61 protein-coding genes and 2 riboswitches (2 of these 63 cut by a window edge) are annotated in these 57,441 nt (G+C 37.7%); of the genes, 39 read left to right on the forward strand and 22 right to left on the reverse strand.

Translation table 11 applies throughout. The annotated features are described in order from the left end of the window. From BN986_RS07335 to BN986_RS07345, 3 genes are all read left to right on the forward strand, one after another. Positions 1-405 carry the 3' portion of an aminoglycoside phosphotransferase family protein gene (locus BN986_RS07335; protein WP_392392248.1) on the forward strand. Its footprint begins 375 nt before the window's first position, so only the last 405 of its 780 coding nucleotides appear in the window; its start codon lies beyond the left edge, outside the window; the stop codon is at positions 403-405. 152 nt (positions 406-557) lie between these two features. Further along, positions 558-1,403, forward strand: coding sequence for an ABC transporter ATP-binding protein (locus BN986_RS07340; RefSeq protein ID WP_040979001.1), 846 nt, complete (start codon positions 558-560; stop codon positions 1,401-1,403). A 37-nt stretch (positions 1,404-1,440) separates the two neighbouring features. Next, a complete protein-coding gene (locus BN986_RS07345; protein ID WP_040979002.1) occupies positions 1,441-2,145 on the forward strand; it encodes an ABC transporter permease in 705 nt (234 codons plus the stop codon). Positions 2,146-2,396: 251 nt separating this feature from the next. Here BN986_RS07345 and BN986_RS07350 read toward each other — a convergent pair whose 3' ends face one another. After that, positions 2,397-2,945, reverse strand: a complete 549-nt coding sequence (locus tag BN986_RS07350; RefSeq protein WP_040979003.1) for a GNAT family N-acetyltransferase — start codon at positions 2,943-2,945, stop codon at positions 2,397-2,399. Between the two features lie 213 nt (positions 2,946-3,158). Next, positions 3,159-4,124: a C40 family peptidase gene (locus BN986_RS07355; protein ID WP_040979004.1), complete on the reverse strand. Its 966-nt coding sequence runs from the start codon at positions 4,122-4,124 to the stop codon at positions 3,159-3,161. A gap of 558 nt (positions 4,125-4,682) precedes the next feature. Between BN986_RS07355 and BN986_RS07360 the strand changes: the two genes are divergently transcribed. The 11 genes from BN986_RS07360 to BN986_RS26115 all read left to right on the forward strand — a co-directional run bounded on the left by BN986_RS07360 (position 4,683) and on the right by BN986_RS26115 (position 16,408). Continuing rightward, positions 4,683-5,192, forward strand: coding sequence for a hypothetical protein (locus BN986_RS07360; protein WP_040979005.1), 510 nt, complete (start codon positions 4,683-4,685; stop codon positions 5,190-5,192). An 11-nt stretch (positions 5,193-5,203) separates the two neighbouring features. After that, positions 5,204-6,232 carry a TFIIB-type zinc ribbon-containing protein gene (locus tag BN986_RS07365; protein ID WP_040979006.1) on the forward strand — a complete coding sequence of 343 codons (1,029 nt, stop codon included), beginning with the start codon at positions 5,204-5,206 and terminating at the stop codon, positions 6,230-6,232. Beyond that, the gene (locus tag BN986_RS07370; protein ID WP_040979008.1) at positions 6,229-7,011 is read left to right on the forward strand and encodes a TPM domain-containing protein; all 783 of its coding nucleotides are present in this window, start codon (positions 6,229-6,231) and stop codon (positions 7,009-7,011) included. The genes BN986_RS07365 and BN986_RS07370 overlap by 4 nt, the downstream gene beginning before the upstream one ends. Positions 7,012-7,275: 264 nt before the next feature. Then, the gene (locus BN986_RS07375) at positions 7,276-8,340 is read left to right on the forward strand and encodes an SPFH domain-containing protein (protein ID WP_040979009.1); all 1,065 of its coding nucleotides are present in this window, start codon (positions 7,276-7,278) and stop codon (positions 8,338-8,340) included. Between the two features lie 534 nt (positions 8,341-8,874). Then, positions 8,875-9,705: a sulfite exporter TauE/SafE family protein gene (locus tag BN986_RS07380; protein ID WP_316244921.1), complete on the forward strand. Its 831-nt coding sequence runs from the start codon at positions 8,875-8,877 to the stop codon at positions 9,703-9,705. A gap of 12 nt (positions 9,706-9,717) precedes the next feature. Beyond that, complete coding sequence (locus tag BN986_RS07385) at positions 9,718-11,112, forward strand: bifunctional metallophosphatase/5'-nucleotidase (protein WP_040979010.1); 1,395 nt, start codon at positions 9,718-9,720, stop codon at positions 11,110-11,112. An 84-nt stretch (positions 11,113-11,196) separates the two neighbouring features. Further along, positions 11,197-11,505: a YunC family protein gene (locus BN986_RS07390; protein ID WP_040979011.1), complete on the forward strand. Its 309-nt coding sequence runs from the start codon at positions 11,197-11,199 to the stop codon at positions 11,503-11,505. Positions 11,506-11,701: 196 nt separating this feature from the next. Next, complete coding sequence (gene yunB, locus BN986_RS07395) at positions 11,702-12,499, forward strand: sporulation protein YunB (RefSeq protein WP_244444957.1); 798 nt, start codon at positions 11,702-11,704, stop codon at positions 12,497-12,499. 59 nt (positions 12,500-12,558) lie between these two features. Next, a riboswitch (Lysine riboswitch) is annotated at positions 12,559-12,734 on the forward strand. 255 nt (positions 12,735-12,989) lie between these two features. Next, positions 12,990-14,552, forward strand: a complete 1,563-nt coding sequence (locus BN986_RS07400) for a Na+/H+ antiporter NhaC family protein (protein ID WP_040979012.1) — start codon at positions 12,990-12,992, stop codon at positions 14,550-14,552. A gap of 216 nt (positions 14,553-14,768) precedes the next feature. Continuing rightward, positions 14,769-16,292, forward strand: coding sequence for a sodium-dependent transporter (locus BN986_RS07405; protein WP_040979013.1), 1,524 nt, complete (start codon positions 14,769-14,771; stop codon positions 16,290-16,292). Between the two features lie 14 nt (positions 16,293-16,306). Continuing rightward, entirely contained in the window at positions 16,307-16,408 is a 102-nt protein-coding gene (locus BN986_RS26115) for a methionine/alanine import family NSS transporter small subunit (protein ID WP_074435626.1), read from the forward strand. A gap of 85 nt (positions 16,409-16,493) precedes the next feature. Here the strand turns inward: BN986_RS26115 and BN986_RS07410 are convergent, their stop codons facing one another. After that, positions 16,494-17,495, reverse strand: coding sequence for a M23 family metallopeptidase (locus BN986_RS07410; RefSeq protein ID WP_052400678.1), 1,002 nt, complete (start codon positions 17,493-17,495; stop codon positions 16,494-16,496). Between the two features lie 2 nt (positions 17,496-17,497). Further along, positions 17,498-18,043 (reverse strand): YhcN/YlaJ family sporulation lipoprotein, encoded by a 546-nt coding sequence (locus BN986_RS07415; protein ID WP_040979014.1) that lies wholly within the window; start codon positions 18,041-18,043, stop codon positions 17,498-17,500. 152 nt (positions 18,044-18,195) lie between these two features. Between BN986_RS07415 and BN986_RS07420 the strand changes: the two genes are divergently transcribed. Then, on the forward strand, positions 18,196-18,471 hold the full coding sequence (locus BN986_RS07420) for a YutD family protein (RefSeq protein ID WP_040979015.1): 276 nt from the start codon (positions 18,196-18,198) through the stop codon (positions 18,469-18,471). Between the two features lie 70 nt (positions 18,472-18,541). Here the strand turns inward: BN986_RS07420 and BN986_RS07425 are convergent, their stop codons facing one another. Then, positions 18,542-18,790, reverse strand: a complete 249-nt coding sequence (locus BN986_RS07425) for a hypothetical protein (protein ID WP_040979016.1) — start codon at positions 18,788-18,790, stop codon at positions 18,542-18,544. 63 nt (positions 18,791-18,853) lie between these two features. Continuing rightward, on the reverse strand, positions 18,854-20,284 hold the full coding sequence (locus BN986_RS07430) for an amidase (protein ID WP_040979017.1): 1,431 nt from the start codon (positions 20,282-20,284) through the stop codon (positions 18,854-18,856). Positions 20,285-20,454: 170 nt separating this feature from the next. On the opposite strand from BN986_RS07430, the gene BN986_RS07435 reads away from it, so the two are divergent. From BN986_RS07435 to BN986_RS07445, 3 genes are all read left to right on the forward strand, one after another. Further along, positions 20,455-20,895: a DUF86 domain-containing protein gene (locus BN986_RS07435; RefSeq protein WP_040979018.1), complete on the forward strand. Its 441-nt coding sequence runs from the start codon at positions 20,455-20,457 to the stop codon at positions 20,893-20,895. Positions 20,896-20,968: 73 nt separating this feature from the next. After that, a complete protein-coding gene (locus BN986_RS07440) occupies positions 20,969-21,604 on the forward strand; it encodes a helix-turn-helix transcriptional regulator (protein WP_040979020.1) in 636 nt (211 codons plus the stop codon). A gap of 62 nt (positions 21,605-21,666) precedes the next feature. Beyond that, positions 21,667-22,434, forward strand: a complete 768-nt coding sequence (locus tag BN986_RS07445) for a TIGR01457 family HAD-type hydrolase (RefSeq protein WP_040979021.1) — start codon at positions 21,667-21,669, stop codon at positions 22,432-22,434. Between the two features lie 390 nt (positions 22,435-22,824). Here BN986_RS07445 and BN986_RS07450 read toward each other — a convergent pair whose 3' ends face one another. Continuing rightward, positions 22,825-23,343, reverse strand: a complete 519-nt coding sequence (locus BN986_RS07450; protein ID WP_040979022.1) for a phosphatidylglycerophosphatase A family protein — start codon at positions 23,341-23,343, stop codon at positions 22,825-22,827. 89 nt (positions 23,344-23,432) lie between these two features. Between BN986_RS07450 and BN986_RS07455 the strand changes: the two genes are divergently transcribed. Beyond that, entirely contained in the window at positions 23,433-24,398 is a 966-nt protein-coding gene (locus BN986_RS07455) for a hypothetical protein (RefSeq protein WP_040979023.1), read from the forward strand. Positions 24,399-24,478: 80 nt separating this feature from the next. Further along, entirely contained in the window at positions 24,479-25,444 is a 966-nt protein-coding gene (locus BN986_RS07460; protein ID WP_040979024.1) for a 2-hydroxyacid dehydrogenase, read from the forward strand. Between the two features lie 268 nt (positions 25,445-25,712). Here BN986_RS07460 and BN986_RS07465 read toward each other — a convergent pair whose 3' ends face one another. Further along, a complete protein-coding gene (locus BN986_RS07465; protein ID WP_040979025.1) occupies positions 25,713-25,937 on the reverse strand; it encodes a NifU family protein in 225 nt (74 codons plus the stop codon). 175 nt (positions 25,938-26,112) lie between these two features. On the opposite strand from BN986_RS07465, the gene BN986_RS07470 reads away from it, so the two are divergent. The 3 genes from BN986_RS07470 (at position 26,113) to BN986_RS07480 (ending at position 27,749) form a co-directional block, all read left to right on the forward strand. Continuing rightward, positions 26,113-26,439: a YuzD family protein gene (locus tag BN986_RS07470; protein WP_040979026.1), complete on the forward strand. Its 327-nt coding sequence runs from the start codon at positions 26,113-26,115 to the stop codon at positions 26,437-26,439. Positions 26,440-26,459: 20 nt separating this feature from the next. Further along, entirely contained in the window at positions 26,460-27,314 is an 855-nt protein-coding gene (gene dapF, locus BN986_RS07475) for a diaminopimelate epimerase (RefSeq protein WP_040979027.1), read from the forward strand. 78 nt (positions 27,315-27,392) lie between these two features. Then, positions 27,393-27,749: a HesB/IscA family protein gene (locus BN986_RS07480; RefSeq protein WP_040979028.1), complete on the forward strand. Its 357-nt coding sequence runs from the start codon at positions 27,393-27,395 to the stop codon at positions 27,747-27,749. 94 nt (positions 27,750-27,843) lie between these two features. On the opposite strand, the gene BN986_RS07485 is transcribed toward BN986_RS07480, so the two are convergent. After that, positions 27,844-28,827, reverse strand: coding sequence for an NAD(P)/FAD-dependent oxidoreductase (locus BN986_RS07485; RefSeq protein WP_040979029.1), 984 nt, complete (start codon positions 28,825-28,827; stop codon positions 27,844-27,846). A gap of 603 nt (positions 28,828-29,430) precedes the next feature. On the opposite strand from BN986_RS07485, the gene BN986_RS07495 reads away from it, so the two are divergent. Further along, on the forward strand, positions 29,431-30,639 hold the full coding sequence (locus tag BN986_RS07495; protein ID WP_040979032.1) for an NAD(P)/FAD-dependent oxidoreductase: 1,209 nt from the start codon (positions 29,431-29,433) through the stop codon (positions 30,637-30,639). Positions 30,640-30,760: 121 nt separating this feature from the next. Further along, complete coding sequence (locus tag BN986_RS07500; protein WP_040979033.1) at positions 30,761-31,072, forward strand: YuiB family protein; 312 nt, start codon at positions 30,761-30,763, stop codon at positions 31,070-31,072. A gap of 73 nt (positions 31,073-31,145) precedes the next feature. On the opposite strand, the gene BN986_RS07505 is transcribed toward BN986_RS07500, so the two are convergent. Both BN986_RS07505 and deoD read right to left on the reverse strand, forming a co-directional pair. Beyond that, complete coding sequence (locus BN986_RS07505; RefSeq protein WP_040979034.1) at positions 31,146-31,625, reverse strand: divergent PAP2 family protein; 480 nt, start codon at positions 31,623-31,625, stop codon at positions 31,146-31,148. Positions 31,626-31,766: 141 nt separating this feature from the next. Next, on the reverse strand, positions 31,767-32,474 hold the full coding sequence (deoD, locus tag BN986_RS07510; RefSeq protein WP_040979035.1) for a purine-nucleoside phosphorylase: 708 nt from the start codon (positions 32,472-32,474) through the stop codon (positions 31,767-31,769). Between the two features lie 208 nt (positions 32,475-32,682). On the opposite strand from deoD, the gene BN986_RS07515 reads away from it, so the two are divergent. The 3 genes from BN986_RS07515 (at position 32,683) to BN986_RS07525 (ending at position 33,935) form a co-directional block, all read left to right on the forward strand. After that, the gene (locus BN986_RS07515) at positions 32,683-32,946 is read left to right on the forward strand and encodes a phosphocarrier protein HPr (protein WP_040979036.1); all 264 of its coding nucleotides are present in this window, start codon (positions 32,683-32,685) and stop codon (positions 32,944-32,946) included. A 93-nt stretch (positions 32,947-33,039) separates the two neighbouring features. Next, a complete protein-coding gene (locus tag BN986_RS07520) occupies positions 33,040-33,252 on the forward strand; it encodes a hypothetical protein (protein ID WP_040979037.1) in 213 nt (70 codons plus the stop codon). Between the two features lie 74 nt (positions 33,253-33,326). Next, positions 33,327-33,935 (forward strand): superoxide dismutase family protein, encoded by a 609-nt coding sequence (locus BN986_RS07525; protein ID WP_040979039.1) that lies wholly within the window; start codon positions 33,327-33,329, stop codon positions 33,933-33,935. Positions 33,936-34,043: 108 nt separating this feature from the next. Here the strand turns inward: BN986_RS07525 and BN986_RS07530 are convergent, their stop codons facing one another. From BN986_RS07530 to BN986_RS07550, 5 genes are all read right to left on the reverse strand, one after another. Then, the gene (locus tag BN986_RS07530) at positions 34,044-35,225 is read right to left on the reverse strand and encodes a MalY/PatB family protein (protein WP_040979040.1); all 1,182 of its coding nucleotides are present in this window, start codon (positions 35,223-35,225) and stop codon (positions 34,044-34,046) included. Positions 35,226-35,622: 397 nt separating this feature from the next. Continuing rightward, the gene (locus tag BN986_RS07535; RefSeq protein WP_040979041.1) at positions 35,623-36,969 is read right to left on the reverse strand and encodes a glucose-6-phosphate isomerase; all 1,347 of its coding nucleotides are present in this window, start codon (positions 36,967-36,969) and stop codon (positions 35,623-35,625) included. 264 nt (positions 36,970-37,233) lie between these two features. Continuing rightward, a complete protein-coding gene (gene yugI / locus BN986_RS07540) occupies positions 37,234-37,602 on the reverse strand; it encodes a S1 domain-containing post-transcriptional regulator GSP13 (protein WP_040979042.1) in 369 nt (122 codons plus the stop codon). 381 nt (positions 37,603-37,983) lie between these two features. Continuing rightward, the gene (locus BN986_RS07545; protein ID WP_040979043.1) at positions 37,984-38,982 is read right to left on the reverse strand and encodes a potassium channel family protein; all 999 of its coding nucleotides are present in this window, start codon (positions 38,980-38,982) and stop codon (positions 37,984-37,986) included. Positions 38,983-39,256: 274 nt separating this feature from the next. Beyond that, positions 39,257-39,811: a thioredoxin family protein gene (locus tag BN986_RS07550; protein WP_040979044.1), complete on the reverse strand. Its 555-nt coding sequence runs from the start codon at positions 39,809-39,811 to the stop codon at positions 39,257-39,259. Between the two features lie 311 nt (positions 39,812-40,122). On the opposite strand from BN986_RS07550, the gene BN986_RS07555 reads away from it, so the two are divergent. Together BN986_RS07555 and BN986_RS07560 are read left to right on the forward strand one after the other, a co-directional pair. Beyond that, complete coding sequence (locus BN986_RS07555) at positions 40,123-41,187, forward strand: M20/M25/M40 family metallo-hydrolase (protein ID WP_040979045.1); 1,065 nt, start codon at positions 40,123-40,125, stop codon at positions 41,185-41,187. Between the two features lie 75 nt (positions 41,188-41,262). Beyond that, positions 41,263-41,386, forward strand: a riboswitch (FMN riboswitch). A 169-nt stretch (positions 41,387-41,555) separates the two neighbouring features. Next, the gene (locus tag BN986_RS07560) at positions 41,556-42,137 is read left to right on the forward strand and encodes an ECF transporter S component (protein ID WP_040979047.1); all 582 of its coding nucleotides are present in this window, start codon (positions 41,556-41,558) and stop codon (positions 42,135-42,137) included. An 80-nt stretch (positions 42,138-42,217) separates the two neighbouring features. On the opposite strand, the gene BN986_RS07565 is transcribed toward BN986_RS07560, so the two are convergent. Further along, complete coding sequence (locus BN986_RS07565; RefSeq protein ID WP_040979048.1) at positions 42,218-42,571, reverse strand: TraR/DksA C4-type zinc finger protein; 354 nt, start codon at positions 42,569-42,571, stop codon at positions 42,218-42,220. Between the two features lie 37 nt (positions 42,572-42,608). Next, positions 42,609-43,544 carry a 1,4-dihydroxy-2-naphthoate polyprenyltransferase gene (locus BN986_RS07570; RefSeq protein WP_040979049.1) on the reverse strand — a complete coding sequence of 312 codons (936 nt, stop codon included), beginning with the start codon at positions 43,542-43,544 and terminating at the stop codon, positions 42,609-42,611. Between the two features lie 290 nt (positions 43,545-43,834). Here BN986_RS07570 and BN986_RS07575 point away from each other — a divergent pair, with 290 nt between their 5' ends. From BN986_RS07575 to ytkD, 9 genes are all read left to right on the forward strand, one after another. Continuing rightward, positions 43,835-45,235, forward strand: a complete 1,401-nt coding sequence (locus BN986_RS07575) for an isochorismate synthase (protein WP_040979050.1) — start codon at positions 43,835-43,837, stop codon at positions 45,233-45,235. A 3-nt stretch (positions 45,236-45,238) separates the two neighbouring features. Beyond that, the gene (gene menD, locus BN986_RS07580; RefSeq protein WP_040979051.1) at positions 45,239-46,984 is read left to right on the forward strand and encodes a 2-succinyl-5-enolpyruvyl-6-hydroxy-3-cyclohexene-1-carboxylic-acid synthase; all 1,746 of its coding nucleotides are present in this window, start codon (positions 45,239-45,241) and stop codon (positions 46,982-46,984) included. Further along, on the forward strand, positions 46,981-47,781 hold the full coding sequence (menH, locus tag BN986_RS07585) for a 2-succinyl-6-hydroxy-2,4-cyclohexadiene-1-carboxylate synthase (RefSeq protein ID WP_040979053.1): 801 nt from the start codon (positions 46,981-46,983) through the stop codon (positions 47,779-47,781). The genes menD and menH overlap by 4 nt, the downstream gene beginning before the upstream one ends. A 27-nt stretch (positions 47,782-47,808) precedes the next feature. Continuing rightward, entirely contained in the window at positions 47,809-48,627 is an 819-nt protein-coding gene (gene menB / locus BN986_RS07590; protein ID WP_040979055.1) for a 1,4-dihydroxy-2-naphthoyl-CoA synthase, read from the forward strand. Positions 48,628-48,723: 96 nt separating this feature from the next. Continuing rightward, positions 48,724-50,160, forward strand: coding sequence for an o-succinylbenzoate--CoA ligase (locus BN986_RS07595; RefSeq protein WP_040979056.1), 1,437 nt, complete (start codon positions 48,724-48,726; stop codon positions 50,158-50,160). 136 nt (positions 50,161-50,296) lie between these two features. Next, positions 50,297-51,847 carry a mechanosensitive ion channel gene (locus BN986_RS07600; protein WP_052400679.1) on the forward strand — a complete coding sequence of 517 codons (1,551 nt, stop codon included), beginning with the start codon at positions 50,297-50,299 and terminating at the stop codon, positions 51,845-51,847. Positions 51,848-52,374: 527 nt separating this feature from the next. Then, positions 52,375-52,689: a hypothetical protein gene (locus BN986_RS07605; RefSeq protein WP_040979057.1), complete on the forward strand. Its 315-nt coding sequence runs from the start codon at positions 52,375-52,377 to the stop codon at positions 52,687-52,689. A gap of 147 nt (positions 52,690-52,836) precedes the next feature. After that, entirely contained in the window at positions 52,837-53,349 is a 513-nt protein-coding gene (locus BN986_RS07610) for a hypothetical protein (RefSeq protein ID WP_052400680.1), read from the forward strand. A 30-nt stretch (positions 53,350-53,379) separates the two neighbouring features. Next, positions 53,380-53,850, forward strand: coding sequence for an RNA deprotection pyrophosphohydrolase (ytkD, locus tag BN986_RS07615; RefSeq protein WP_040979264.1), 471 nt, complete (start codon positions 53,380-53,382; stop codon positions 53,848-53,850). A 25-nt stretch (positions 53,851-53,875) separates the two neighbouring features. Here the strand turns inward: ytkD and BN986_RS07620 are convergent, their stop codons facing one another. The 4 genes from BN986_RS07620 to pckA all read right to left on the reverse strand — a co-directional run. Beyond that, entirely contained in the window at positions 53,876-54,667 is a 792-nt protein-coding gene (locus tag BN986_RS07620; protein WP_148417076.1) for an ABC transporter permease, read from the reverse strand. Beyond that, on the reverse strand, positions 54,654-55,460 hold the full coding sequence (locus BN986_RS07625) for an ABC transporter ATP-binding protein (RefSeq protein ID WP_040979059.1): 807 nt from the start codon (positions 55,458-55,460) through the stop codon (positions 54,654-54,656). The genes BN986_RS07620 and BN986_RS07625 overlap by 14 nt, the downstream gene beginning before the upstream one ends. A gap of 12 nt (positions 55,461-55,472) precedes the next feature. After that, positions 55,473-56,459 carry an ABC transporter substrate-binding protein gene (locus BN986_RS07630; RefSeq protein WP_040979060.1) on the reverse strand — a complete coding sequence of 329 codons (987 nt, stop codon included), beginning with the start codon at positions 56,457-56,459 and terminating at the stop codon, positions 55,473-55,475. A 220-nt stretch (positions 56,460-56,679) separates the two neighbouring features. Next, positions 56,680-57,441, reverse strand: the 3' portion of a protein-coding gene (gene pckA / locus BN986_RS07635; protein WP_040979061.1) for a phosphoenolpyruvate carboxykinase (ATP). 825 nt of this gene lie beyond the right edge of the window; the window shows 762 of its 1,587 coding nt (coding positions 826-1,587); the start codon falls outside the window, past its right edge — the gene reads right to left on this strand; the stop codon is at positions 56,680-56,682.

Here is a 57,441-nt window from a genome sequence, read left to right on the forward strand (position 1 = left end):
GATAAACTATGCCGGCAAATCAAAGCAGCTTATAATTTGGAAGAAAAATATAAAAATGCTCTATTACGGAAGCTGGACAAAATGATATTTGAGAATAGACTTTGTCATGGAGATTTTCATTTATTTAATTTGATCTTAGCTAAGGAAAAAATGTATATCATTGATTGGGTTGATTCCAGTGCAGGAGATATTCGCGCTGATGTGTGCCGTACTTACCTTTTATATAGCCAGTATTTTTCTGAATTAGCTGATAGCTATCTTCAAATTTATTGCGAAAAAAGCGGACTTTCAAAAGAAGAAATTTTGCAATGGGAACCGATTATTGCTGGAGCTGGATTAGCAGCAAACGTACCTGCTGAAAATGCAGCACGCTTGCTGGAAATAATAAAAAGTTATCCTTTATAATTAAATGATTATTCAATTATATTTAAATGGCAGAACAATGAAGATAGTAAATACATAACTCAATAATATATGAGTAATTCAGCAAGGGAACTGTAAGCGGCTGTGGATTTGGCAAGCTAGTATGTACTTAACGTTAGAGCAAGGAGAATGACATGAATCAACTTATAGAACTAAAACATATTAATAAAAAATATGGAAAGAAAAATATTTTATACGATATATCACTCAGCATGAACGAAAATCAGGTAATTGCCATATTAGGTGCAAATGGCAGTGGAAAGAGTACCTTTTTACGCATTGCTGCGGGGATAGAAAGACCGGATAGAGGGCAGGTAGTGTATCCGGATAAGAATATACGAATAGGATATGTACCAGAAAGGTTTCCGAAATATCTTCGTTTTACACCGGATGAATATTTGCACTATATTGGAAAAATAAGCGGTATTTCAGAGACCGAGCTTAAACAACGCATTTCCTCATTATTGCACCGGTTTCAATTGGATAAATGGCGTGGGCAGCGAATTAGCGGGTTGTCTAAAGGCAATATTCAAAAGGTGGGTATTATTCAAGCAATTCTTCAGCAGCCGGATTTACTGGTTTTAGATGAACCGTTATCTGGGCTCGATTTTCCAGCACAGCAAGAATTACTTCTGATTCTGGGAGAATTAAAGAGACAGGGAACAACAACCCTATTAACCTATCATGAATCATCCATGTTTGAAGAAATTGTTGACCAATCCTATTACATAAAAGATGGATACTTAACAAAAGAAAACTTTCTGAATAAAGATGCTGTTAAGCTGATTGAAGTGGAGGGGTTAACGGTTATAGACGTACAGGAATGGGAGGACGTGCTGGATATAGCAACAAAAGAAAACAATTTATTATTATATGTCGGCTCAGAAAATACTAATCAGGTTCTGACCAGGATTCTTGCGTTGCAAGGAAGCATTGAATATGTCGGCAACATAGAATTTAAAAAGAATGCAGAACAATAAAGATGCTTGTTCGCTTTGCAGGTAAGGAGAGATTGATTTGATAGAAGTTATAAAATACAGCTTGCAAGATTATATCCGTTCTCATAAATATTTTCCGCCGGTCTCCACATTTTTTGTGTTAATCATCGTTTTTTATACATATAAGCCAAATCCAATTGTCGATAGTTATGCGATTACGGCATTATTTTTGTTTGTGATATCTGCCTGGTTATGCATGAGCGTCTTATCCTTGGATTCATCAACTCAAAGACAGCTGTTGATTTTACATCTTAAAAGCAGTTATCGGTATTATTTGGCAAAATTAGTAACAGTGTGGCTGATTACATTGTTATTGGCAGTGTTTGCCTTTCTTTATCCGATTATATTTGATATGTTTTCTGGTTCTGTATCAGTTGCAGTTGGTTTGGTATCTTTTGTAAATCATATTTTATTAGCTGCACTCGGAGGTTGTATTGCAGCTTTCTTTAGTAAAGTAATGATGGAAAGTGCTATTAATGCTTATGGCGGTTTAGCAATGACGATTATCATCTCCATTGCTGCAATGGGTATTGAGAATGTTTTACCACCATCCATTAGATACATCACCTGGATGATACCGCCGGCAACGGTTACCCAGCAGCCACTATTTCAATGGGATGCAGGAAATCTGTCCAGTTTACCCAGCTTTCCATTTTTATGGATAATGATTTATACCGGGATGATAATGTTGCTGTTTCTGATAATAGCAAATAGAAGAAGTTGATTTTCTATTGAGTTATTTTGATAAGCAGAAAAAGATGAATGAAACATACTCAAAGCTTTATCCCATTTCTTTTCTCCCGCTAAATTAGCCTGAGTTATTCACGGAGTTAGCGCTCGTTATTTCCCGCCTAAATAAATTAATTTTCCCTCTTTATTTGAAGGCAGGGGTTTTACGGATGTTTCTCCGTGATAAAGTGAATATCTTAAATAATGAAAAGACAGGTCTGCTTCAAACAAGACCTGTCTTTTAAATTAAGTTTCACTGTAATGCTGTTGTTCCCATTCCTCGCGCAGCATTCCCATTCGTATAGAATCATAGTACACGCCATTATAATATCGGACCTTCCTAATCCGCGCTTCCATCTGCATGCCAAGTTTTTCCGCAACTCGAATTATTCGTTCGTTGCCGGACCAGGTTGTTAAGCCGATACGGACTAAAGGCAGCTGGTTAAAAAGATGATTGATCCATAGCTTTAAAGCCCGGGTGCCGATCCCTTTTCCCCAGGATTCTGCTTCATTTAAGACAATACCAATCTCTATCCAGCAGGAAGGTTGATGCTCCCAATAATAAGAAACAGTGCCTCTGATATTTTTAGCAACTTCGATAACCCAATAATTTTCAGAAGCTATCCATTTCTCTTGTTCGGATAAAAAAGTTTCGTATGATTTTGTGTGATGCGGAAAATAAGGAGCATCCCATTTTTTCCATTCAGGTTTTTCCTCTTTGTAAAATAATTCCCATAAACGTGGCAGATCTTCTTTCTTAATTGGTCGAATAGTTAGATTGTTATCTGTATACATTAATTAATAAATCTCCTTTTCATTTCATTTGATTACGTATCGATGAAAAATGATCGAAAAGGGAAAAATAACTTTACTTCTCAATCACCTGTATTACCTGTTTCATTTTAATCAGCTCCTTAAGGTTGAATTATATTTATTATAGCAAAATTTGCATAGAAAAATAGGCATAAAAAAACAAGCGCAAATAGTTGCGCTTGTTTTTTTAAACGATTAATTGAAAGATTTCGCTCCAAGATAATGCTGTTGCCAATAGTCAACGCTCATATCAGCTACAACCATTGCACCGCTGCCGCTGCTTGCGTGGATCATTTGGTTATTCCCAATGTAGATCCCGCTATGAGATGCGCCAGCTGTATCGTAGGTTCCTTCAAAGAAGACAACATCGCCTACGCTTGGAGAATCAACATGCACACCGTCATTTGCCCACATTTCACTATGTGTACGTGATACATCAATACCTACTTGATCAAATGTATAGTTGATCAATCCGCTGCTGTCTAATGCAGAAGGATTTGATTCACCTGGAGTATATGCTCCAAATTGATATGGGATTCCTAGTGCACTTCTAGCTGCGTCAACAATAGCTTGGTTACTTGCAGAAACATTTTCTGTTCCTCCATCTTGTGGTCCTACATTATCGTTATCTGTTCCGTTAGACTCAGTAGATTCATCAGATTCAGAATTATCTACCTCTTCAATCGTTATGCCATCTTCACTAGATTCTGATTCTGAAGATTCTTCGGAACTTGGAGTGGACTCAACAGGAGTTCCTAGTGCATCAGAAGTGGCTGGTCCGACAATACCGTCCTCTTGCAATCCTTGATCAGATTGGAAATCTCTTACGTCTTGTTCAGTAAGGTCTCCAAAAATACCATCTACATTACTAGAAGAATACCCGTGATCATGTAATGAGCTTTGTACATTTTCTACGTCTGAACCTGAATCACCTTGTTGGATAAGAGAAGAGTTAACTGTTGCAGAAGGTGCTTCTTCACTAGAAGGTTGTTCCTCTTGTATTTCAGGGAGGTTACTTTCCTCGTAGGTGATATCTCCTTCAGTTGATCCTTCTCCCGCATTTGCTAATACACTGGAACCTACTACTGGAGTTAATGCTAATGTTGTTGCAAATGCAGTCGAAATAACATATTTTTTTGCGTTAAGATTCAAAGGTGCCAAAAAGAATTCCTCCTTAAGAATTTATTATAATTTTGTTGGAAAACGGAAACCTATGTAGAGATTTCACTTTAATCATGGCGTGGAGGTCCGTGAATCCCCTTAATTCTGAATATACGGGGAGTACAAATCGAATGAGAAAAGGGAAAAACGGACGTACACCTTGATTTCGTCCAGCCAAGGTTTAGCTGAACTTTTATTTTTTCACTATATACAAGTTAACATAGAGATATCACAAGAAGGTGTCCATATTTTTAAAGAATGATAACAAATTATTAAAATATATTACATGAATCGACACGTTTTGATGTTTGCTGTAACAACATTTTTCGATAATTACGCTGTTTTTTTATTTCATTTTCATGTCGAAAAACTAGTAGTATTACAATCTTGTAAAAGAAATCTCAATTTTTAAAAAGATTATTAGAAAACATATAGAAAATAAGGTATTCTTTTAAGAGACGGATAGTTTACTAACGCATTTAAGAGAAGAAGCATTGAAACCTTTTACCGTGCTTCATCGTACAATTATATAAGCGAGAAAGAAAGGGATGATTCAGAATGCACTTTTTTAGAGGCTTTCATTCAGCTGAACGTGAAGCAAAACGAAATAAGCAAAATTTAAAAAAGAGCAAAAAAGAGATGGATAGGGTTATGCGGGAAATGCAAGCCAAAATCGATACCATTCAATTAAATATTACACGAACGAACGAAAAATTATTGGAACAGCAAGGGCTTGCTGATAAATTTACAAGGTATGAAGAAAGTACAGAGCAACCAAATGAAAAAAGTCGTTTTCAAATGCAGAAAGAAGCTGCACAAAAAGAGATTAATAAATTAGAAAAGGAAAAATATGATTTAGAAACGCAGATAGTTCCTTTCCAGCAAAGCTATGAACGAATGAGCCAAACGTTTTCAGAAACGTTTGACCGTCTGGATGCCATAGAGCGAGAGGCATCGGCAAAAGAAAACGAAGCAGATTTGATGAAATACACAACAGCAGAAGAAGAAAAGATCCAATTTGAGCTTGCTGAAGCAGAGGCGTTACTTGAATTGCGATCAGAAAAATGAGGTGAAGATGGATGTTAGTGCATTATAAGTGCCCCAACTGTGGTGCGGATATGGAGTTTGACAGTGCTTCTGGTCATTTGGCTTGTGACAGCTGCGGCCATGAGGAGCACATTGAAACGTATGATGACGTGAATATTACGCAATCCTTTGAAGAAGATGAAGCGAAGGAATATCATTGTGAGAACTGCGGGGCTATTGTTTTGACAGATGCAGACACTACAGCTACATCATGCAGCTTTTGCGGGGCGGGAGTGGTTCTTGCAGACCGGTTATCGGGAGATTTAGCTCCGGCTAAAGTAATCCCTTTTACAATTAGTAAAGAAGAGGCGATGCAAGCATTTAAAAAATGGTGTAAAAATGGGAGATTAACGCCAAAGGGTTTTATGACGGCAGACCGTGTAAAAAATATTACAGGAATGTATGTACCTTTTTGGATGTATGATTTAGATAATGATGTAGATGTAAAGGCAACAGGTACCAAAGTACGAACGTATCGGCGGGGGGATTACCGTTATACAGAAACGAAGTATTATCGTGTGCATAGAGATATTGATATCAGCTATTTAAAAGTTCCCGTGGACGCATCAGAAAAAATGAATGACGAGCTGATGGATAAATTAGAGCCATATGATTATAACAAGTTGGAAAGCTTTAAAACCCCTTATTTAGCAGGATACTTAGCTGAAAAATATAATTATACTGATGATGAGTTATTTGATCGGGTGAAAGCAAAGATTAAAGGATTTTTGGATACGTATATTGCTTCAACGATCCGAGGTTATAGTTCTGTCAGTTATCAGCAGAAAAATATTCGCACAAAGAAAGCAAAGAGCTACTATGTACTTTTACCTGTCTGGATGGTGTATTATGATTTTGATCAGCAGGAGCATACTTTTGCGATGAATGGACAGACCGGAAAAATTGTTGGTAAGCCGCCGTTAAGCTATTCAAAAGCAGCACTTTGGTTTTCTGGCATTGCCGGTGGGTCATTTGTTTTATTTAAAACTATAGCTATTATGCTGGGCGGTGATATTCTATGAGGAAATATCTAATCACTGTCAGTATACTTGTACTTATTTCTTTCTTGATGGTCCCTGCTGCGTTGGCAGAGAAGCAGTATATTTATGATGATGCGGACATATTTACGGATAATGAACGGACAGACTTGGAACAAAGAGCCGCTGAATATAGTGAAGAGAATGAAATTGATATTCTTATTTTGACGAAGGATTCGTCTGATGAGAGAGATATTGAACCGTATCTTCAAGATTTTTATGATGAGCAGGGCCCTGGATATGATGGAGAACATGGAGATACGGTTATCTTAGGACTTGATTTTTCCGGAGGTCCAGGAGATCGGGACCTATATGTTGCAGGTTTTTATGAAGGGGAAAAATATATCGATGATAGCCGTGGGGAGCAAATTGTAGAGCAGATCATCCCGGACTTATCAGCAAATGATTATTATGATGCAAGTTTATTATATTTTGAGAAGGTAGATCAATATATGGGAGTCAGCCCACTAGTGAATCCGGATGGTTTTTTACTTCAGACATGGTTTCATTTATTGGCAGCTGTTATAATTGGAGCAGCTATTGTCGGCTCCATGATTTTTAATATGGGCGGGCGTGTAACAACGAATGCAAGCACGTATCTGGATGCAAACAATTCTCATGTTAAAAGTAAATCTGATAGGTATTTACGAAAATCTGTAACGAAAACAAAAATTCAAAAAAACTCTGGAGGAGGCCGCGGTGGCGGCGGAGGTGGAATGACAAGAGGCGGTCATTCACACTCTGGAGCACGCGGGAAATTTTAACTTATCACGGAGAACCGCCCGTAAAACTCCCGCCTCCAAATAAAGAGGGAAAATAAATTGATTTAGGCGGGAGATAACGGGCGCTAACTCCCTGAATCACTTAGGCTAATTCAGTGGGAGAATGAAGGAAGCAGACTAAGTTCGCGACGTCCTGGGACTGGGGCTGCGATTACTCGTCCCATCGTAAAGAGTTGTGTGTCGAAAAACTTCCACTGAATGAAGTTTCGTTTTATAGAAAGTTATCAAGAAAGGATGAACTGAATGATGGGCTTTTTTAGAGGACAATTAGCAAACGTAATTGAATGGGAATCATTTCGTGATGATATGATTTTCTGGAAGTGGAATAATAATGAGGTTAAAAAAGGGAGTAAATTAATTCTTCGTCCTGGACAGGATGCGATCTTTTTTAATCAAGGGAAAATTGAAGGAGTTTTTAAAGAAGAGGGCGAATATGAAATTGAATCAGATATTATTCCTTTCTTATCTACGTTAAAAGGATTTAAATTTGGCTTTAACAGTGGAATGCGCGTAGAAGTACTGTTTGTAAATACAAAACAGTTTACCGTGAAATGGGGTACAAAAAATGCTATAAATATTCCATCCCCACAGCTTCCTGGAGGCATACCAATCCGTGCAAATGGAACCTTTCAATTTACAGTTAAAGATTATGTGAAGCTAATTGATAATATTGCAGGCGTAAGAGACAGTTTTCTGGTAGAAGATATTCGCTTGAGAATCACTGCGATTTTAGATCAATTATTAATGAAGTGGATTACCAGGGAAGGGAAGGATATGTTTAATCTGCAAGCAAATTCCTTTGAAATCGGTGAAGGAATCAAAGAAGATTTAGATAAGCAGGTTAATCAGGACGGTTTTGAGATTAATGGTTTTCAAATTATGAGCTTTAATTATCCAAAAGAAATCCAGGATATGATCACGAAAACAGCATCACACGGCATGATCGGCGATATGGGACGTTATAAAGATGTTGCCATGACTGATGCGATTGCTTCTGGAAAATCAGATGGCGGCAATTCTGCAACGGATATGGCTGGAATGATGATGGGAATGCAGATGGCGAAAGAAATGATGAACGGTACAAACGATCAAAACGTAACAAATCAACAGCAGCAGTCCAATCCAAATCAGCAACAAAATCAAAGTGGTCAACAGCAAAATCAAAGCCAACAGCAAGGTCAACAACATGAGAACCAACAAGCAGCTTCCAATAATGAAGGAAGCGGATCAATTCCAAACTTCTGCCCGAACTGTGGAAGTAAAACGCAAGGGATGAATTTTTGCGGGAATTGTGGACATAAGCTAGTTTAAATATAGAAAATGAACAGGAAACTAGGGGCTATCTTGGAGAGATTGCCCTCTTTTTTTACCTATTTGCACTTATGTATATCACGGAGAACCACCGTAAACTAATGTTGTCAGGTTAATACGACTGCTGCGACGGGTTATGGTGGGGTGAGTAATCGCAACCCCAGAAAAACATTACGTTTTCTATGGGCCCCGAGCTCATCTCCTCGGAAAAAAGAAGTTCGCTTTTTTCCTGCGGGGTCTTCCCGCTGGGACTGGGACTGCGATTACTCGCCCCATCGAAAAGCTTTTGCGATTACTCGTCCCATCAAAAACCGTCGCTAGATAGTTTTTTGCCATCTGTATTAAATTTAAGAAAATTCATTAACCTGACAACATCGCCCGTAAAACTCCCTCCTCAAAATACAGTAGGCTGCTTTTGGCTGTTGATCACAAAAGAATTTTAACGGGACCTGTGAGTAAAAAGCTCCTTAACTTTCATCTATTCTGCAATATGATATGATGAAATATAGATACGTAGAAAGAAGGTGCGATCAGGTGGTAATAGTTATTCTGATTTGTTTCACTGTCGCTATGCTGGCAGCTTTTGTTGGAAGTTTGGCCGGTTTAGGGGGTGGAGTGGTTTTAATTCCATTGCTTTTCATTGCCAATGGACATATAGAAGGTTTTGATTGGGTAACGCCTCAAACAGTTGTAGCAATGTCTTTATTAGTTATGTTCTTTACAGGGATTTCATCTGCATTATCCTATGCAAAAACAAAACGTATTGACTATAAGGCTGGTGGCCTGTTTTTAATTGGAAGTATCCCGGGCAGTATGTGTGGAGCATGGTTGAATCAATATGTTCAAGCGAATACATTTTATATTTATTTTGGTGTCTTAATTATTTTGATCGCAGCAATTCTTTTTTATCGACAGTTGAAAGGAATTCAGCCACGAAAAGTAGATATATCTGAAAAAGGATCTCGTCAAGCGAAAATAGGAACGAAAGAATATACATATAAAATTAAAATCATACCTGCTATTATGATTGCTTTCTTTGTCGGGATGCTATCGGGCTTTTTTGGTATAGGCGGAGGAGCGATTATGGTGCCGGTTATGTTGCTCGTATTTGGCTTTCCAGTACATATTGCAACAGCGACATCTATGTTTATGATTATTTTCGTAAGTTTGTTCGGAAGTATAACGCATATTGCGCTTGGAAATATAGAATGGGCATATATCCTTTTCTTTATACCAGGTGCATGGATTGGAGGAAAGCTTGGTGCATTAACAAATCAAAAGATTTCCAGCTCATTATTAGAGCTGTTTTTGAGAATCTTATTAATTATTATGGGAATTCGAATGATTTTACAAGGAATTGGTTAGGGGCGGTTAAGGATGTCTGAAGAGAAAATTTACTTTTACTATACAAATGATTTGCACAGCAACTTTGAACAGTGGCCAAGAGTGGCAGCATTTTTAAAAGAGAAGCAAGCCTCGAGAAAAGAAAATAAAGAAGCTTACTTTAAAATGGATATAGGAGATCATGTTGATCGTTCTCACCCTATTACAGAAGCATCACATGGATTGGCTAATGTTGAATTACTAAATGAAGCAGACTATGATATCGTCACGTTAGGAAATAATGAAGGGATCACCCTGTCTCATCAAGAATTATATCGATTGTATGATAAAGCTGATTTTCATGTTGTTTGCAGTAATTTATTCAGCAGAGATGAATTTACCCCGTTTTGGTTAAAACGTAGCCACACCTTGATGACCGAAAGCGGAATACGAATTGGTGTCTTAGGCTTAACTGCGCCATTTAATTCCTTTTATGAGCTGCTTGATTGGCATGTGGAAAATGAGTTCGAAATCATTGAAAAATATATAGAAGAATTGAAAAGAGAAACGGATATTATAGTGCTGCTTTCGCATTTAGGGATTTCTGTTGATCAAGAGATCTCTCGACGTTATCCGGATATTGATGTAATTATTGGTGGGCATACGCATCACTTATTAGAAGAAGGGATAGTAGTAAACCAAACGTTAATAACAGCAGCTGGAAAGCACTGTTACTATGTTGGAGAAGTAGAGCTTATTTGGGATCATGAAAAGAAAAAGGTTATTTTTAAAGAAGCAGCTGCAATTAGTTTGCAAGAGAGTGTAAAGGATCTGGAGACAGAAGAGCACTTGCAGCAATTATTACAGCAGGCAAACCATTACTTGGACCAAGTTGTAGCAAGTGTTGAAAAACCATTGGAAGTAAATTGGTTTGCAGAAACACCAATTATTCAATCTTTAACAAAAGTAATGAGAAGATGGACTAATGCTGATATTGCCATGCTGAATGCTGGCGTATTGTTAGATTCTTTCTCAGCTGGAGCAATTACAGTTGGAGATATTCACCGGATTTGTCCTCATCCAATTAATCCAGTGCTTGTTGATTTAAACGGAGATCAAATCGTGGAGACTGTTAGAGCTGCTTTATCACCTGCTTTTACGGAATTAAAATTAAAAGGATTTGGCTTTCGAGGAGAAGTTTTGGGGAAAATGATTTTCTCTGGAATTCGAGTCGAGACAGCTTTTCACCGTAACGGGGAGGTCTATGTGAAACAGGTTTATACAGAAGACGGTTATCCCATTCATCCAAACAAAGTATATTATGTTGCTACTGCCGATACTTTTACTTTTGGTCAGCTCTTGCCGGAAATTGCCCGTTCTACGAAAAAGCAATATTTTGTTCCAGAATTTTTACGTGATTTATTAGCTTATGCTGTTAAACAGCATTGATATTTTTCAAATCCACGTGTGACGTTCCGGCCCTCCTCTGCATACACTTATCACGAGAGAAAAACAGAGGGGGGCTTTTTTTTAATGATTACGGTAGAACCTCTTGAGGTAGATGGAATTATTTTTACAGCAGTGAGTGTGGAACTGCCACAAACAACTTTATTAACGATTAGTAATGATGTGGGGTATATTATGTGTGCTGCACTCGATGTAGACATTTTTAATGAAATACCTAAGTTAAAAGAAAGAAACGTTATTGCCGGCCGGGCAATGGGGGTAAGAACCATTGATCAATTGCTGAACGCTCCGTTACAGAAAATAACAGATGCATCGAAGGAGCACGGCTGGGAAGTAGGAATGACTGGAAAAGAAGCATTGCTTAAAATATCATAATAGACTAAAAACGTCCGTTCAAAAAATTCTATGTATGGGACTTTTTGAACAACCTCTAAAAGACACTTCTTTTGTTTGTACTGATTTTAGTATTGAACGAAAGAAGTGTTTGTTTTGTACATAAAATCAATCTATTTTCCTTTGTTCTAATTCCCTTCAATACCTGCATAAATTATTACGAAGGAGGGTTGTTGCATTGAAATTTAAAAAACGATATCGATTTCGAAAGCGAACAGGAAGAAAAAGAAGAATGCCTCCCTCACGACGCTCCATTCTGATGCTGACATTTATTTTATTTTTTGCAGTGGTGGGCTTTAGTTTTTATTTGATCAATGTCAAAATTGAACCGATTGTTATTGATATTGCAAAACGAAAAGCGGATGAATTTGCTACGAGAGCAATTAACTCCGCTGTTTATTATGTAGAGGAATATGGATTTGAGGATATCCTAAACATCACCTATGATAATGAAGGAAATTTAGTAACGTATAATCGAGATCCTGCAGTTATCAGTGAAATCAACCGGGTAGCTACCGATCGAGTAGAGGAGTTTTTTACGTATGTGAATCGGGGAGAGCAACTTGAATTTGAGCATAATGTTCATGAACCCTATGACTATGAGGGAGGTGCGGATGGAAGAGTACAGGTTGATCCTACATTGATTGAGATTCCTTTAGGGCAAATAACAGGGAATTCTGTACTGGCCAATTTAGGTCCTAGAATTCCAATCAATATGGAAGTGGTTGGAGCGGTTCGGACAAATGTGGTCAGCGAAGAAGAAGAGTTTGGCATTAATGGAGCGTGGGTATCCTTGTATATTAACGTAGAAGCAGATGTGCAAATTATTGTGCCATTTACCTCAGAAGTAAGAACAGTACATACAGAATTATATTTGGACGGAGGAGCAATTATGGGGAAAGTACCTGATTTTTATGGGGGAGATGGAAATAATCCAAATATTGCTATTCCAAGAGATGATTTGCAGAGGGACTAAATATGTAGTATAGTACAGTTTAGTGGAAGAAACATATTTAAATAAAAACCTTATCAGATCGGTGAGGTAGAGGCGCAAATTATATAAGTATCTGGCAGGAGAATGACACCTGGGATTGCCTGAGAAAGGATGGTTTGCCGAAGTATATAAAGAAGTCGGGCTTTATATTGCTGGCATATTACTAAAAAAGTAACATGCTGTCATGTAATGAATTACATGGAGAACTACTGATCGAAATGGAGGATAACGTGAATTGGTAAAACAATGATAGGTTATTTTCTATCATTGTTTTTTTGCGTTTTACAAGGGGGTTTGTATGAAATATTACTGATCATGCAGTGTTTGATTGCGAATAACCTTGTCTAATTTCTTTATTTCGAATCGGTTGTATACGTATGGAGGATGTTTTGATAATCCGTCATACGTCGTCAATCTAGTGCTGGGATACTACTTATCCGGAGCCAGAAATAAATAGATGGAGGTCTTTAACATGGAAGGTACGTTTTGGTCGCTGATCCCCGCAATTGTCATGCTGATATTAGTTATAATAACAAGAAAAGTTCTAATCTCAATTGGAACAGGGATTGTAGTTGGAGCGTTATTATTAAATGATTTTCATATTTGGGGAACATTAAAAGAGATTTGGACCGTATTTTATACTATTTTTTATGCGGAGGGTGCCTTGGAAACTGGAAATTTAATGTTGATCAGTTTTCTTCTGTTCTTAGGGGTACTTACTGCTTTTTTACAAGCTTCCGGGGGTGCGAGAGCTTTTGGAGATTGGATGCTGGCACGTGTGAAAACACGAAGAGGCGCTGAACTGATGACTGTTGTGATTGGACTGATTATTTTTATAGATGACTATTTTAACAGTTTAGCAGTTGGGCAGATTGCAAGGCCTGTAACAGACAGGCAGCATATTTCCCGTGCAAAATTGGCATACTACATTGATACCAGTTCAGCTCCGGTTACCGTAATCGCGCCAATATCGAGCTGGGGAGCTTATATTATTGGTATTTTAGGCGGACTTTTTGCGGCAAATGGCATTACAGCAATTCAGCCGATAGAAGCTTTTATACAAATGATACCATTAAACTTTTATGCCATTGCTTCGATTGTTCTTGTGTTTATCGTGGCCTATTTTCATTTTGATATTGGACCAATGCGTGTACATGAAAAAAGAGCAAAAGAAAAGGGTGAATTACTTGACCCGAAAAGGAATCAGGTATCTGGAGATTTGGGAGATGTCTTTGATCCTCATAAAGATGGAAAAGTATTTCATTTAATCGTTCCTATTATCGTTTTATTTATTGTTACAGTCATGGCGATGATTGGAACTGGAATAATGGAAACAGAAGGAAATGCATCTCTCATGGATGCTTTTGCAAATACAGATGTAAATCTCTCTTTAATTACAGGCGGGATTGCAGCAGTTCTTACTTCAATTATTTTTCATATTCAGCAAAGAAAACCACGTTCTGATATGAAAAGGATTTTTATAGAGGGCTTTAAAACAATGCTTCCTGCAATTAATATTTTAATTCTTGCCTGGATGATCGGTTCTATTATCGGGGAATTGGAGACAGGAAGTTATTTGGCAGGCTTAGTAAATAATTCATCTATTTCAGTGAGTTTTCTTCCGGCAATCCTATTCCTTATTGCAGGATTAATGGCTTTGGCAACAGGGTCATCATGGGGAACTTTTGGTATAATGCTTCCGATTGCTGTGGAAATCATGGCCAATACAGATATGGATTTATTATTGCCGGCATTAGCCGCTGTACTTGCCGGAGCTGTATTTGGAGATCATTCTACACCAATTTCTGATACGACTGTCTTATCTGCAACTGGAGCAGGGGCACATCATATTGATCACGTGCTTACACAGTTTCCATATGCTTTAATTGCTGCTTGTACGGCTTTAATCGGATTCTTTATTATCGGAATTACCCATTCAACGTGGCTTGCTTTAGCTGCAACAATTATTCTTTTAGCCGCGATTGTGTGGTTTATACAGGCGTTTTTTATTAAAGAAAAAAAGAAGGCATCTTAACAGAAAGCTTGGAATACATTTTAGTATTCCAAGCTTTTAATCATATAACGAGACTATTTCAAATAAATTCCATCATTTCCATCACTAAATATTTGACAAAAATTTCGGAAAAGCTATAATACAAGTTAAATAGTCTGAAAGTAATGATTTTTGCTATTATTCTTATTCAATATACTTTCATTCTGTTGTTATTAATAAAAAAGGGGGTTGTGATGAATGGAAAGTCGTTCACAATGGGGAACAAGGGCGGGGTTTATTTTAGCAGCAGTTGGTTCAGCGGTTGGTTTGGGAAATATATGGCGTTTTCCGGCTGTTGCGTATGAAAATGGTGGAGGAGCATTTTTTATCCCTTATTTATTTGCTTTATTGACTGCTGGTATTCCAATATTAATTATGGAATTCACCCTGGGTCAAAAGTATCGTGGTTCTGCACCGTTAACATTCCGGAGAATCAATAAGAAAACAGAATTTATCGGATGGTGGGGAGTTCTTGTTGCATTTGTTATTTCAACGTATTATTCCGTGATTATTGCCTGGGCAATATCTTATTCTATCTTTTCTTTTAATCAGAGCTGGGGAGAAGATACAGAAGGATTTTTATTTGGAGAGTATCTGCACTTAGCAGAGACACCTGGGGAAATAGGCGGACTAGTACCAGGCGTATTCATTCCATTAATTATTGTTTGGTTACTAGTATTAGGAATTTTATTCCGCGGTGTAAAAAAAGGCATAGAAGTAGCAAACCGGATATTCATTCCTTTGCTTCTTATTGTATTTATTATTATCGTTATAAGAGCAATTACTCTTCCAGGAGCAATGGATGGATTGAATGCCTTCTTCACACCTGATTTCAGTCAGATTTTGTCACCTGGTGTATGGATTGCGGCTTATGGTCAAATTTTCTTCAGCTTATCAATTGCATTTGCTATTATGATAACTTATTCAAGTTATTTACCTAAAAAATCCGACATTACGAATAATGCATTTATTGTTGGATTTGGAAATTCCGGTTTTGAGTTATTAGCTGGTATTGGAGTGTTTGGAATATTAGGTTTTATGGCATTTTCAGCAGGCGTGAGTGTTGATGATGTTGTAGCAGGAGGAGTCGGGCTTGCCTTTGTTGTCTTCCCGGCGATTATCAATGAATTACCGGCATTTAATGGATTGTTTGGAGCTCTTTTCTTCATTTCACTGACGCTTGCCGGAATTACCTCATTGATGTCTATTACAGAAGCGTATGTGGCAGCTTTGGTGGATAAGTTTAACATTACGCGATCAAAAGCAGTCCTTTTTGGGGGCGGACTCGCAGCGTTGATTTCTTTATTATATGCTTCCAGAGGCGGTTTGCACTTCTTAGATAATGTCGATTATTTCATTAATCAATTTGGAGTTGCTATGATTGGTCTTGTCGAGGTTGTCTTAATTGCCTGGATTCTTCGTAAAACTAATCTGCTTAAAAATCATGCCAATGAAATTTCAGATATCCGGTTAGGATCCTGGTGGACGATTAGTATTGCGGCTATTACACCTGTTGTCATGGGCTATATGATGTTTGGTCTGTTTAAACAGAATTTATTGAGAGAGTTTGATACAGAGACGGGGAACTACGAAAATTATTCCAATGCTTTTATTAATTATACTGGCTGGGCGGTAGTAGCTGGTGTGTTAGTGCTTGGAATTATCCTGGCATCAATGAAGTGGAAGTCAGAAAATTCTCTGTCTGATTACGACAATAAATAGGAGGGAAGAGGCGTATGAGTGCACCAGCAATCATTGTCATGATTATCGGTATTGTTGTCATCTGGGGCGGTTTAGCAGCTAGTATTTGGAATGCTGTTCAAAAAGGGAAGGGCTAAGTGAAGCATAAGTACTGTTAGTTAAAAAAGGTGTGTATCCTGATTAACAATTTGGATACACACCTTTTGGTTAATTAGGTGATGATTAATTACTTTTCTCCATCCGCTCCCATTTCGAGATATAAGGGTGGGGATCAAATGAAAATTCACTGTATCCATTATCTTTATACATTCCGTAATGCAGATGCGGAGGGAATTTCCCTGAAGTGCCGGGAGGGCCATAACCAGTAGAGCCAACGCTTCCTAAAACATCTCCAGGCTTTACGACTTGACCTACCTTTATATCATCCTCATAGCCGCTCATATGTCCATAATAATGATAAATATTATAGATGTCCCGTATGCCGATACGCCAGCCACCGTATAAATTCCACCCCATCATTTCTACGACACCATAGGTTGTAGAGCGGACAGGGACGCCATAGGAGGCAAAAATATCCGTACCTTCATGGATTCGTAAACCGCCAAAACCGCGGCGATCTCCCCATGTACTACGATAGCTGTAATTATAATTCGTATCTAATGGAAACGCACGATCTGTTAGATGGATGTCTCCAAAGTTTTGAAATACCTTTGCTGTATTCATTATTGTTTGTACAGTTAAGTCACGTTTATAATGCTCCCAAATCGCAATTTTAATATCATCTTTATGCAAACCATATGATAATATATGTTGTGCCATTGTATAAAGGATGTCTTCTGGATCATTGGGGTCTGCCTTATTATCGCCATTACCGTCTTTCCCTATTCCGCCAAATTTCTTGATTATTTCCTGTTCAGTTGATTTAGCTGCATTTCCCAAGCCAAACCACTCTGTTTCATCAAATTGTATCGAAATAACTTTTTCTTCCTCAGATGATGGAAGAGTATTTCGTTCATAATTATCCATCGCCGCGAAATAATACCATGGAACCTGGGTAAGACTTTCCACTTTTTTAAATAAAGCCATTCTGTCTGTATATATTTGATCATTTGTTTCTGCATTTGCAATAGCGGTTGTTTGAAAAAAGAGAAAGAAACAAAGGATGATCAACACGGTACTGCGAATTCTAGTCAGATAAATCACCTCCTTAGGAAATAAATACATTTTTAATCGTCTTTTCTCATGGTATCGACAATCTCTTGTACTAACGGGTTAATATCTACATCTTGATTCTCAGTTACAGAATAATGCAGGGTTTCAATATTTTGAATTAAGCTTCTGTTATTCGAAGCATGAATCGTATAGTAACCAGGAAGGATCGACATGGCTGTTCTTTCTGCATTGTCAATAGCTGTTTCTTTTGATACATTATCCGAGGCTTCAAAAGCGATTAAAGCTTCTTCATCTGTTACAAGCGTTGCTACCTCTTTAAAATCAGGATTTTGCAATAAGATACGAGTAATCATATCAGCGATTTCATTTCGATCTATACGGATTTCTTTTGGTTCAACTGCATTATTTTGATTAAATTCATCCTGGGTATAGCGGACAAAACCAAGTTGATCACGTTGTGAAGAGTTTGTGTTCGTTTCCATTTCCGGATTTCTGTTGTTTGGATCTAATGGGTCGGGCTCTGAATTATTTTGATCAGGTGCACAACCAATAAGGGTTATCACAAGACTTAATAAAATGATTCCTAATCCTTTTTTCATATTACTACTCCTTTCTGACTTCAAATGCTTACTCATCTATACATGTTAGTTTTGGAAAAGAAGCGTAAAACATGCAGGTAATTTTTTCTGGTTTTTCTAACTGTTTCTGTGATAAACTAAAAGTAATTGATAAGGAGTGTGGGTGTCCTCTCATGATTGAATTAAATGGGAAAACATATGAATTAATTGAAGAAAATAAAAATGGTTTTGAAGCAGAAGTTATCAAGGAGCGTTATTCAGAGGTCTTATCAAAATATGATTTTATTGTAGGGGATTGGGCTTATGAACAGCTTCGTTTAAAAGGGTTTTATCATGACAATCATGCCAAGGCCCCCATAGATGCAAAAATCAGCTGTTTTCAGGATTATATTTATGAATATTGTAATTTTGGCTGCGCTTATTTTGTTTTGAAAAAAATACAAAAATAAAAGAAGTTCAATCTTTCTTCTTATGATTAAGAAGGCATTTTGAACTTCTTTTTTTTATGCAGTAAACGTTTTAATTATCTTTTTCTCCTAAAGGATGTGCTCCGGGAGCTCTTCTCTGCAGCTTTTTATGCTGTTTTTTATCCGCGTAAGTGAATGCACTTGTGCGTTGCTGTCCTTCTTCCCAATCTGTGGACTTCCCAGAGACTAAATCACCTTCATGAATATCCGATCCAAATGCTCCCTCTGGAAATTCTTCCGGAACCAGTGCATCATGCTGTTTCTGGACGGTTGAAAGCTCTTGATAATCTTTTTTTGGCATCTTCATTTCCCTCCCTCATATTTTCATTTTGTACGGATGGAGGGAAATAACACCTTCTAATAATTACCTATCCGTCATCTCTGCCATTTTATACCCGCGAAAACGTTTAGTAAGTAATTTACCCAAACGGAAAATAGCATCTTCATTTCCAACCCCGCTGATAATTTGTACTCCTATTGGCATATTTTTATCATCTTCTCCAACAGGTACGGTAAGCGCAGGAAGTCCCCATGCATTTGCATATGCTGCATAAGGCATGTATTGAAGATAGGTTTTACGAATGGAGAAAATTTCTTTAAACACTTGGCCATGATCTAACGCAGATTGATAATAAACTGGCAAAATCAATAAACGTTTATCCAGGTAGGTTTTTAACAGCTCATCTCCTTGCTGAAGTATATCGACGATTTCTTGAACTCTTTTCTGAGAAGGTTTAAACATTTTCGCTCCGATGATGGCCCAGGATAAATAAGGGTGGACATTTGTACGTTGTCTTAGCTTTTCTTTTAAGAAGGAACGTATTAGTCCTGAGCGATCGTTATTAAAAGCTTCATCTTCCACTAATTTACTACCATTGATGGACATGATTTCCTGCCAGATTAATGCACTTTCTCTAAAATAAGGCGGCATAATCTGCTGAACACCGTATATTCTTTCAAGAAAATTTTCCAGCTGTCCTAATAACTGCTTTGTTTTTGTCGAAAGAGGGTAACCTAGATTCATCGGTAATATCTCTATTTTAAATTCATGCAATAATTGAGAGCTGAAGGCTGGTTTAGATAAAATCTCATAAACAAGCTGCATATCCTCGATGCTCTTCCCCATCGGTCCAATACTAAGCATTCGTTGCTGCAGTTCATGTTGTACAGATGGGAAATGTCCTTTCGTTGATACCGTATCTTTTCCTGGTTTGAAGCCTATAATGCCGTTGAAATGGGATGGAAATCGAATTGAACCGCCGATATCAGACCCAATACCAACAGCTGCTCCACCTGCAGCAAGCAGTGCACCTTCTCCGCCGCTGGAGCCACCAGCAGTTTTCGTGACATCCCATGGGTTGTTTGTTCTACCGTATAGTTTATTATCCGTCTCCTGGCAAAAACAAAGTGCAGGAGTGTTTGTTTTTCCAAGAATAATGGCACCTTCTTGTTTTAATTGATGTACGACTTCAGCATCTTCTTTATAAATAAGGTCCTGCCGATGCTCTAAACCGCCTGTTGTTTTCATCCCTTTTACATGCAAGCATTCCTTGATGCTAATCGGAACGCCGTGTAATTTACCCAAAGACACATTTTTTTGAAGCAATGCATCTGCTTCTTTTGCTTCTTGCAGAGCCTCTGAAAACCGATCTTCTACAACAGCATTGATGGAGGAATTAACCACTTTAATTTGTTCGATAAAAGCTGTTACAGCTTCCACAGAAGTTAGTTGCTTCCTTTTAATTGCCGATGCAATATTCGTTGCATCCATTTTTAAAATATGTCGTTTTTCCATCCTGCATTTATCCCCTTCATACTTATTAGACCTACTATATCATGTTTTTTAAAAAAGAAGGCATGATTCGCTTCGTATTCTTTTAAGTTCGATGAAATTATATTCAAAATTATGATATGATAAGAGTAGTTTAAATATCCTTTAGTATAGACGTTTTTGGAGGAATCATTATGTATTTTGTAGATCAGGAAAAAATTAGCCAGACATTGACCTTTATGAATAATATTTTAGATACATTAAAAAAACATCCCTATAACACTCAAATAGAATATCTTGCATTGGAGCGTATGGCACATGTCTTTATTGAAGGTGTGCTCGATGTAGGGAATATGATGATAGATGGTTTTATCATGAGGGATCCAGGAAGTTATGAGGATATTATCGATATTTTAGTGGATGAAAAAGTAATTCCTGCGGAGGAAGAAACGGTTTATAAAGCTCTTATTCTTTGGCGGAAATCGTTAGTACATGAATATCAAGAAATCGAACATAAAAGTTTAGAACGGTTTTTCATGGAAAATCTAAACATATTTACGCATTTTTCGGAATGGATTCATACGTATTTAAAAAATGAATTGGGAGTTGCACATGCTTTTTCGAATAAGCAATAAGTGTAATTGGAAAAAATGACAAAGCTCGTTTTTCTACTACTTCCCGATTGTGTTAAAAAGGGGGCTTCAGCGGATGGGAAAACGTATCTCGACAAAGGATAAAGTTATCCACGTGTTGAAAGAGCAGGGAACTGTCACCATGGATACGCTGATGGAGCATTTTACTATCTCAGAGACAGCTGTCCGGAAGCAGCTTCACACGCTTGTCCAAGAAGGATTTATTGAAGTACAGCAGCATAAAAAAGAGATTGGGCGGCCATATCATACCTATCGTTTAACAGAAAAGAGTCAAGAAAGTTTCCCTAATCGCTATAAAGAACTCTCCTTAGATTTACTTCATGATTTAGAGGAATTGCAGGGAAGCCAGCTTATAAACAAACTTCTCAAAAAGCAGTCAACGAAAGAAAAAGAACAGTTAAAGAAATCATTAGATGCATGCTCAACCATAGAAGAAAAAATAAATACGTTGAAGGATTTGCAAAATAAGAGCGGCTATATGTTTCAGGTGGAAGATAAGGGGAAAGAAGGATTTCAATTAAATAATTTTCATTGTCCTTTTTTAGAAGTGGCCAAGGATTATCCTGTCATGTGCCAGCACGAAAAAGAAATGTATGAAGCTTTATTCCCTAATCAAGAAATAAAGACCAAATCTTTGCAGGTTGATGGAAATAAATGCTGTCAGTGGCGAATTGCTGCGGTTTCAGAGTGAATATTCGATCAGCCTGGCAAATAGATACTACTACGATGTAATAGAAATAAAGGAGTAATAATGTGAAAAAATATAAAGGATATCTGATTGATTTAGATGGAACCATGTACAGAGGGAATGAAGTTATTCCAGAAGCTGTTCCTTTTGTTAAGCAATTAGCAGAAAGAAATATTCCATATGTATTTGTAACGAATAATTCTACTAAAAGTACACAGGATGTAGCTGAAAAATTAAACCGATTAGGAATTCAGGCAAATCACAAGCAAGTTGTAACCAGCAGTATGGCAACTGCAAAATATTTAAAAGACCAGTCCGTAAAAACATGCTATTGTATTGGGCAAAGTGGTTTAAAGGATCCGATAAAAGAACAAGGGATCCAATTGGTGGATAGTACAGATGCGGATGCTGTTGTTGTGGGGTTGGATAAAGACATTACCTATGACAAGCTTGCAACAGCATGTATTGCTATCCGAAACGGTGCGCAGTTTATTTCCACCAATCGGGACCATGCCATTCCTATTGAAGCTGGGATGGGTCCTGGTAATGGTGCTTTTACAGCATTAGTTCAGACGAGTACACAGCAAGAACCTATTTTTATCGGTAAACCGGATATAATTATCATGCAAGAGGCATTAGATGTGCTCGGTTTACCGAAAGAGGATGTTGTTATGGTGGGAGATAATTACCAGACGGATATCCAATCAGGTTTTAATGCGGATGTAGATACGTTATTTGTTCATACGGGAGTAACCTCTAAAGAAGAATTAGCTACTTTTGAAAAGCAGCCTGCCTATATTATAGAAAATTTATCAGAATGGACCTTAGAATAGTGAAAGGCATCCATATCCTATGTGAAATTATAGGAATATGAATGCCTTTTTTGTTGCATAGGAAATTATAGAATTATTGCCTTGTGGATAACTATTTATAGTAAAACAGCCACGTCCAGCTCCGAGCGCCAAAAACTAGGAGATTTCACGTCGCGCCCTACGATAAGTCAACATCGGTTCGTCACCTTACCGTGTTTCCTTTATCTCAAGAATAAAGGAAGTTCGACTAAAGTCGAACCACCCCCAAAAACCGGGGGCGCAATCTCTACGTTTTTAAACAGGTGCTCTGCGCTTTTGTTCTTTTAAAGCTCTACATCCCGAAATGCAAATATTTTTGCTTGTTTTTTTAATTCTTAGCAAGAAAAGTGCTCTATTAAATGAAGTTTTGTTTTACCCATCTAATTCTTCGTGCTCGTTTTCTGCATCTCCATGAGCTAAACGGCTGGAAGCTGCTGCAGCGATAGCGCCGACGATATCATCTAAAAATGTGTGAATTTCGCCGCTGCTTTTATCATTTAATTTTTCTAAAATACCTGGTTTTTGTTTATCGATGTAGCCGAAGTTTGTAAAGCCGATAGAACCGTAAACATTGACAATTGATAAGGCAATCACTTCATCAATTCCGTATAATCCTTCATCAATTGCAATGGTCTCCTGTAATGGTTCGCTTAATTGTTTTTTCTCCGCCAGCATGTCTAATTCAATGCCTGTTATTACAGCGTTTTGGACTTCTCTTTTCGTTAATACACGATTGACATTATAACGGCATGTGTCCATTGTTAAATCTTGATGATATTTCGATTGCAGATAATACACTAACTCTGCAATATCTTCTATTTTCACACCACGTTCTTTTAAAAGCTGTCTTGCTCTTACTTCAAGTTCTGTTTTGCTTGTATATTTCGTCATTTTTTAAAACACACCTTTTTTCGATTTAATATGATTGTATAGTCATTTCCTTCATATATTTAATATATACGATAAGGGGGAGTTTGTTGATGCCTATGTCAGAAATGCTCCGTAGTCAATATGCGATCCAAGTGGAAGGGAAGCAATTCATCGAAGAGCGTGAAGCTTATCAGAAAGAACATTATCATTATTTTACCATTCCAGCCGGGAACAAGGAAATGATATTAATGGAACAGGCAACATTAGCTTACTTTTTAAAAGAAAATGGATTATACAACGTTGCTTATCCAATTCGGAATATAAATGGGGAATGGTTTACGAATCATGCCAATGATCTTTGGATGGTTCTTGTGTTAGAAGATTATTCACAAACCTTAAATCATGAAACTGCAGGGAAAATGCTTGGAGATATTCATCGTATTGGCAGCATGTTTCAGTATGAACCGAAGACGATTTCGAGCTATGGCTTATGGAAAAAGCTTTGGGAAGAAAAATTGACTTTTTTTGAAGAAGAATTGACGAGACAGGCAAAAGAAGAAGGAACAAGTAAATATTTATCTGAAGTCATGGATATTTTACCATATATCGTTGGAATTAGTGAAAATGCGATTCAATACTTGCGGGAAAGTGAGAAAGAACAGCGTATTTTACAAACAGATCAGAGTACCGTTGCTTTTGCCAGGTGGAGCACCTCTGAGAAAAAGGTTATTTGGGCGGATGAACTTGTATATGATCATCCAACACGTGATATTGCGGAGTATATCCGTCATGCTTTTTTGCAAAATAAATCAGACGGAGAAATAAATCAGTTTTTAAATGACTATCAAAATTATCAGCCATTATCCGTATTTGCATGGAGGCTTATCTTTGCCAGATTGTTTTTCCCCATTCATCTCTATGATTTTTTGGAGAGCGGCTTCCAGTATCCTAATTTTCAAGCGCTGGGGCAATTATTAAAGCATCAAGAAGTATATGAGAGAAGGTTGGCACGATTTTATGAAACAGTAGGTGTTGATGTTTCCGATTGGCGGATACCTATGATAAGCTGGTTGTAAGTAATATAATAGTTTCTAAAAGAGGTAGTTCAAAAAGTCCAATAAAAATGATTTAAACGAGGGAAGGAGAATACTAGGATATGTCCAAGCCAAAGGTTTATATTACCCGCAAAATTGATGCATCATATTTGGAACCTTATCAGGACCAGCTAGACATTCGGATGTGGGAAAAAGAGGAAGAGTCTGTACCAAGAGAGACACTTTATAAAGAGGTAGCTGATGCTACTGCTTTATTTGCAGTATTAAGTGATTCCATTGATGAGGATTTACTATCTAAAGCTCCGAATTTAAAAGTCGTCGCTAATATGGCTGTCGGTTACGATAATATCGACCTTGAAGCATGTAAAAAACATCATGTTACGGTGACGAACACGCCGGATGTTTTATCGGAAACAACAGCAGATTTAGGATTTTCTCTAATTATGAGTACTGCTCGAAGGATCGTAGAAGCGGAGGAATGGGTGAAGCAGGATAAATGGCAATCATGGGCGCCTTTTTTCTTTGCTGGTACAGATATTTATGGGAAGACACTTGGTATTGTAGGTATGGGTAGAATCGGAGAAGGGATCGCTAAACGTGCAAGTGGTTTTGACATGAACATCCAGTATCATAACCGCTCCCGTAAAAAAGGTGCTGAAGAGCGATTAAATGCTAAATATGTAAGTTTTGATGAACTTTTAGAGACTTCTGATTTTATTGTAACCGTTGTCCCGCATACGCAGGAAACAGATAAATTATTTAATCAAGCTGCTTTTGAAAAAATGAAATCAAGTGCTATTTTTATTAATATCTCACGTGGAAAAGTAGTAGACGAAGAAGCGTTAGTAAACGCGCTTAAAACTGGTGAAATTCAAGCGGCAGGGTTAGATGTCTTTGAAGAGGAGCCAATTAGAGCAGATCACCCGCTGGTTGGTTTAAATAATACAGTGTGTATTCCGCATATTGGTTCTGCCAGTGTAGAAACAAGAACAAAAATGGTCGAGTTATGCATGGACAACATTTTAGCAGTAGTCAGTGGAAAGGAAGCAATTACACCAGTTTCATAAAACCCGGTTAAGATTTAGCGGGAAGTTAGTCCCTGCAAAACCTTAACTAAGTTAATCAGGAGATGAAGTGACCTTGTTTTCTTAACCGTCTAAGGGATACTTCTCACTACAAAAAGGGTACTTATGGACACGTATGCGAAACTTTCTTCTGTGGAAATTTGAATTTTTGTCCGACTCCTACAGAAGATTTATTTTTAATAAAGATATAAATAAAAACGGAGGGGCTTTATGTAATACCAAAGACCGCTCCGTTCTATATTAAAGTAAACTAAAAAACTTGTTCGATTTCTGTTACGCCAGGAACTTCTGCCATTAATGCACGTTCAATTCCTGCTTTTAATGTAATGGTTGAACTTGGGCAATTACCGCATGCTCCCATGAGGCGAAGTAAAACGACTCCATCATCATCAACGTCAACTAACTCTACATCTCCACCATCACGTAATAAAAATGGACGAAGCTTGCTTAATACTTCTTGTACTTGCTCTTCCACATTAACCTACTCCTTTCCCACAAATCTATTATAACGCGGTTAAGTCTAAAAATCTATTTGAAAATGATTTTCAATTAGCTGGTTAATTTTATTTTATCTTTTTCCGCTTATTTTGTAAAATAATTAACATAGGCATGTGTTAAAAGACAAAGCACTCTGAAGGGAAGTGTGTAACATGGCGACGATTGTGATAACCGTCTATGGAAGCGAGCAGATTTGTGCAAGCTGTGTCGGTGCACCAAGCTCAAAGGATACGTATGAATGGCTTCAAGCAGCAATTGGAAGAAAATATACTTCTGAAGGTATTCAATATAAATATATTGATATAAATCAGCCGCCATCAGATATTGGCCACCAGGCATATGTTGAGAAAATAGTGGAGGAAGATCTGTTTTATCCAATTATATGGATAAATGATAAAATGGTTGCGGAAGGTATTCCGCGTTTAAAGCCAATTTATCAAGCACTGGATGAGCTGGGACTGGAAGAAAAAGAAGGATAAGCAGAATAGGAGAATAGAAAATGAAAATACCCTTTACAAAAATGCATGGACTAGGAAATAATTATATCTATATTGATCTTTTTCATACAGTATTGCCTGAAGACAGGTTATCTGAATTAGCCATTAATATGTCAAATCCGAATACAGGGATCGGTTCAGATGGAATGATTCTGATTCATCCGACAGAAAATGCTGATGTAGGCATGCGTATTTTTAATAAGGATGGTTCGGAAGGAATGAACTGCGGGAATGGACTGCGCTGTACGGCTAAATACGCTTATGAAACAGGAATTGTCGATAGTCAAGAATTCACTATTCAAACAAAAGCGAATATTGTTCAGGCTATGGTGCAAGTAAATGATGAGGGGAAAGTTGAAGAAATAACGGTTGATATGGGAGCACCGATTTTACAAAGAGAACAGATTCCAATGCTTGGAGAAGCAGGAACAACCGTTATTAATGAACCTTTTCAGGTGGCAGATACAACGCTCCGTGTAACAGCAGTTTCCATGGGAAATCCACATGTAATAACAATGGTAGATGCGATTGATCATGCTCCGCTGACAACACTAGGACCGATTATTGAAAAAGATGAACGTTTTCCTGAAGGAGTTAATACAGAATTTATCGAAGTCGTATCTGATGAAGAAATACATTTCCGAGTCTGGGAGCGCGGATCTGGTATTACGGAAGCTTGTGGAACAGGAGCATGTGCAGCTGTTGTAGCAGCTACATTAAATAATAGAGTGAAAAAAGGTAAAAAGGTTGTTGTTCATTTAGCAGGTGGAGATTTAATCATTGAATGGAAGCAAGATGGTCATATTTGGATGACTGGTGGAGCAGAAACGATTGCATCAGGAATTTATCACGCATAAAATGAATTACTTGATTCTGACAAGTGTGGGTGTATACTAAAGTTATAGGATATAGAAGGAAAAAAGGAGGTTCAGAAGATGATCATTGAACTGACTGATCGTGCAAGCGCACAGATTAAAGAAATGATGAAAGAAGAACCGGAAGAATCGCTTCTCCGTTTTGGTGTAAAAGGCGGCGGATGCAGCGGATTATCTTATTCATTAGGGTTTGCAGATGAGGTTAATGAGGAATTGGATATTGTTGAAACCATTAATGATATTCCAATTGTCTTCTTTAATCAGGATATTCCGATTATTGAAGGTACAAAGATTGATTATAAAGAAAATATGATGGGTGGCGGATTTAGCATAGATAATCCGAATGCGATTATATCCTGCGGTTGTGGCTCATCTTTCCGTACAGCACAGAACGCCGGCGCACCTGGCGATTGTTAATAAAAAAGATTGGCAGTATTTTTCTGCCAATCTTTTTTACAAGCTAGGAAAATATAAAATTTAAACGAATGCCAAGTTTTCTGTATAAACGATATTAAAACATGGCCGTAGAATGTTTTGGCTGAATTCTTGCTTTTGGATCAATATAGTTTTTAGCATTATTAATAGCTGTTGGACCTTCGCCAAATCCCGTTGCAATCAGCTTGACTTTTCCATCATACGTACAAATATCCCCAGCGGCGTAGATCCCCGGAATGTTTGTCTCCATTTTAGAATTAACAACAATACTATTTTTTTCAATTTCCAGTCCCCAGTTTTTTATCGGGCCAAGACTCGATATAAAACCATAGTTGCAAATAACGTCATCCACTTCTAATTCAACTAATTCGTCTTCTTTTATCTTTTGTAAAATAAGCTTTTCAATCTTAGTATTTGCGACAATCGCTGTAGGAGCATAGGGTGTCAGCTTTTCTACAGTAGATACTTGTAATTGCTCTACACTATGTTCATGTGCACGGAATTGATCGCGGCGGTGTATTAATGTTACTTTAGAAGCTATTTTCTCAAGCATCAGTGCCCAATCGACAGCTGAATCTCCTCCGCCTAAAATAGCAACATGTTTATCCTGATATTTATTCATATCTGTCACGTAATAATGTAAGTTATTGCCTTCAAATGCCTCACTGTCACCCACATTCAATCTTCTGGGCTGAAATGCACCATTACCAGCTGTGATAATGATGGTTTTTGTCAAATGCTCTTCTCCAGTATTAGAGATAAGGCGAAAGCTATCGTCCTCTAATCGTTCTACCGTCTCAATAGCTTGTCCAAGCACAATTTCCGGATCAAATAAATTTGCTTGCTCTTCCAATTGATCGACAAGATCCTGTGCACGGACTTTTGGAAATCCTGCAACATCATATATATATTTCTCTGGATATAGCGCAGTTAATTGCCCTCCAATATGAGGCAGGCTTTCAATTATTTTAACACTAGCTTGACGCATGCCGCCGTAAAAGGCTGTGAATAAGCCAGTGGGTCCAGCTCCAATGATCGTTACATCAAAAACTTTATCCATACAATACCTCTTTTCTTTCTAGACGTTTACCCATCCTATGGTATCATAAACTCGTTTTAGTTTGTATTATATCGTTTCAAAAGAACGAATAATTCAAAGAAATCTTATTTTAACAGCAAATCAAACGTTGTGTGCATGTCTGCGCTTTTCTTCATAACTCAACTTCCGCCGCCATTTAAAAGTAACTTTATTTCCATAGAAACAGGAATTGATCGTTCTTTTGATAACTCCCTTGACAAAGAATAAAAGGTGAAGTGTAAAGCACCGCTGCGGCGGAAAGCGGAGTGGTTGGCCGAAGCGGTGCTATACACAATCACCGATTCCAAAATGGACGGATATGTAACCAAAAGCAAGCATGGTACTGGAGAGCATGTTCATACTGAGATAGCAAGATATATATGCTCATTCTTAGGTGCGAAAGTTGAGTTCATAAGTATGGATAAAAAAAGAGATTTTAAGACTTGCTATTTTTTAGCAGAACATATAAGATAGGTGAGTAATATTACAGTTTGGTTACAAAATGAAGTTATTTATGTGACAAAGTATGTTTTATTTCGAGTTTTTAGCACAAATGATAATAAATAATAGGAGAAGTGAAAAGCCATGAATAAACCGCATATTGTAATAGTAGGAGCGGGTTATGGAGGTATAATGACAGCAGTAAAGCTTCAGAAACAGCTTGGAAAGAATGAAGCAGAGATTACGTTAGTTCATAAATATGATTATCATTTTCAAGCAAGCTGTCTGCATGAAAATGCTGCTGGTACATTACATCAGGATCACTCCAAAATAAAAATTAAAGATATCATCAATCGTTCCAAAATTAATTTTATTATAGATGAAGTTGTTTCAATCAAAAGAAATTCTAAAAAGATTAAGCTTAAAAATAAGGAATTACACTATGACTTACTTGTGATCGGTCTTGGTTTTGAACCTCGGGCAGAGGGGACTCCGGGACTGGATGAACATGCTTATTCTATTACCGATATTAACAGTGCCCGTTTTGTCCGTGAACATATCGAATATAATTTTGCCAGCTATGCGAATGCTATTAAAAAGGATGAGAGCAGTTTAAATATCGTGATTGGCGGTGGAGGAATTCTTGGAGTTGAATTTGCCGGAGAGCTAATTAATCAAATACCAGTAATATGCAGGGAATATGATATTGAGAAAACACAAGTTCATCTGTATATGCTGGAGGAAGGTAAGTCTTTTCTGCCAGGTTTTGATGAGAAATTGGTACATTATGCAGCCACATCTTTGCAATCCAGAGGAGTAGAAATGATCCATAATGCGAAACTGAAAGAATGTCAGGCTAATAAAGTTATTTATGAATCAGAAGGAAAAGAACATACTATTTCTGCAGCCACTTTTATTTGGACTGGCGAGGTGCAAGCTAATCCTGTATTTGAAAAAGCAGGACTGATTTTGAAAAACAAAAAAATAGAAATTTATCCCAATATGCATACCACAATAGATGATTCGATATTTGTTGTTGGAGAATATGCCTACGCTGTGGATGAAAACGGTGAAGAAGTTCTCCCAACAGCAAAAAAAGCATTGGAAGAGGCTGCTGTAGCTGCCAAAAATATCGCTTCAAAACTCAGAAACAAAGAACTTATTTCTTGCCGTCCAGTCAAGCAAGGGGTGCTTGCAACGTTAGGACGAGATGACGGAGTAGCAGCTATACAAAATAGAAGAGTATTTGGCTGGAAAGCAGTATTAGTAAAACGAATTTCTGACAATTATTATTTATTTCAATTAGGAGGATGGCAGTTATTGCTGAAAAAGGGAAACTTTCATTTGTTATAAGTAATATTGCTAGAAATATAGTGACAAAAAAGCAAAGGTTGGCAGATGCTGCTTTGCTTTTTTGTCATTTTAAGATAAAATGTGCTTTGTATGCATCCTTAGAAAGGACGGAGGGAAGAGAATGGTTCAACTTGTTGTATCTGTTGTATTGTATTTTGTTATCTTTTTTGGTATTGCATTTATATTAAATATGTTATTAAGAAAAACATGGCTGATGGCGTGCTTATATCCGGTTCTAATGATATTTATTATAGATAATGTTTCTTTTTTCAGCTATTTCACCAGTCCGGGAGAATCTTTTTCGGCGCTTGGAGAGCGAATTGTCGCCTTAACCGTTGCTGACATTGTGATTTTATTATCTGGTTTTATCGGAACGGTTGTATCTGGTTTTGTTATCCGGTTTTTAAGAAAAAGCGGTTATCAAATGTTTTAAAACAATGAAATGCTATTACATAAAAAAGCAGAAGAGCAAACGCTATTGGAAGCGTCTGGTCTTCTGCTTTTTATTAATAAGAAAAGAGCGGTGCGAGAGAGAAGGCGATAATAATTCCTGTGATGGCACCAAAAAATACTTCTATTGGCTGATGTCCCAGTAATTCTTTCAGCTCTTGGATTTTTTCATTTTCTTTCTTTTTACTCCAGCCTTTTGCGCTGGAAGTAATTAGTTGAAAATCACGAACGAGCTGGTTAATAACAATTGCTTGTTCACCAGCCTGCCTGCGTACTCCGGAAGCATCAAACATCGTAATGACACTAAATATACAAGCAAGTGCAAAGACACTTGAAGATACTCCCTCTGCAATTCCGATGGCAGTGGCTAAAGAAGCAACCGCTGCGGAGTGACTGCTGGGCATACCTCCAGTACTAAAGGCAAGTCCAGGCTGAAATTCTTTAGTGAAAAGCAGTTTAATCGGTATTTTTATCACTTGTGCAAACACGATGGCAGACAATGCAGCCCATAATGGAAAATTCGTTAATAATGTCATGTATGAGGGTACTTCCTTCCTGAATAACGTATCAATTTTTTGTTATCTTACTATAGGCTGTATCAGATTAAAAGAAAGCCCAGTCAGCCCACCACAGTCATTTTTGATCTTACAGGTTGAAACTACATGTACTGCTGAAAGTTATTTAATAATCGTATCTAGTGCAATTTCCATCATTTCATGGAATGTTGTTTGACGTTCTTCCGCTGTTGTTTCTTCACCGGTGATAATATGATCAGATACCGTGAGAACAGATAATGCTTGACGACCATATTTCGCTGCTAATGTATATAGTGCAGTAGATTCCATTTCGATAGCAAGTACTTGGTATTTAGCAAGCAATTCATTAACTTCCTTTGCATTATCCCGATAGAAAGTGTCACTTGTAAATACATTTCCGACACGTAATTGCAAACCTTTTTCTGTACCAGCTTCGTAAGCATTTTTTAATAACGTAAAGTCAGAAATAGGAGAATAATCAATGCCGTTAAAAACAAGCTGGTTCATTTGTGAATCTGTCGTGGCAGCCTGTGCCAGGATAACATCGCGTACATTGACATCTTTTTGGATTGCTCCACATGTGCCGACACGAATGAGTTTTTTGACATCATAGCTTTGAATAAGCTCATTTACATAGATGGAGATAGAAGGCACTCCCATGCCTGTTCCCTGTACAGAAACGCGTTCCCCTTTGTAAGTTCCTGTATAACCGTACATACCTCTGACCTCATTATAAAGTTTCGGGTCCTCTAAATAATTTTCAGCGATATATTTTGCTCGCAAAGGGTCTCCGGGTAATAGAATTTTATCTGCTATTTCTCCTTGTTTTGCTCCAATATGTACACTCATCTCATATACCTCCATTATTAGTTTCATCCTTAAGATAAAGGTATCACAAAGTTTTTTGAAAAACAAATGAAGCTAATTCCACAAAAAAAGTATATTTATATTTCATATTTCGTGATTTTTGTATATAATAGAACATAGGTTTATGTGAATTAAATAATTTGGTACATAAACGATACAGGTTTTCAAAAAAGAAAGGATGTTGTATATAATGAAAGCACAAACATTTAAAATTACTGCAGAAACTGGGGTCCACGCACGTCCAGCTACTTTACTGGTGAATAAAGCCGGTCAATTTGATTCTGAAATTGAAGTTAGCTATAAAGGTAAGAATGTTAACCTTAAATCCATTATGGGTGTGATGTCTTTAGGAATTCCTAAAGGTGCTGAAATTGAAGTAAGTGCTGATGGGAAAGACGAAGCTGAAGCGTTACAAGGTATTTCTGACGTAATCAAAGAACATTTAGGTGAATAATTTTACAATATGTATAAAAGCGTCCTGATTTCCGGGGCGCTTTTATACATAGATTATTTGGGGAAATTGTCTTCAGAAAGGTGTGAATGTTTTATGATGCCATTCCTTTATTTTCCGGAAGATAAAATGGAGTATATTCCTGCAGCGATATCATTGCTAATTTTTATTGCATTGGCAGTAGTAGTTATGCGGTGGGTAATGAAAAAATCAAAGAAAGATCAGGAACGTTTTGAGCAGGAATATCATGATGTATTAAAGCAAACACAAAAGAATAAGAATGTGACAAATACCTCCTCTAATCAATAAGATTTGAGGAGTTTTTAATGATTAAAAAATAGCACCTTTGCTAAAACTATGGAAAAAGGCAAAGGAGCTTACTGATGCGAAGATGGAATAAAAGATTATTGATAATTTCTCTGCTGATGCTGTTTCTTTTATCAGGATGCTTGTTACCGCATGAAAACTCAGAAATGGTGGAGATGTATAATGCAGATGGGGACCGTGTGGGGACAGCCAGATTGAATGAAACAGACGGCGGTGTATCTGTAAATGTTGAAGTAGAAGGGTTAAGCCCTGGTTTTCATGCGATACATGTCCATGAATACGGAAGGTGTGAAGCTCCTGACTTTTCCTCCAGTGGTAGTCACTTTAATCCAGATGGTAAAGACCACGGTCTATTGCTGACGGATGGACCGCATGTTGGAGATCTTCCAAATATTGAAGCGGATGAAAGTGGAAATGTTCAGGAAGAATTAATTATTGCTGATGCGACATTAAAACAAGGAAAAAACAGCTTGATTGCGAATAACGGCACCTCTTTAATTATTCATGATGGGGTGGATGACGGCATGAGCCAGCCAGCCGGTAACTCAGGAGACCGGATCATTTGCGGAGTGCTCAGCGAAGATGCTGAAAGTGGTGAAGAGCAGAATGCCCCGACAGATCCAACAGAAAACAATGATAAACAAGAGAATGAAGAAAATGGATAAAAGGACATGCTGTAAATCGATCAGTTGAAAGTATCATTATCTAACCTCGAAGAAATAAGAAAACTGCCTTCCAATCAGGAAAGGCAGTCTTCTTGTTTTCGGTTTAATTTAAGAATTTCTCCATGATTCCACGGCATGGATAATCCGTTTTACACCTTCTTCAATAGTAGCACGGGGACATGCCACATTAATGCGCATAAAAGCGTCTCCTTCGTCCCCATAATCCTGTCCGGCATTTAAGCCGACACGTCCTGTATCAATCATAAATCGATTTAATTCTTTTTTATCCATATTTAATTCAGAGCAATCTACCCAAACAAGGTATGTTCCTTCTGACTTTGTTACTTTTAATTCTGGTGCTTCCGCAGCAAACCTTTCTTTAATGTAAGCAGTATGGCTTTGAACAACCTCCAACAGCTCTTCTAACCAGGGCTCTCCATGACGGTAAGCAGCTTCCATTGCCGTTACAGCCATTCCGTTTAAGGAATTATTTAACCCTTGACGAAGAAAAGCTTTTTCCAGTTTTTGTTTATTCTGCTTATTTGATGTTATCGCATAGGAAGCTTGCAAGCCGGCTAAATTAAATGTTTTAGATGGAGCCATACAAGTAATGGTTTGATCAGCGATTTCTTCGGACAAACTGGCGATTGGCAGATGTTTATGTCCTTTAAAAACTAAATCGGCATGAATTTCATCGGAGAAAATCATGGCGTCATATTGTAAACACAGCTCTGCCATTTTACGAAGTTCTTCTTCTGTCCAGACACGTCCTACCGGATTATGCGGAGAACATAAAATAAATGCTTTCACGCCGCCGGCTAGCTTGTTTTCCATGTCCTCAAAATCAATGGTATAGTAATTATCCTGATACACTAAAGGATTTTTTACAATTTCACGGTCTAATACGTTGATAATATTATAAAAAGGAGTATATACAGGTGTTTGGATCATAACCTTATCACCTGGTTCTGTGAATGCTTGTAATGCCATATGTAGCGTGTTGATTACGCCAGGGCTGTAGTTTAACCAATCCGCTTGGATAGCCCATCCATGGCGATTTTTAACCCAATCTGTAATAGAAGATGTAACATCTTCATCAATTACGGTATATCCATAAATTCCGTGTTCAGCACGTTTGATTAGCGCCTGATTCACAGCTTCTGGAGCTTTAAAGTCCATATCAGCTACCCACATTGGCAGAACATCTTCTGACTGGAATTTCATTTGCAGCATATCCCATTTCATGGATTTTGTTTGTTTACGATCATGTACTTCTTCAAAAATACTCATTCTTTTTCTGCCTCCTTACATCATTCATTTTTCTATTATAACAAAGATTTTTAAAAAATATAGAAAGCAATGTTAAAACTTGTTTAATGAATAACTGTTTTAGAGCAAAAAAAAGCAAAGCGTTATACGCTCTGCCTACAGGGGGAATACGAGAAAGCCTTACAATTATAGTAATACCCGCTGTAAAAAAGAATAAACCAAAAATCTAAAAAAAACTTTTCATTTTTTTGCGGATAAATAAAAACTGGCATTCACTCCTTTTCTGAGCGAATACCAGTTTTTCAAAGTTTATCACGGAGAACCGCCCGTAAAACTCCCGCCTCCAAATAAAGAGCGAAAATAAATTTATTTAGGCGGGAGATCAGGTGAGCTAACTCCCACTAAATGAAGTTTCGTTTTATAATCTTTTCTCAAGCTCTTCTTTTTCTGCTTCAAAACCAGGTTTGCCTAGTAATGCAAACATATTTTTCTTATATGCTTCTACACCAGGCTGGTCAAATGGGTTAACGCCAAGTAAGTAGCCGCTCACAGCACATGCTTTTTCAAAGAAGTAAACCAAATAGCCGAAAGTATAAGCATCCAGCCTTGGTACTTCGATGATCAGATTTGGAACATCTCCATCTGTATGTGCTAATAATGTTCCTTGGAATGCTTTGTCATTAATTTCATGAATACTTTTACCAGCCAGATAATTTAAGCCGTCTAAATCATTTTCTTCTTCGTCAACCGTTAAATTTTTCTTGGCTTCATTTACATGAAGAATGGTTTCGAAAATGTTTCTTCTTCCTTCTTGAATATATTGTCCAAGAGAGTGTAAATCTGTTGAGAAGTTTGCGGATGACGGATAGATCCCTTTTTGATTTTTTCCTTCACTTTCCCCAAACAGTTGTTTCCACCATTCAGAGAAGTATTGAAGAGCCGGCTCATAATTAATGAGTAATTCAGTTGTTTTCCCTTTTTGATACAGGATATTTCGAACCGTTGCATATTGATAAGCCGGGTTGCTGTATACATCTGGAGCAGCCAGGTCTTCCATTGCATTTTGTGCACCTTTCATCATGGCATCTATATCAATATTGCTGGCTGCGATTGGTAGTAGCCCCACTGCCGTTAATACCGAATAGCGTCCCCCGACATCATCAGGGATGACGAATGTTTCATAACCGCTTTCGTCCGCTGTAGTTTTTAAAGCGCCTTTTCTGCGATCTGTTGTTGCATAAATACGTTTTGTCGCTTCTTCTTCGCCATATTTTTCTTCCAACAGCTTTTTGAAAATACGGAAAGCAATTGCAGGCTCTGTTGTTGTACCGCTTTTAGAGATAACATTAATAGAGAAATCTTTGTCTTTTAGTAAATCCGTCAGCTCACTCATATAAGTGGAGCTTAAGTGATGACCAACAAAAATAACCTGAGGTGCTTTTCTTTCTTCTGAAGAAAGAAGGTTTTGGAAAGAATGGTTCAGCATTTCTAAAGCTGCTTTTGCTCCAAGATATGAACCGCCAATCCCGATTACAAGAAGAACATCAGAGTCATTTTTAATTTTTTCCGCACTTTTCTTAATACGTGCGTATTCTTCCTGATCATAATTTCTAGGCAGGTCAATCCAACCTAAAAAGTCATTACCTGCACCAATTTTTTCATGGATCATTTGATGGGCGCGTAATACAAATGGAGATAAGTTTTTAATCTCTTCTTTATCAAAGAATGAAAGTGCTTTATCATATTTGAAAGATACATGTGTCATAGATCTTTCCCCCTTTAATTTTGCTTCCATATATGTCTCTACTTTAAGCTATTAATGTGATGAAATCAAGAAGAAAGACCTGAAGCACTTTCACAAAAAGAGAGAATAAATAGCCGGAAAATAAGACAAAGGATACGAAAAACCGCTAAAATTAAAAGCTTTTTCAGACAATATTCTTGCCTTTTTTTTTAGGTGTCTGAAGAAAAAGCAGATAGCATAAAAAAACATCCAAGTACGAAAAAAATTCATACTTGGATGTTTTCCTTACTTATTTTGTGTTTGGTCGATCCAGTCTTGTAATTTATCTTTTAAAATATTAAAACCGCCTGAGTCATTTTCCGAATCATTGTTTTTTGTAACATTTTCCTGTTTTGCAGTTTCTTTTGGAGCTTCTTCTGTAGCACGGATAGATAACGAAATTTTTCCTTTTTCTTCATCAATTTGGATGACCTTTACATTAACTGTGTCGCCAACACTTAAGTGGTCGTTAATGTCTTTTACATAGCCATGCATAATTTCGGAAATATGAACTAATCCCTGCGTATCGCCATCAATTGCAACAAATACACCATAAGGCTGAATGCCGGTTACTTTTCCTTCTATCACTTGACCAATTTCTACGTTTGTATTCATATTAAACATCTCCTATATCTTTTTCAATTCTGTTATAAGCTATCCAAAGCGGATGGAAAAAGAAAAAAACAGCTTTTATTTCGGATAATCGTCTGGAAATCTCCCGCTTAAAAATAGAAAGTGGAAATCAACTCATTTAGGCAGGGGGTAAGCTGAGCCCTCTGGCTGATCTACTTGAATCTCAACTGCTTTCCTTTCGTGGAAGAAAGTCGTCCAGGCGGGATGTCCCGATTCATGAAACTCTCCTCTAACTTCAACTATGAAGCTAGTAAATAAAAGTCTTTTTCAACATCTTTTGAACACATACTTTTTTTCACAATAAATTACTATACCATAAACTATAGGAAATGGCTAATCAAGTAATGTTTATTATCTGGCAGTTTACCGTTTGCCAAGGCTGATAAGTATATCTTTTTCTTCGAGGACAAACGTTGCTTTTGGCTGAAATATATAGTCTTTCTCACGGAGAATACCGATCACTAAAAAACCTTTTTTTAAGAAAGGAGTGACAGCTTCTAAATATGTTTTTCCTATAAGTGAATGAGGCACAGACTGATGGATAAATTTTTGCTGGTTAAGGAGATGGTGGATATCTTCAAATGGTGTCGCTTTCATCTCCGGATCTAATTCATGAAAAAACAGGCTGCTCATAAAATCATTTGACCGGATAATCGTAGTTGCTCCTGCACGGGCTGCATTATCAATTTGCTTTTTAGACAGAATTTCCGAAACGATAGGGACATCCGGATGGTTTCCGCGGATAGCAATCGTAGCCAGGATTGTATATGTATCTGATTCATAATCCGTTTTTTGATTATTTGCAGAAACAAACACACAGGAAGCTGCTTTGATATTTGCCATATTTAAAATAGCATCTTCCGTAGCATTCCCTTTAATGTAGTGAACCGGTAATTTAGTGTAAGCAAGGTTATTTAAAGTCTGATCAATAATAACAATTTTTTTATTTGAATAATGATGAATGATTAAATCAACAAGCTGACGGGTTCGTTCATTAAAGCCAATAAAAATATAATGATTCTCCCCGTGAAATGCAAGTTTTCCTTCTTGTGATTTCTTTTCGCGTTTTATTGCAGTAGTTGATAAAGAAGCAATATAAAATGCAATAAGTCCGCCGCCGCTGAGTATCAAAAACGCAGCGAGAAGCCGCCCTAATATGCTTACAGGGACATAGTCGCCGTACCCAACAGTTGCTCCCGTGATCAGTGCCCACCAAATACCATCGATTATTGTAGGAAAACGTTCCGGTTCAATTAAATAAATAAGGTATCCAAAAATTGGTATAGTAATCAGTACAAGAAGCAACAGTTTCAGGATGTTAGGTAACCGGTAATAAAGCAGTTTAAGAAGACGCTCATTCATCAAAAAATTCCTCCAATCCATTTTTCTTAGTATGTGCTGATGGAAGGGAACGTTATTCGTTAAAATAGAAGCAGTAACTGTAAGCAGTTTGGAAAAAGAATTTTACGATATACTAAAAAACATCGAATCCTGAATGGAAATCGATGTTTTTTAGTAAGTTTTGTTTTATCATGGAGAACCGCCCGTAAAATTCCCGCCTCCAAATAAAGCGTAAGAATGAATTTATTTAGGCGGGAGATCAGGTGAGCTAACTCCCACTGAATGAAGTTTCGTTTTATATTGCTTTTAACGTTTCTTTCATGCTCTCATAAACGATAGTCCAATTATCCTGGTTATCACGATAAGATTTTGAAATAAATCGATGCATTTGTTTTTGTTTTTCTTGAAAGTCGTCTGCATCGTTAGGCGGCAGCTGCTGGCGTGATTCATCTATATGTGCCTGGATTTTTGCAGCTCTTGGTCCCCATTTGCCAACTTCATTTCCCTCTGTGTCAATAAAGATGATAATAGGGATAGATCTGGCTGTTCCGTTTGTTAAATATTGATCCATTAACTCCAGATTATTATCTCGAAGCAAGGCCTTAACAGGCATATTTACAGCTTCTGAAATTTTAAGAAGAATTGGCATGTTTAACATTGCATCGCCACACCAATCTTCTGTAAGAATAATTGCTCTTAAATTTTTGCTTCTTACTTCTTCAAAAAAAGCTTCATCAGCAGGTAATGAAAAATTATCATAGATGTATAATAAATCCTCTTTATTTACTTTCATTGCTTCAATATATTCATCTGGGTCAAGTCCTTTTTCATACCATTCATTCAATGACATCTATATCCCTCATTTCAATTATTTGATATAGTAAGTTTACCTTTTTCTGTAGAATTGGTAAACAAAAGATACCCTTTAGGAAGGATAAAGAGGAATTTATCATAACAAAACGCTTGTAAAAATCTGCCTCTAAATAAAAAGAGAGAATAAATTTATTTAGGCGTGAGATAACAGGGCTGACTCCCACTGAATGAAGTTTCTTTCTAATGGGGAGGTATAAAGAGTACAATAAAAAAGGACGCTATAAACTTTTAACACATAATGGTTTTAAAGAGGCGAACAAATGACACATATTTATTGGAGGTTATTGTATGGCAGATACGCAATACGATTTTTTAATGGAATTACTTAATACCCCTTCTCCATCAAGCATGGAAATGGCAATTCAAAAGAAATGGATTCATTATGTTAAAGAATATGCTGAAGAAATCAGGACAGATCATGCCGGCAATGCGATGGCAGTGTTAAATCCGGATGCTCCATTTAAAGTGCTTTTAGCGGGGCATTGTGATGAAATAGGTTTAATTATTCAGCGCATTGATGAACGCGGCTTTTTATTTTTTGACAAAATGGGCGGTATCAATCCAAAAGCAGCTGTTGGTATGCGGGTGACCGTATTAGGATACCAGGAAACTTTTACTGGAGTTATTGGTGTTAATGCGCAACACCAAGGCGGCATTAAAGGTGATTTTGATGTGCAAGACTTGTACATTGATTGTGGCTTTCAATCAAAACAAGAAGCACTTAATAAGGTTCAGGTTGGCGACCTCTGTGTATTTAAAACAGAACCCGAAATTTTACAAGATCGTTATATTTCAGCAAGAGGATTAGATAATCGTACGGGAGCTTTCATGGTCGCTGAAGTCATTCGCAGGCTTTCTAAAAAAGATTTGCCGATTGGCGTTTACGGTGTAAGTACTGTTAATGAAGAAACCAATATGGGCGGAGCATATTTTGCAGCCTCAGGTATAGAGCCGGATTTTGCAATTGCAGTGGATGTGACTTTTGCAACGGATTATCCAAATGTGGATAAGAAAAAGCAGGTTGACGTTCATTTGGAAGGCGGACCAGTATTAGCGAAAGGGGCTCCAATTCATCGTAAAATCAATCAATGGTTAGAAAAAGCAGCTAAAGAAAAATCAATTCCTTTACAGTATGAATTAACACCGCAGGCGACAAGAACAGATGCAGATAAAATACGCTATACAGGTAAAGGCGTTCCTGTAGCTCTCGTATCTTTACCGCTCAGATATATGCATTCACCTGTAGAAACAGTGAGTAAGAAGGATATGGAGACAGAAATTGAATTGTTAGTTACGATGCTTGAAAACTTAACTGGAAAAGAAGATTTAAATCCACTACATGATGAGGTATAAAATTATATTGAATTAAAAATTATTTCTTGCAAAAAAGATTTTATGTGGTATACTGAAATTAATTAAATATTCGATTCCAATCTTCGGGGCAGGGTGTAATTCCCGACCGGCGGAAATAGTCCGCGAGCTGTACTTTGTTACAGTTGATCTGGTGAAATTCCGGAACCGACAGTGAAAGTCTGGATGGGAGAAGATGTCGAGCTTATTTTTATTATATGATGCGTGTATACCTGTGCGTATTTATTTAGCGATGACTTAACACCCTAAAGCCCCTGTAGCTTTAGGGTTTTATTTGCTTACAGGATAAAAAATAGTATCGGACCTTCATCACGAGTTGGAATCGGAAAAATGATGGAGGAGGTAAGCTGATGCAAAAGAATAAGAAAAATCAGCTGCTAAAGTTAATTATTATCGCATTATTAAGTACAATTTCACTCGTGTTATTTTTTATCAATTTTCCACTACCATTTTTACCAACACCATATTTAAAGGTAGATTTCAGTGATGTTCCTGCGTTAATCGCATCATTGATATTTTCTCCGCTTGCCGGGGTGCTTGTAGTTGGATTTAAAAATTTGTTATATCTGGCAGTTTCAGGATCTGGAGAGCCGATTGGCGTTTTATCTAATTTTGTGGCAGGGCTGATGATCGTTTTACCAGTTTCTCTTATTTATCATCGGATAAAAGGGTTGAAAGGTCTTATTACAGGGCTGGCAACAGGTACTGTTATTATGGCGGTCGGTATGAGTGTACTCAATTACTATTTGATATTACCGGCTTACGGCTGGTTTATGGGCTGGGAAATGTCCGAGCAAATGAAGTGGATTGCAGTTATTGGCGGTGTATTGCCATTTAATATCATCAAGGGAATTTTTATTGCTATTTTATTTATCCCTTTATTTAATAAAATGAAAAGCTGGATTCAGCAGCAGCGAACCAGGTTTATATAAAATAAAAATGCAAAAAAGCAGCGACTTGAAATAAGCCGCTGCTTTTTTGCATATATAGGTTTTTATTTGCTTCCAGCTGACTAGTCCGTATCGGATGCTTCTTCTACAAGAATCCGGGCAGTAGGAGAAGCATTCAGCCTTTCTTTCGGAATAGCCTTACCAGATTTTTCACTGATTCCGTACGTGCCCTCTTCTATTCTTTGTAAGGCATCATCAATTTCAGTCAGCTCTTCTTTTCGCATTTGATCGAGCCCGGCATCCCGCTGCTGTTCAAACTGTTCGGTTCCCAAATCAGCTGGATGATTATTGACAGAAGCGAGTTCATCATCTTGATTAATATCTGATTCTGTATGCGCTTCAGCCTCTTTTTTCATGTCTAAAAGCTTTTTCTTAAAAAAAGTGATATCTTCTTCGGTTAGATGTTCAGCCTGCATGATTTATCCATCCTTTCTTTATGATTACATACATGCTTTACAATAATCCGGAAATCAATAAAGAGAGACCTAATAAGATACCATATATCGTATTAGTTTTTGCTGTTTTTGCCATTGCTGGCATCATTTCAATCGCTTGAGTCTTTCCTTTAAACGCTTTTATTACACCAATAGCCGGCGGAATACTTAATAAAGTAAGAAAAGACCATAGAGGAAGAGCTCCCGTAAATATTAGAATAATGGTTATAGAAAATGAAACAATAAACAAAATAGCCAGCAGCTTAATGGAATTTGGTCTGCCGAGAAGTACGGCAATTGTTTTTCTTCCTCCTCTTTCATCTCCATCCCGATCCCGGATATTGTTAGCAAAGTTAATGCATCCAATAAATATGGTGATTGGTATAGAAATCCAAATCATTTCCATTGTGACGGAATCCGTTTGAATATAATACGTAATCCCTATAATTACGGACCCCATTAAAACACCAGAGAATAATTCTCCAAAAGGTGTATAGGAAATGGGAATAGGACCTCCAGTATATAAATAACCGATTGCCATGCAAAATAAACCAATAATTGCAATCCACCAGCTGGAGACGATACATATGTAGACCCCTATTCCAATAGATACCGCATAAAAAAGGAGAGCAATATTACGAATTCGTTTTGGATGCATGCCATCACGGACAATAGAACCACTAATACCGACAGACTGATCATTATCTAATCCACGCACAAAATCGTAGTATTCATTAAACATATTCGTAGCTGCTTGTATAAGTAAAGAAGCGATCATCATTGCAAAAAATAGTAACCAATTGATAGCACCTTCGTTAAAAGCAATCATTGTCCCGACAAAAACAGGAACAAAGGAAGCTGTTAGTGTATGCGGCCGGATTAACCGCCACCACTTATGAAAACCTTCCCGTTCATTCAATAATTTTTTTATATCAGCCGAATTATTTGTACTCATGATAGGCTTCCTCCTAAAAAACAATATCGTATTTATTTTAGATAAGTGGTATGAGCGTGTCAAACCTATTTTTTGAGGAGAATCAGCCGTTATCGACTGAAAATTAGAAAAGCTAAGCAGTTTTTCACGAATTAGAAGGCTTTTCTTGAGAAAGTAACCAAAAGGGCATAAAATAAGAGGGGATATTAAAAATACCCGTTAGATTATTTGAAGATATTCAAAAAGACCATTGAAAATAATGCTATTTTTATTGATCTTTTGAACACATACGATTACGGAGGTTTATCGTGATGATGGAAGTAAAAGAAAAACAGTTTACTGCTGAATTGGAGGCTGCCTTAGAGTCTGTCCAAACAGATCAAAAAGATAAACTGTTTAGTTATACGGAAAAAATAAATCAAGTCAATTTATATAGATTCTTAGAAAAAGCAGTTCAATTAGCGTTTCCTCGTACATTTTGGTCTAGTGCGAATGAGGATTTTCAAATGGCAGGAGCAGGACATGCTTTTGAACTGTCTGCAGAGGTATCTGGATCTCGCTACGATCAAGTTGAGCAGGACTGGAATGCCTTATTAAGTGATGCCATCATTTATAATCCTTATCACACTTCGGGAACTGGCGTTGTGGCATTAGGAGGGTTTTCTTTTGACCCGCTTAAACCGCGAACCGCATTATGGAGAAACTTTCCGAGCAGTCACTTTTCCATTCCTAATTATATTTTAACGCAAATAGATGGTGATTATTACTTTACGATAAATCGTTTCATTAGCTATGAGGATAGTTATGCATCTCTATTGGAAGAATTACAAAATAATCGTCAGACATTATTGGATAATAGGGGGCAACAAAACGATACATCCGTATTACGTATTCAGCATAAGAAAGAAATTGCTCCTGACCAGTGGAAGAAAACGATAAAAAAAGCCACGGATGTTATGAAAAATACATCCATTGACAAAATAGTGCTTGCGAGAGAAGTTCGTTTACATTTTAATCAGGCAGCGAATATATCAGATATTCTGAAACATCTTGTAGATACACAGTCCAATTCATATGTATTTGGTTATGAAATGGGAGGAGATTGCTTTATTGGAGCAACACCGGAGCGGCTTGTGAAGGTGAAGGATGATGAAGTATTGTCAACTTGCTTAGCCGGGACAGCGCGACGTGGAACAACAGTTGAAGAAGATGAACAAATCGCAAGCAATCTCTTTGAAGATTCTAAAAATCGTAAGGAGCATAACTACGTCGTACAAATGATTCGCAGTACAATGGAAACATATTGTTCAGAGGTCAGCGTTCCAGATGAACCGGTTGTGCATCAATATAAAACCCTGCAGCATTTATATACCCCGGTCCGTGCAAAGCTCAAAAAAGAGCATGGTATTTTTTCCATTATAAGTGGTTTACACCCAACGCCAGCGGTTGGAGGAACGCCAAGACAGGATGCGTTAGCGTTTATCCGTGATAAGGAATTATTAGACCGGGGCTGGTATGGAGCACCTATTGGATGGATGGATAGTAATAATCATGGAGAGTTTGCTGTAGCCCTGCGTTCGGCACTTATTCAAAAGGATGAAGCTTCCTTATTTGCAGGTTGCGGAATTGTAGAAGACTCTATTCCTGAAAGTGAATATGAAGAAACGAAGATTAAATTAATGCCAATGCTATCGGTTTTAGGAGTGGATTAAAAAATGAATTACACAGAGAGTTTAACACGTTATACGGCAAACTTTGTTGATGAATTAGGCAAAAACGGAATCACCGATGTCGTTATATCCCCCGGCTCCAGATCCACCCCTTTAGCATTGGTGTTTAGAGAATATTCATCGATCAAAGAATGGATTGTTATCGATGAGCGGTCAGCGGCATTTTTTGCGTTAGGATTAGCAAAAAAATCCAATCGACCAGTAGCTTTAGTATGTACGTCAGGAACAGCTGCTGCAAATTATTACCCTGCTATTGTAGAGGCTTTTTACAGCAGAGTGCCTTTACTTGTTTTAACTGCAGACCGTCCACATGAATTACGTCAAGTTGGTGCGCCGCAAGCCATCGAACAAATTAAAATGTATGGAGACTATGTAAAATGGTTTCATGAAATGGCTGTACCTGAAGGAACACCATCTATGCTGCAGTATGCGCGTCAAAAAGCTTCACAGGCTTTTGCTTATGCAGAACAAGGAAATAAAGGCCCTGTTCAAGTGAACTTCCCATTTAGGGAGCCCCTGACGCCAGATTTTACACTTTCAGATATTTGGGGAGTGGATAGAAGTAAAAATAGCTCTGATATAAATAGATTAGAAGGTGTAAAGTATTTAGCCGATCAACACGTTGAGGAGCTTGCAGATCTTTTTAGAACTTCTCCAAAAGGTCTTATTGTATGCGGTCCGGAGATGAATGAAGATTTTTCAGAATGTGTGTGTGACTTAGCTAAGGCTTGGAGTATCCCGATTTTAGCTGATCCTCTATCACAGGTCAGGACAGGAATGCATGATAAAAGTCATGTGATCGAAGGGTACGACGCTTTTTTACGTGATTCTGAAATACGGGAGCGGCTGCAGCCGGATTATATTATTCGCTTTGGAGCGATGCCGGTATCAAAAGCATATTTGTTTTATATAAAAGAACATCACCATATTCCACAGTTTGTGGTAGAGAAGAATGAAGGGTTCCGTGATCCTTCTGGCAATCATACAATCTATATTTATGCTGAGCCAAAACAATTGTGTAACCAGCTGATTGAAAAAGCGGCAGACAAACAGAATAGTGTAGAATGGCTCCGTAAATGGCAGAGTTACAATCAAATTGCCAAGGATCATTTATTAGCGGGTGAAGAAGCACAAATTACAGAAGGAGAAACTGTCCGGGCAATAGCAGATGTTATTCCTGATCATACAACTTTATATGTAGGGAACAGTATGGCTGTCCGTGATGTAGACAGCTTCTTCATGGTGTCTTCTAAAAACATATCTATTCTTTGTAACCGGGGAGCAAATGGAATTGATGGAGTGATTTCAAGCGCTGTTGGTGCAGCTGCATCTGGAGAAAGAGTGACACTGCTGATTGGTGACTTATCCTTTTTCCATGATATGAATGGGTTGCTGGTAGCAAAACAGTACCAGCTCCCGATTACAATTGTACTCGTAAATAATAATGGTGGGGGAATTTTTTCTTTCCTTCCACAAGCAGATGATAAAAAGCATTTTGAAGCGATTTTTGGTACGCCGGTTGATTTACCTTTTGAAAATGCTGGAGCGTTATACAATGCTGATTATAAAGTTGCCTCAACGGAAAGCGCGTTAAAAGTCCAACTTGAAGAAAGTTATCAGCGATCCGGTTTATCGATTATTGAAGTGAAAACAGACCGTGATGAAAATACTGCTTGGCATCGGGATAAATGGAATCGTATTATGGCAGAGATAAAAGAGGAGCAGGCATGAGCACAGATGGATTACAATATGAAATAATTGGTGAAGGAGCTCCGGTCCTGTTTTTACATGGATTTACAGGGACATGTGAGACCTGGAAAGAGGTTTGCTCTTATTTAACCAATTATCAATGTATTTTAGTGGATTTGCCAGGGCATGGGAAAACAAATAGCAAAATTTCTTCGATGAAAGATTGCTGCTTCTTGCTTACAAAGCTACTGGATAAATTAGGAATAAAAAAAGCTCATGTAGTTGGTTATTCTATGGGGGGAAGAACCGCGTTAAGTTTTGCGATGTATTACCCGGACTATGTTGCCACGCTTATTTTGGAAAGTTCCTCTCCAGGGTTAAAAGAGGAAACAGCCCGTCATGAGCGAAAAGAAAAGGATGACGAGCTTGCACAGCGTATTTTGGAAAATGGCATCGCAGCATTTGTTAATAAATGGCAGGAACTCCCTTTGTTTGCTACTCAAAAAAGGCTGCCAGCTGCTGTACAAAAACAAATCAGAAACGAACGTCTTTCTCAGAATAAGGATGGGCTGGCAATGTCTCTGCGGACAATGGGGACAGGAGCTCAGCCCTCGTGGTGGGAGGAATTGCCACAGCTTACCAAACCCACTTTATTAATCGCTGGGGAAGAAGATGAGAAATTTATTGTCATTAATAAGATGATGCAAAAAGACATTCCACAGGGGGAATTAATTCTTTGTCCGAAAGCTGGTCATGCCGTTCATGTGGAAAAATCGCGAAACTTTGGTAAAATGGTAGATGGGTTCTTAAGTGAAAATCATATCAACATTACTACATAAGCCCCGAGCTTGAAAGGAGTTATTAAGATGACAGTTGAATGGAAAAAAGTAAAGAACTTTGAAGAAATTATTTATGAAAAATATAATGGGATTGCAAAAGTAACAATTAATCGTCCGGAAAAACGGAATGCTTTCACACCGAATACAGTAAAAGAAATGATTGAGGCATTCACAGATGCTCGAGATGATTCTTCTATTGGAGTTATTGTGCTGGGCGGAGAAGGAGATAAAGCATTTTGTTCAGGCGGAGACCAGTCCGTTCGTGGTCATGGCGGTTATGTTGGCGGCGATGAGGTTCCACGTTTGAACGTACTTGATCTGCAACGTTTAATTCGTACGATTCCGAAGCCTGTAGTTGCGATGGTATCTGGTTATGCCATTGGAGGAGGCCACGTCCTTCATGTTGTTTGTGATTTAACGATTGCTGCAGACAATGCGATTTTTGGACAAACAGGACCAAAAGTGGGCAGCTTTGACGCTGGCTATGGTGCAGGATATTTAGCTCGCTTAGTCGGTCATAAGCGTGCGCGTGAAATTTGGTACCTATGCCGTCAGTATAATGCAGAAGAAGCCTATGAGATGGGATTAGTAAATACCGTTGTACCTTTAGAAAAATTAGAAGAAGAAACCATACAATGGTGTGAAGAAATCCTGGAAAAATCACCAATGGCATTACGATTCCTGAAAGCATCTTTCAATGCAGATACGGATGGTTTAGCTGGTTTACAACAGCTTGGAGGAGATGCAACGCTTCTTTATTACACTACAGATGAAGCAAAAGAAGGAAGAGACGCCTTTAAAGAAAAAAGAAAACCGAATTTCAAGCAGTTCCCTAGATTCCCTTAAGCTTGTGTTGAAGAAACCTTTGCAAATGAAGCAAAGGTTTCTTTTCGCAAGGGATAAAAATACTCAGAAGATATTAATCATAATGGAGGAAGAAAAATGAGTACAGTTATTCCCCATTGGCTTGATAAACAAGCTGATTTGTCCCCGAATGAAATTGCAGTAGAGCTAAAAGATGGAACTACGGTAACTTTTAGTGAACTTGCTAAAAGGAGCAGAGAAAAAGCTAGAAAGCTTGCTACAGTGGATGTGAAAAAAAACGACCACGTTGCCATTCTTTCAGGAAACAGCATTGAAATGATGAAGACGATTCATGCGTGCAGTTATCTGGGTGCTGTAGTTGTTTTATTAAATATGCGGTTAACTGCTTTTGAAATCAAACAGCAAATGCAGGATGCAGAAGTTACTTTGTTAGTTACAAAAACAGAGATGGATGATTTAACAGAAATAAAACAAATAACGTTTGACCAGCTTGATCAGTTAAAAGCAACGCCTGATTGCCGGCTCTTGGAAGAAATAGAGCTATCCAATGTATTTACAATGATGTACACCTCTGGTACATCTGGTTTTCCGAAAGCTGTCCAGCATACGTATGAAAATCACTGGTGGAGTGCCACAAGTTCCAGTTTAAATTTTGGAAAGCATAATGATGATAAGTGGCTGATTCCATTGCCGCTTTTTCATGTGAGCGGTCTGTCTACGATGGTCAAAGGAATTATTTATGGGATGCCGATTTACTTACTTGAAAAATTTGATGTAGAAGCTGTTCATGATGCGATTATGAATAAGCAAGTAACGATGGCGTCTGTGGTCACAGTGATGCTGCAACGTTTGGTAAGTTATCTTGGAGAATCAAGCTATCCGGAAATCTTTCGTTGTATGCTGCTTGGAGGAGGTCCAGCACCGGAAACATTGCTGCAACAAACGAAGAAAAAACAAATTCCTGTATTTCAATCCTATGGAATGACGGAAACCTCTTCGCAAATTGTTACATTGGGCCCAAAAGATGCGCTTCGGAAAATTGGCTCAGCAGGCAAGCCGCTTTTTCCGGCTCAATTAAAAATACGGGGTAAACAGGCAAATGAAGTTGGAGAAATTCTTGTCAAAGGTCCGATGGTGACACCCGGTTATTATAATAGGCAGGAAGCGAATGAAAAGTCTTTTTCAAACGGCTGGCTGGCTACAGGAGACGTTGGTTATCTTGATGAAGAAGGTTTTTTATATGTTGTTGACCGCCGCAGTGATTTAATTATTTCCGGTGGTGAAAATATTTACCCTTCAGAAATTGAAAATATATTATTACAGATAGAAGGTGTCCGTGAAGCTGGTGTAACCGGAAAGCAAGATGAAGAATGGGGAGAAGTTCCAGTTGCTTTTGTCGTGGCAGATGAAAAAATTACGACAAAAGAGGTTGCCTCCTATTTAAAAGAAAAATTAGCACGTTATAAACAGCCAAAGGAAATATATTTTATCAGCCAGCTGCCGAGGAATGCTGCGAATAAAATGGTTCGTCAAGAACTAAAGAAATACATTTAAGTGGAAATAATGGACACTAACTACTGAATGAAGTTTCGTTTTATCACTGTAACGTATTAATTTCCAAAAAAATAGGTTTAGCTTTTTTTGAGGACGGGTAGCGATAATTATACCGTATAGAGAGGAGCATAAATCAATGGAAAATTTTATGGATGATTATTTTACAGCTAGCTTTTGGACAGGGGTTCAAAATGTAGTTATAGCACTTATTGTATTTCTTATCGTTTGGTTAATTGCTAAAGTGATAAGCAATATAGTAGAAAAAGGTTTAAAGAAAACAAAGTGGGACGATAAATTATTTAACCGGTTCCGGTTAAAAGGCGAGCCGGTCCAATCAGAAAAGTTTATCTCGAAAGCAGTTTACTACATACTGCTGCTTGTAGGCTTGATCTTATTCTTTAATATCCTCAACATGTCTATGATTGCCAATCCGTTGTCGAATTTGATTTCGACATTCTTAGACTTTATTCCGGCAGTTGTTAAGGCAGCGCTTATTTTACTACTGGCATGGGTCATTGCGACAATTGTACAATGGCTGATCGTTGAAGGAAGCAAGAAGCTGCGCATTCAGCGTCTATTTTCAAAATTAGGAATTGCAGATTCAGAAGAAGGTATTAGAAAAACAACGGAAACCGTCGGTAAATTCGCATTTTACCTTATCTTGCTCTTATTTATTCCTGGTGTACTGCAGGCTTTAAATATTCAGGGCGTAGCGGAACCATTCAGTGGTTTACTGGCTTCCGTTTTAAACTTTATCCCTAAACTTGCTGCAGCAATACTTATTTTTGCAGTAGGCTGGTTCGTTGGTAAAATTGTTCGCAGTATCGTGACAAATTTATTAGAAGCAGCAGGAACCGAAAAATGGATTCAGAAATTAAGATTGTCCAACTTATTTGAAGGGACATCTTTTGCGAAATTTGTCGGAAACATTGTATTTATCCTTATCCTGATTCCGATTACGATCTCTGCATTAGAGCAATTAGAGCTGGCAGGAATTACGGAACCGGCAATCGGTATGCTGCATAGTGTCGTACAAATGATTCCAAATATCTTGATTGCTATTGGTTTAATCTTGATTGGAATCTGGTTAGGTAAGCTGATTGGAGAATTTGTAGGAGGTTATCTAGCTAAATTAGGATTTAACCGTTTTGTTTCTACAATAAGCAATAATAAAGTGGCTGATCAGTCAAAATGGACGCCATCTTATATTGCAGGATATGTTGTACAGATTTTAATTATTTTCTTCTTAACCGTACAAGCACTGTATATTATACAGCTGGATTTCTTAGTAGGTATTGCAACCGCAATTACTGCTTATTTACCAAATGTGCTGGGAGCGGTATTGATTTTAGGTATTGCTCTATTACTTGCTTCTATGGTGCAAAAAGTACTGTTGCATCTATTAAATGGTCCTGCTACAACAGCACTTGCAGGCTTTGCGAAGTATAGTATTTTAGTTCTTGCAGCTTTTATGGCAGTATCACACTTAGGTATTGCATCAACTATTGTGAATAGTGCATTTATCTTACTTCTTGCAGCATTGGCATTAGCATTCGGTCTTGCCTTTGGTCTGGGAGGAAAAGATTTCGCTGCCAAATACCTGCAAAAATTTGATAAAACGATTGATAATACGTCCATTAACCAGGAAGGTGAACAAGATAATCCTGATCATAACGATTATCGATAAAAAGTTAGAAAAAAAAGCGTGTATACCCAAAATGGTATATGCGCTTTTTTTGCACTTTAAGTATAAAGTCAACCTCATTCAGCAGGAGTTTTCGCTGCAAAATGCTTTATGATGGGGTGAGTAATCGCAGAAATATTGTAAGGTTAATAAAATTTTATCACGGAGAACCGCCCGTAAAACTCCCGCCTCCAAATAAAGAGGGAAAATAAATTGATTTAGGCGGGAGATAACGGGCGCTAACTCCCTGAATCACTCAACTAATCATTCAGTGGGAGAAGGGCGAAAACTCCCACTGAATGAAGTTTCGTTTTATAAAAATTATATTCGATACAAGTAGACTGTAGTAAGCCTAGCTAGCGTAGTGTTTTTCCGCAGCGGTCGATTAACCTGACAACATTGGTAATCGCTGCCCCAGTCCCAGAACGAAAGAAGATTTGATAAAAAAAGATAAACCTGCCAAAAGAAAATTCTTTTCAATGATGTTTATTTTTGTTTTTAGAGGAGAATATAAGCAGGAGGTGATTATATTGGATAAACAAAAATATTTTATCAGTATCGGAGAAGGCGAAATTTCTCGAATTCCATATCAAGGGAACGATGACTTTGTTATTTATGCAACTGCTGAAGAGATACTAATGCTGCGGAGAAAATTTGAAGGCTTGCATGAGGCTAGTTTTGATACGTATAAACGTTCACATATTCCTTTTGTACCTTATCATTTAGATACAGCTAATGATGTATATGATGAAACGATCGCTGGAGTATATCAGACACTATATGATTTAGGAGATGAAAATACGAAGAACCATATTCGGACAATGGGGATCTTAGAGGAAGAATAGGTAAAATAGTACTTTAGTATAAAAATGTTTAAATGATATAATAAAAAGGTACATTATAGTATATGAAAATCAGAAGTAAAATATTTTTTTATCGGTAAAATATATTTTTTCAATAGGAAACATAGATAAAGAGAGGAAGTGCTGCCAATGAAAAAGCTCGCTTTAATTCTTTGTTTTACTATGATGATAGCAATGATTTTCTCTATCGCTGTACCTAAAGAAATTTCTATACAGGGTGACGACCAAATGGATGTATCTGCTATAGAAGCAGAAAACATTCAACCTGATAAGGAAGAAGTTATTCACGTAATGAATGGATTAGAAGACACACTAAAGCAAGAAACAGATGATTCGTATAAACTAAAAAACTATGCAACAGAGCAGGAGCTTACAGAAGCATTTGAAGCATATGTCACGCCTGAATTAGCCAGAGCTTTTGTTGATTATTATTTCCGTGTAGAAGCAGACGACGTTTATGTCATCCCAACACATACTGAACCATGGTTTCAAGAAGAAAATGAATATGATATGATAAATACATCAAATCATTCTGTACAGCTTGTACAGGAAAATGAAAATGACATGGTTGGAAGTTACACTCTTGTAGTGGAGATGCTATTTCAAAATGGCTGGAAAATTTCAGATATAAGCTATAAGTGATGACAGCTCCGTGGGAAAGTAGTGGAAGAAGTGAACGTTTTTAAGGATTATTACAATAATACGGTACAATTATCTTTTTTAGATCATCCATTTTCCAAAAATCCAAAGCATGTATGGGTCATCTGCAGATATAAAGATAAATGGTTGTTAACGGATCATAAGGAAAGAGGAATTGAGTTTCCGGGAGGGAAAGTAGAATCAGGGGAAACGGCTGATCAAGCAGCGGTCCGGGAAGTTATGGAGGAAACCGGAGCTACTGTGAAAAAGCTCCACTATATTGGACAATACAAAGTAGACGGACGTTATGAAACAGTAATTAAGAACGTTTATTTTGCAGAAATCAAAGAACTTATACCGCAGCCTACTTACTATGAAACCAAAGGTCCTGTATTATTAAAAAAAATACCGTCGAATATAAAAAGAAAAAACAATTTTAGTTTTATTATGAAGGATGCTGTATTAGAATCTTGCTTGCTCCGAATCAAAAAATCGTATGTATAAATAACAGCCAGCGCTCAGCTGGCTGTTATTTTCGTATGAGTAACTGTTCTATTTTTTCTACCGTTTTGTACATGATTGCGGCAAGGACAGCGATAATAACAAGACTGGACATAACGAGCGTAAAATCAAATACTTGGAAACCATAAATAATTAAATAACCCAATCCTTGTTTGGAAACTAAATATTCTCCCACAATTACCCCTACCCAGGAAAGTCCGACATTTACTTTTAATGTAGAAATAATGGCTGGTAACGAGGCTGGGAAAACTGCTTCTTTAAAGCATTGCCATTTTGTAGCGTCAAAGCTTCTTAATACTTTTAAATAATTTTGGTCAACCTCGTTGAAGGCTGCAAATACAACAAGGGTTGTGACAATAACAGAAATAATAAAACCCATTGCAATAATTGATAAATAGCCGGGACCGAGTGCTACGATAAGTATTGGGCCAAGCGCTACTTTTGGCATCGCGTTAAAAACTACGAGATAAGGATCCATCACTTTTGCAAAACGATGAAAGCTCCAAAGCATGGAAGCGATGATGATTCCGGCAACCGTACCAATTAAAAAGCCTAGTATGGTTTCAAACAGCGTGATTTGAATATGACTGAGTAATGATCCCTGTAAAAGTCTACTCCAAATAGAGCTGAATACGCGGGTGGGAGAGCTGAATAGAAGTGGGTCTATCCAATAAAATCTGCTTGCAACCTCCCAAAGTGCAAAAAACAAAACTAGAATAGACAGCTGCCAGGTCAGTACAATCTTCGCTTCTCTTTTTAATTTCTGCTGATAGATGGCAAATAACTTAGGACCGCTCATAAGCATTCTCCTCTTGCGGAATGACGGAATGTTTCTCCTGATCCAAGTCCGCCCAGATCTTATCAAAGAGACGACTGTATTTGGGATGTTTCCTTGCGAGAAAAGGGGATTCATCCCGTAATTCCACAGGTACTTCGTAAATTTTTTCAATAGCCCCGGGATGAGAGGACATCAGAATGATCCGATCACTCATTGAGATAGCTTCCCCGATATCATGTGTTACCAATATAGCCGTTTTTTGATAAGCTTTAAGTAAGTCAGCTACCAATACTTCCAGTTTTAATTTTGTTTGAAAGTCCAAAGCGGAAAAAGGTTCATCCAGTAAAAGAATTTCCGGCTCTGTGATAAGTGTTCTTATCAATGCTGCTCGTTGGCGCATGCCTCCAGATAATTCATTCGGATACTTATCAGCAACATTTTCCAACCCAACCTCTTCCAAAAGTGTTATTGCTCTTTGTTTTAATTCATTTGATTGCCGCTTTCTGATTCTTGGCCCGATGAGTACATTATCAATAATACTTTTCCAGGGAAACAGATAATCTTGCTGCAACATATAACCAATTTCTAAGTCACTTTCATCCATTTTTTCTCCATCCATTAAGATATCTCCTTCTGCAGGCTGAAGCATTCCAGAGATTAGAGATAGCAGGGTTGATTTCCCACAGCCGCTTGGTCCAAGTAAGGAAACAAATTCATTTTTTTTCACAGAGAAAGAGATATTTTGCAAAGCTTCTGTATATTGCTTTTTAGAAAAGTAATAATGAGATACGCCGTCTAATGTAAGATAAGACATTGTTAACCTCCTTTATTCCCCGATGATCTGCTCAGCATATTCTGTATTGACGAGATCTTCATATGGCGCATCCCCTGGAAGTTCACCGGCTTCATCCATAATATCTTTTAAATTTTCCCATGCTTCTTCTTCCAGTACTGGAGAAGTTGCAAACGATCCCTGTTGTTTGTAGCGATCGATGGCATTGGCGAGCATTTCTACATCGGTGTCTTCAAAGTAAGGCTCCACCACCTTGGCGATTTCTTCGGAGTCTGTTTCCTGCACCCATTGTTGAGCTTTATAAATTGCTCTTGTAAAGGCTTCAACCGTTTCCTCTTCTTCATCCAGGAAGCTTTGTTTTGCCATGAAGACAGTGTATGGGACTTTCCCGGATTCTTCACCGAAAGAGGCAACAATCTCGCCTTGGCCATTTGCTTCAAAAACACTTGCTGTTGGTTCGAACAGCTGGACATATTCATAATCACCGCTGGCAAAAGCTCCTGGAATGTTTGCGAAATCAATATTCTGAACTAAATTTAAATCTTCATGCGGGTTAATATCATGCTGTTTTAAAACATATTCACCAACCATCTGCGGCATTCCGCCAACACGTTGACCGAGAAATTGACTGTCACGTAAATCATCCCACTCAAAGTTTTCATCTGCTTCTTTCGCTACTAAAAAGGTTCCGTCCGTTTGGGTCAACTGTGCAAAATTCACAGCGTAATCTCTGGAATCCTGGGCATAGACATAGATAGACGTTTCTGAACCAACTAACGCAATATCTGCGCTGTCAGACAGGAGGGCAGTCATTGTTGTATCTCCGCCCCAAGTGGTTTGCAGATCAACTTCCAATCCCTCTTCTTCAAAAAAACCTTTTTCTAAAGCAACATATTGAGGCGCATAAAAAATAGATCGTGTCACTTCTGCAAGGTCTATTTGAGTTACTTTATTTTGATTACAAGCACTGATGAGGAGAAGAGAGCTTATCAATAAAATGAAACAAGAAAGCTTTCTCATTTCTATCTTCCTTTCTCTAAAAAACTGTTCTTGAACATCTTCTATAAATATATGATCAGCCGGATGATTGTGTGAATGCCTAGAAGGGGAGATGGAGTAGTGGATAATTATATAGAAAAACCCCTGTGTATCGCCTGGAGCACGATGCATAGGGGTTTTTATCGTGAAAAAAGGATAAACTCAAAAATAGGAGTCTATCCTTTAATAAAGAAGTGTGTAATTATACAGGCCGGTACACCGGTCCTGCCTGCTGAATTGCTTCACTGACTTCCGTAAATTTCTCGAAATTCATATGGAATTTACCGGCTAATTTTTTTGCTTCAATTTCATAGCTTTCCTTATCCTCCCAAGCATTTTTCGGGACAAGGACTTCATCTGGAACACCTGGAATTGATTTTGGAATCGACAGTCCAAAAATTTCATCTGTCGTCGTCTCCACATCGTTTAGTTCCCCGATTAAAGCGGAATGAACCATTGCCCGTGTATAGGATAGCTTCATTCTGCTTCCGACACCATAGGAGCCGCCGGTCCAGCCGGTGTTAATAAGAAATACATTTGCATCAAATTTATCAATTTTTTCTCCAAGCATTTCTGCATAGACAGATGGATTTAACGGTAAAAATGGAGAACCAAAACATGCTGAGAATGTTGCTACGGGTTTGGTCACACCACGTTCTGTTCCTGCTAATTTACTCGTATACCCACTTAAGAAATGGTACATTGCTTGTTCTTTTGTCAATTTACTAATTGGAGGCAGTGTACCGGAAGCATCTGCAGTCAAGAATATAATTGTATTTGGATGTCCAGCTACACTTGGCTCTAAACTATTATCAATGTTTTCTAATGGGTAAGCAGCCCGTGTGTTTTCTGTTAACGACGTATCATCATAATCTGGCACGCGTGTATTTTCATCCAATACTACATTTTCTAAGACAGATCCATAGCGGATCGCATCAAAAATTTGCGGTTCTTTTTCTGCAGA

It is taken from the genome of Oceanobacillus jeddahensis, assembly GCF_000750635.1.
Taxonomy (GTDB): Bacteria; Bacillota; Bacilli; order Bacillales; family Amphibacillaceae; genus Oceanobacillus; species Oceanobacillus jeddahense.

What these genes read in the sequence shown, in the direction of transcription:
- BN986_RS07340 (WP_040979001.1), top strand. Translation starts at nt 558, where the DNA reads ATGAATCAACTTATAGAACTAAAACATATTAATAAAAAATATGGAAAG.
- BN986_RS07350 (WP_040979003.1), bottom strand. Translation starts at nt 2,945, where the DNA reads ATGTATACAGATAACAATCTAACTATTCGACCAATTAAGAAAGAAGAT.
- BN986_RS07360 (WP_040979005.1), top strand. Translation starts at nt 4,683, where the DNA reads ATGCACTTTTTTAGAGGCTTTCATTCAGCTGAACGTGAAGCAAAACGA.
- BN986_RS07365 (WP_040979006.1), top strand. Translation starts at nt 5,204, where the DNA reads ATGTTAGTGCATTATAAGTGCCCCAACTGTGGTGCGGATATGGAGTTT.
- BN986_RS07370 (WP_040979008.1), top strand. Translation starts at nt 6,229, where the DNA reads ATGAGGAAATATCTAATCACTGTCAGTATACTTGTACTTATTTCTTTC.
- BN986_RS07375 (WP_040979009.1), top strand. Translation starts at nt 7,276, where the DNA reads ATGGGCTTTTTTAGAGGACAATTAGCAAACGTAATTGAATGGGAATCA.
- BN986_RS07385 (WP_040979010.1), top strand. Translation starts at nt 9,718, where the DNA reads ATGTCTGAAGAGAAAATTTACTTTTACTATACAAATGATTTGCACAGC.
- BN986_RS07390 (WP_040979011.1), top strand. Translation starts at nt 11,197, where the DNA reads ATGATTACGGTAGAACCTCTTGAGGTAGATGGAATTATTTTTACAGCA.
- BN986_RS07400 (WP_040979012.1), top strand. Translation starts at nt 12,990, where the DNA reads ATGGAAGGTACGTTTTGGTCGCTGATCCCCGCAATTGTCATGCTGATA.
- BN986_RS07405 (WP_040979013.1), top strand. Translation starts at nt 14,769, where the DNA reads ATGGAAAGTCGTTCACAATGGGGAACAAGGGCGGGGTTTATTTTAGCA.
- BN986_RS26115 (WP_074435626.1), top strand. Translation starts at nt 16,307, where the DNA reads ATGAGTGCACCAGCAATCATTGTCATGATTATCGGTATTGTTGTCATC.
- BN986_RS07410 (WP_052400678.1), bottom strand. Translation starts at nt 17,495, where the DNA reads ATGTATTTATTTCCTAAGGAGGTGATTTATCTGACTAGAATTCGCAGT.
- BN986_RS07415 (WP_040979014.1), bottom strand. Translation starts at nt 18,043, where the DNA reads ATGAAAAAAGGATTAGGAATCATTTTATTAAGTCTTGTGATAACCCTT.
- BN986_RS07420 (WP_040979015.1), top strand. Translation starts at nt 18,196, where the DNA reads ATGATTGAATTAAATGGGAAAACATATGAATTAATTGAAGAAAATAAA.
- BN986_RS07425 (WP_040979016.1), bottom strand. Translation starts at nt 18,790, where the DNA reads ATGCCAAAAAAAGATTATCAAGAGCTTTCAACCGTCCAGAAACAGCAT.
- BN986_RS07430 (WP_040979017.1), bottom strand. Translation starts at nt 20,284, where the DNA reads ATGGAAAAACGACATATTTTAAAAATGGATGCAACGAATATTGCATCG.
- BN986_RS07435 (WP_040979018.1), top strand. Translation starts at nt 20,455, where the DNA reads ATGTATTTTGTAGATCAGGAAAAAATTAGCCAGACATTGACCTTTATG.
- BN986_RS07440 (WP_040979020.1), top strand. Translation starts at nt 20,969, where the DNA reads ATGGGAAAACGTATCTCGACAAAGGATAAAGTTATCCACGTGTTGAAA.
- BN986_RS07450 (WP_040979022.1), bottom strand. Translation starts at nt 23,343, where the DNA reads ATGACGAAATATACAAGCAAAACAGAACTTGAAGTAAGAGCAAGACAG.
- BN986_RS07455 (WP_040979023.1), top strand. Translation starts at nt 23,433, where the DNA reads ATGCCTATGTCAGAAATGCTCCGTAGTCAATATGCGATCCAAGTGGAA.
- BN986_RS07460 (WP_040979024.1), top strand. Translation starts at nt 24,479, where the DNA reads ATGTCCAAGCCAAAGGTTTATATTACCCGCAAAATTGATGCATCATAT.
- BN986_RS07470 (WP_040979026.1), top strand. Translation starts at nt 26,113, where the DNA reads ATGGCGACGATTGTGATAACCGTCTATGGAAGCGAGCAGATTTGTGCA.
- dapF (WP_040979027.1), top strand. Translation starts at nt 26,460, where the DNA reads ATGAAAATACCCTTTACAAAAATGCATGGACTAGGAAATAATTATATC.
- BN986_RS07480 (WP_040979028.1), top strand. Translation starts at nt 27,393, where the DNA reads ATGATCATTGAACTGACTGATCGTGCAAGCGCACAGATTAAAGAAATG.
- BN986_RS07485 (WP_040979029.1), bottom strand. Translation starts at nt 28,827, where the DNA reads ATGGATAAAGTTTTTGATGTAACGATCATTGGAGCTGGACCCACTGGC.
- BN986_RS07495 (WP_040979032.1), top strand. Translation starts at nt 29,431, where the DNA reads ATGAATAAACCGCATATTGTAATAGTAGGAGCGGGTTATGGAGGTATA.
- BN986_RS07500 (WP_040979033.1), top strand. Translation starts at nt 30,761, where the DNA reads ATGGTTCAACTTGTTGTATCTGTTGTATTGTATTTTGTTATCTTTTTT.
- BN986_RS07505 (WP_040979034.1), bottom strand. Translation starts at nt 31,625, where the DNA reads ATGACATTATTAACGAATTTTCCATTATGGGCTGCATTGTCTGCCATC.
- deoD (WP_040979035.1), bottom strand. Translation starts at nt 32,474, where the DNA reads ATGAGTGTACATATTGGAGCAAAACAAGGAGAAATAGCAGATAAAATT.
- BN986_RS07515 (WP_040979036.1), top strand. Translation starts at nt 32,683, where the DNA reads ATGAAAGCACAAACATTTAAAATTACTGCAGAAACTGGGGTCCACGCA.
- BN986_RS07520 (WP_040979037.1), top strand. Translation starts at nt 33,040, where the DNA reads ATGATGCCATTCCTTTATTTTCCGGAAGATAAAATGGAGTATATTCCT.
- BN986_RS07525 (WP_040979039.1), top strand. Translation starts at nt 33,327, where the DNA reads ATGCGAAGATGGAATAAAAGATTATTGATAATTTCTCTGCTGATGCTG.
- BN986_RS07530 (WP_040979040.1), bottom strand. Translation starts at nt 35,225, where the DNA reads ATGAGTATTTTTGAAGAAGTACATGATCGTAAACAAACAAAATCCATG.
- BN986_RS07535 (WP_040979041.1), bottom strand. Translation starts at nt 36,969, where the DNA reads ATGACACATGTATCTTTCAAATATGATAAAGCACTTTCATTCTTTGAT.
- yugI (WP_040979042.1), bottom strand. Translation starts at nt 37,602, where the DNA reads ATGAATACAAACGTAGAAATTGGTCAAGTGATAGAAGGAAAAGTAACC.
- BN986_RS07545 (WP_040979043.1), bottom strand. Translation starts at nt 38,982, where the DNA reads ATGAATGAGCGTCTTCTTAAACTGCTTTATTACCGGTTACCTAACATC.
- BN986_RS07550 (WP_040979044.1), bottom strand. Translation starts at nt 39,811, where the DNA reads ATGTCATTGAATGAATGGTATGAAAAAGGACTTGACCCAGATGAATAT.
- BN986_RS07555 (WP_040979045.1), top strand. Translation starts at nt 40,123, where the DNA reads ATGGCAGATACGCAATACGATTTTTTAATGGAATTACTTAATACCCCT.
- BN986_RS07560 (WP_040979047.1), top strand. Translation starts at nt 41,556, where the DNA reads ATGCAAAAGAATAAGAAAAATCAGCTGCTAAAGTTAATTATTATCGCA.
- BN986_RS07565 (WP_040979048.1), bottom strand. Translation starts at nt 42,571, where the DNA reads ATGCAGGCTGAACATCTAACCGAAGAAGATATCACTTTTTTTAAGAAA.
- BN986_RS07570 (WP_040979049.1), bottom strand. Translation starts at nt 43,544, where the DNA reads ATGAGTACAAATAATTCGGCTGATATAAAAAAATTATTGAATGAACGG.
- BN986_RS07575 (WP_040979050.1), top strand. Translation starts at nt 43,835, where the DNA reads ATGATGGAAGTAAAAGAAAAACAGTTTACTGCTGAATTGGAGGCTGCC.
- menD (WP_040979051.1), top strand. Translation starts at nt 45,239, where the DNA reads ATGAATTACACAGAGAGTTTAACACGTTATACGGCAAACTTTGTTGAT.
- menH (WP_040979053.1), top strand. Translation starts at nt 46,981, where the DNA reads ATGAGCACAGATGGATTACAATATGAAATAATTGGTGAAGGAGCTCCG.
- menB (WP_040979055.1), top strand. Translation starts at nt 47,809, where the DNA reads ATGACAGTTGAATGGAAAAAAGTAAAGAACTTTGAAGAAATTATTTAT.
- BN986_RS07595 (WP_040979056.1), top strand. Translation starts at nt 48,724, where the DNA reads ATGAGTACAGTTATTCCCCATTGGCTTGATAAACAAGCTGATTTGTCC.
- BN986_RS07600 (WP_052400679.1), top strand. Translation starts at nt 50,297, where the DNA reads ATGGAAAATTTTATGGATGATTATTTTACAGCTAGCTTTTGGACAGGG.
- BN986_RS07610 (WP_052400680.1), top strand. Translation starts at nt 52,837, where the DNA reads ATGAAAAAGCTCGCTTTAATTCTTTGTTTTACTATGATGATAGCAATG.
- BN986_RS07620 (WP_148417076.1), bottom strand. Translation starts at nt 54,667, where the DNA reads ATGAGCGGTCCTAAGTTATTTGCCATCTATCAGCAGAAATTAAAAAGA.
- BN986_RS07625 (WP_040979059.1), bottom strand. Translation starts at nt 55,460, where the DNA reads ATGTCTTATCTTACATTAGACGGCGTATCTCATTATTACTTTTCTAAA.
- BN986_RS07630 (WP_040979060.1), bottom strand. Translation starts at nt 56,459, where the DNA reads ATGAGAAAGCTTTCTTGTTTCATTTTATTGATAAGCTCTCTTCTCCTC.